Here is a 57671-nt window from a genome sequence, read left to right on the forward strand (position 1 = left end):
GTGGTCTCGGGCGGTCGGGGCATGGGCAGTGGCGAGAACTTCAAGCTGATCGAGGCGGTGGCGGACAAGCTGAACGCGGCGATAGGCGCGTCACGTGCGGCGGTGGATGCGGGCTATGTGCCGAATGACTACCAGGTGGGGCAGACGGGCAAGATTGTGGCGCCGGAGCTGTACATTGCGGTGGGCATTTCGGGGGCGATTCAGCACCTGGCGGGGATGAAGGAGAGCAAGGTGATCGTGGCGATCAACAAGGACGAGGAGGCGCCGATCTTCCAAGTGGCCGACTATGGCCTGGTGGCGGACCTGTTCCAGGCCCTGCCGGAGTTGGAGCAGGCGTTGTAACCCCTTCCCGGGACTAACGCACTTAATAGACGCCCTGCGCTTACGCACAGGGCTTTTTTTTTACCGTAATGGTAGAAACTATCTCGCTGTAGGAGCGCGTGAGATGGTTGCCTTTGCAGTTTTACTCGAAAAAACGCGTGAACTGCTCCACTTCGTCACGGGGTGTGCGGTAGCTGTTGATGATATTACTTGTGTCTTCGTATCCCATCGCCAGGCCTACCACCAGTTTTTTCTCTTCGGAATAACCCAACTCCCGTTTAACGATCTCCGGATACTCGCCCAGGGCCGCCTGCGGGCAGGTGGCCAGTCCCTCTTCCAGTGCCATCAGCATGATGGACTGAATGAACATGCCGTAATCGAGATAGGAACCGGTTTCAAGAATCCGGTCAATAAAGAAAAACATCATCACCGGCGCATCAAAGGCACGGTAATTGGCAGCCCACTGGTCCTGCTGACGTTGTTTCTCTTCCCGGCTGATATTGAGAGTCGAGTACATCTGCAGTCCACAGGCGCGGCGACGCGCTTTGTAGACCCCTTCCCAGACCTCCGGATAATACTGAAACTCCATTGCTCCGGCTTGCCCGCTGCGAAAGGCGGTCTCCATCAGATCACCTAGCCGCCGCCGTTTTTCACCCGTCACGACAGCCACCTGCCACGGCTGGGTGTTGGTTCCGGATGGGGCGTGACGCGCCGCATCCAGAATACGTACGATCTTCGCTTTCTCGACTTCCTGCGGCAGAAAGGCCCGGGTAGCCTTTCTCTGTTTCAGCGCCTCTTTTACTTGCATTGACCGGCTCCGATTTACCTTAACGTTAACGTCATAATAGAGAATCCTGTTGGGATGTCCACGTAAAATTGCTTTACCAACAGGTTTTGGAAGGAGGCGGGGAGTCGTGCGTCAAATAGGCTAAAATGGTGTGGTTCCTTGTAATCTTGCTAACGCATTGTTTGAAGGCATCGTCATACCATTTTTTGATTACCTGTCTAACCGAACTGTATTCGACCAGGGCTGAGCCTGGTAGGCAATCAGGTATCATTTTAATAAAAAAATCAGGACTATTTCATGCAAAAGCTCGATTGTTTTAAAGCCTATGATATTCGCGGCCAGCTCGGGCAATCGCTGAATGAGGATATCGCCTATTGCATCGGGCGGGCGTATGCCGAATATATAAAGCCAGAAAGAGTAGTGATCGGGGGGGATATGCGACTCTCTACCGACGCCTTGAAGCGGGCATTATCCAACGGTCTGCGCGATGCCGGTGTTACGGTGCTGGATATCGGTTTGTGCGGCACAGAAGAGATCTATTTCGCCACTTCCTATCTGGAGACGGATGGCGGTATCGTGGTTACTGCAAGCCATAATCCCAAAGACTACAACGGCATGAAACTGGTACGCGAGGAGTCGAAGCCGATCAGTGGTGATACCGGGCTGAATGAAATTGAAGCCCTGGTCAGGCGTAACCGGTTTTCTGAAATGCCTGCCAACCAGAGAGGGGAGTACCAACCGATATCGACGCGGGACGCCTATGTCGATCACCTGATGGGTTATATAGCCGCCGAAGCGATCCATCCGCTCAATCTGGTGGTCAATGCGGGAAATGGTGTGGCTGGTCTCTGTATTGATGTCATTGAACGACGGTTCGCCTCCCTGGGTATACCGATAACCTTTCATAAGATCCATCATCAGCCAGATGGCACATTTCCCCATGGCATTCCCAATCCGCTACTGGTGGACAATCGTCAGGATACGATCGATGCGGTACTGTCGCATCAGGCCGATTTCGGTATTGCCTGGGATGGAGATTTTGATCGCTGCTTTCTGTTTGATGAACAGGGGCGATTTATCGAGGGTTACTATATCGTGGGGCTGCTGGCGGAGGCTTTTCTTGAGAAGTATCCAGGTAGCCGGATTATCCATGATCCTCGATTGATCTGGAATACCCTGGATATTGTGAAACAGCATGGTGGTCAGGCTATCCAGAGTAAAACCGGGCATGCCTTCATCAAGGAGCGGATGAGGCAGGAGGATGCGGTCTATGGCGGCGAGATGAGTGCGCATCACTATTTTCGGGATTTTTTCTACTGTGATAGCGGCATGATTCCCTGGCTGTTGATTGCCGAACTGGTCAGTCTAAAACAGCAGCCATTGTCGGCCCTGGTGGATGATCGTATCGCAGAATATCCCTCGCCCGGTGAGATCAATAGTCAGATCGGTGATCCGGCTGCCGCTATCGCCCGGGTGTTGGCTCACTATCAGGAGCAGGCGCTGTCGGTGGATTACACCGACGGTATCAGTGTTGATATGGCGCAGTGGCGGTTTAATCTGCGCAGTTCGAATACTGAACCGGTCGTCAGACTAAACCTGGAAACCCGGGGGGATATGCGCTTGATGCGTGAGAAGTGCGAAGAGGTATTGAATCTGCTGAGGTCAGCCGATAATTAGGGGCTGATTGGTTAGAGAGGACAGTGGACAATACAAAAGCCCGCCCCGTGCAATCTCGGGAGCGGGCTTTTTGCTGTCTGGATGCAGGTCGACCCGTCATCCCGTTGGTGTTTTATTCGCTTGCCGCAGTTTCGGTGGTGGCGGAAGCCATTGCTGCCGATTTCCGGGCTGCGGTCTTGCGCGGACGACGTTTGGCGCTTGCCTTCCGCTTCTTCTTGGGGGCATTGGCCTTGGTCCAGTCGCTTTCGAATTTTTCCAGTGCCTTCTGTTGCGCGGCAGACTTCTTCTGTGTGTCGCTTGCTTCTTTGAGAGCCTGTTTGGCGTTTTTCATCTGCTCACGCAGCTCGGATACCTTTTGACCTGCGATACGCAGCGCCTCGCGTGACTTTTCTACCTGTTTCTTTGTGGCTGCGGTACGGTTGGTGGTGGCCTTTTCCGCTGCAGCGTTCTTTTTATCGCGCAGTACCGCCTGTCTGGCTACCGCCTTATCCAGTTGGCCCTTGATTTTTTCTACACTCTTTTGTGCCTGTGCCGCGTCTTTTTCGTAAAGCTTGGTCAGTTGAGCTTGTGATTTGGCAATTGACTGTTCTAGTTGTGCTACAGGAGAGATGCTGGGTGCTGCCTTCTTGGCGGCAGTAGTTTTTGTTGCACGGGCTGCCGTTTTTTTAGCAACGCGTTTTTTTGTGGTTCTTGCTTTTTTCGTGACCATCTGAGGTTCCCCATAAGAGTGTATGAAATGCGACGGGTAGTTGAGTATCCCACAGATCGAATATTGCCAAAGTTGAATACTGTTGCCAATACTTTATTTGGAAATTATGAAAAATATTCAATAGTTTTACAGATAATAGCGATACCTTACTTAAACAACGCGCAATAATTTTATGATTTCTTCGTCAAGACTAAATTAGCAATCACCCTTGCTAAATCAAATTCAGCGCCTTGGAATACGCTGGTCGCCCATTTTACCAGTGTGGTATTAGGATAAATCGGGTCGATGAAACAGTAACCGGGTTCAAGTTATGATGAGGTCGGTCGCTAGACTATTTCAAGCATGGTGGAGTGGAGAGACTGTTGGTTCCTGCCCATCGTCGTCGTTAACTCAATAACACACGTATTGTTTGTGACTACTGAAAATTCAAATCAGCAAAAAAATCAAAACAGGACACAACAGCGCATGCTGCTGTTTACCCTTTTTGGTCGCCAGGTATTCGGCATCAATGTTCTGAAGATTAAGGAGATCATCCCCTACCATGCGATGAACACACTTCCCGGGGCCAATCCTGCGATTATTGGCATCGCCCGCCTGCGTGGACAGCCATTCCCGGTAATTGATCTTTCCAGTGCATTGGGTATGACTACAACCAAGGATGTAGCGGAATTTGCCGATTGTTCAATCATTATTTCAGAATTCAATCGTTCTCTGCAGGGCTTTCTGGTTAAAAAAGTGGATAAGATAATTCCGCTTGGGTGGGATGCCATACAACCTCCACCGGCTTCGTCTGGACGCTTTAATTACATAACGGGTGTGATTAATATCGACGATAAGATTGTAGAGGTGATTGATGTTGAGCGCGTGCTGAATGAGGTTGCACCTCCCAAGGACAGCACCGGAAAGGGTGTTAGCCTCTCGGATGAACAACTTGAGCTGTTGCGCAGAAAGTTGATCCTTGTGGTGGATGACTCCGGGCTTGCCAGAAAGCAGGTCTCCCAGACTCTGGCGATGATTGGTATAGATCCGGTGATGGCCAACGACGGTAAAGAGGCCCTGCAATTATTGCACGCACTGCATGCAGAAGGACGTACTGTTGATCTGATCATTTCGGATATCGAGATGCCTGAGATGGATGGTTACACGCTGACGCGGGAACTGCGCAAGGATCAGGATTTCGCTTCGGTTTATATACTGCTCCATACCTCGCTGGCAGGCGCCGTCAGTCAGGAGTATGCCACGGCCAGCGGGGCAAATGCTGCCTTGACGAAGTTTGTTACCGAAGAGTTGGCTGAGGCGGTTCTGGAGGGACTGGGTCAGGATCAGGATCACTGAAGCAGATACCGGAAAACCGGTGTTTTCTACTTCGCCCGAAAAGGGGGTAGGGGTACACTTGTACAATATTTCACCGACCCGGATCCCAACTAACCCATGAACGTCAAACCCTATGCAGAGCGAATCCGTATACGTGGATTGGTTCAGGGCGTCGGTTTCAGGCCGACGGTCTGGAATTTTGCCAATCACTGCAAATTGCTCGGTGCGGTATGGAATGACGCCGAAGGTGTTCTGATCGATGCCATTGGCTGTAAATCTGCGATAGATCGACTGATCGATTTAATCACACAACAACCACCACCACTGTCCAAGATCGATGCTGTCGAACGACAGCCGCTTGCATTGCTGGATAGACCGGCATACACCCGGTTTGAGATTATTGAAAGCAGGGGGGGCGAGATCCGTACCGGTATTGTTCCTGATGCGGCTACCTGCGATGCCTGCCTGCAGGATATCCATCAACCACATAACCGGCGTTATCACTACCCGTTTACAAACTGTACCCATTGTGGCCCCAGACTCTCCATTGTGCGCGCGATCCCTTATGACCGGGCGACTACCAGTATGGCGGTATTTCAACAATGCAAGGCTTGCCTGGCAGAATACCGTGATCCAGCGGATCGACGCTTTCATGCACAACCTAATGCCTGTCCGGCGTGTGGTCCGCGGGTCTGGCTGGAAGATGTCGCAGGCAAAGCGTTGCATGAGGGGAGTGACAAGGAACCGCTTGAGCTTGCGGCCAAACTTCTACGCTCCGGTGCTATCCTGGCGATCAAGGGAATCGGCGGCGTGCATCTCGCCTGCGATGCGGGGAATGAACAGGCCGTTGCGACACTGCGCTCAAGGAAACGACGCTACCACAAGGCCTTTGCCTTGATGGCGACCGACCTGGCAATGATTCGCCGTTATGCCAAAGTCAGTGATCAGGAGGAGGCTCTGCTGAAAAGTAGCGCCGCACCTATTGTGATTCTGCGGCAGGGAGGGGACGAAACGCTCGCGCCTGCGATCGCCCCGGGGCAGCGATCTCTTGGTTTTATGCTGCCCTATACGCCCCTGCATCATCTATTGATGGGGCGGTTGGCGCGACCGATTGTGCTGACATCCGGCAATCTGTCGGATGAGCCGCAGGTAATCTCGAATAACGCTGCTCATGATCGTCTGTCGGCTATTGCCGATTACTGGCTTCTGCATGACCGGGAGATTGTGAATCGCCTGGATGATTCGGTGGTTCGGGTGATGGACGGTGATGCCAGAATATTGCGCCGGGCGCGTGGCTATGCGCCTGCGCCTATCACTTTGCCTGATGAGTTCAGGGGAACCCCACCGATACTTGCCCTGGGTGGTGAACTGAAGAACACGTTCTGCCTGATGAAGGACAACCAGGCCATTCTCTCCCAGCATATGGGCGATCTCGAGAACGGCGCCACCATCAAGGAATACCATCGCTCCCTGGAACTCTATGGTCAACTGTTCCAACATGACCCGGCGGTAGTGGTGGTCGATTATCATCCCAATTATCTCTCGACCCAGTGGGGCCAGCAGATGGCTGAGGAGCGTAAGATCCATCTGGAATCCGTTCAGCACCATCATGCGCATATAGTCGGCTGTATGGCGGAGCATGGCAGGGGTTTGGATCAAGCGGACGTTTTGGGTGTTGCGCTTGATGGTCTTGGCATGGGGGAGGACGGTGCCCTGTGGGGCGGCGAGTTCCTGAGAGTCAATTATCGTGAGTTTCAACGCCTGGGTTACTTCAAACCCACGGCTATGCTGGGGGGCGCCAAGGCGATGCATGAACCCTGGCGCAATACGCTCGCCCACCTGTTGAGTGAATTCGCCTGGGATCGTCTGTCACATGATTATGGCGAACTGGAGATTGTGCGCTTTCTCAACAGCAAGCCGATTGCCAACCTGCAACAGATGTTTGAGCGAGGACTGAATTCACCACTGGCTTCCTCTTGTGGCAGACTGTTCGATGCGGTCGCCGCTGCTATCGGGATCTGCCGGGAGCAGGCGAGCCACGAAGGACAGGCCGCCATTGAGATGGAGGCCCTGATTGGCCATGAGTTTTTGGAGGGGCAGGAAACAGGATATGGATACCGGATGGAATGGATTGGCGGGCAGTGCGTGCTGGGCTGGCAACCACTGTGGCACGCCTTGCTTAAGGATCTTCGGCGGGATGTGGCATCGGGGGTCATAGCCGCCAGATTTCATCTGGGGATGATCCAAGCGGTAACAGAGACGGCGCTGCAGCTTTGCCGACAACAACGGTTGAATACCGTTGTACTCTCAGGAGGCGTATTTCAGAACAGGATTCTACTTGAGGGCGTGAGCCACAAGCTGCGCGAACAGGGGTTGACCCTAATGAGTCCTCGCGTGCTGCCGGCCAATGACGGGGGGCTTTCGCTGGGACAGGCGGTGGTGGCAGCGGCGCGTCAGCTCAATCGCATTGCCTGAATTCAGGCAGGTACTGTCAGCTCTCGAAACAGTGGTGTTGTGCCTTCAGGTGTCGAAGTGTTTCGATCCGCTCCTCTGCCGAGATTATTCGTCCATTCTCCTGGTACTGAAGATATCCGGCGTATCCTGATATCGCATAGGCCGGCATAAACAGCGTGGTGCCTATCCAGATTGCCGCCCCCTGGTAGGGGTCATTATAAAAGTCCGGTTTATAGCTATAGGTTTTGGGCATGAGATCGGTGATTTCACGTTCCAGGGCGAGACAGTTTAGAGCATGGTCGCTTTCCGTTGGTGTCACCGTGGCGGGTGTCCGGTAGAGGTCAAAAGGAATCACCCTGGTATCCGCTTTTTGCGCCGAAGTTTTATTCAAGTCGTCGGCCATTCCGATCGATGCAGTGACCAGTAGTAGCAGTGAGCCGATTTTCATGCCTGCAGTGGCAGCGGTTGACATGGATGTATCCTCCGGTTTTTTGCGCAATGGTAGCAATATCGGCAGTCTCGCAGATAAGTTGATCCGTCACGAAGTAGATAAAGTACTATTTGTTCAATATATGTCACGTTTGAACAAAAAACCGATGAAAACACCCCGAAGATACTGTAGTATAAGTATTAGCTAATATGTTGTTTTTGGAGCATCCAATGCCCGATCTCGAATTTGAATTTTCACTAAGGCCGGACTCAGATCCTGAGCTGGCTCCCTATGTGCTCAAATTTACCGGAAAATCAATTGTATGGGATGATGCCTCAGGCTCTGATCGTGTGGTTGGAGAGATACATGGTCACAAGCTCGATTTGGCGGCGGCGATTGTGGATGGTGTCAATCAATCACTCTTGCTCGACTCGGTCTGTCCCGAGCTATCGGAGTTTTCCCAGACGGCGTTCGGTGACGATGGCTGCCACTATCTGCAGGAAATGGCCGATGGCAGTATGAAGAAGCAGGAGTGCAGTGGATTGGTCTACATCAACGAGATTACGATTGACCCGGACTATAGGGGGCAGTGTATCGGCAGCGCCCTGATGGGAAAGATCGGTCAAATGGTGGATGTGGAAGACAGCATTATCGCCTTGAAGGCTTTTCCGCTCTCGCCGGAATATGGCAAGCGTGTTCCGGAAGCGGATGTGGAAAGAGTCAAGCGGTTTTATGAGCGTCTTGGTTTTACCCATATCGGTGGCGAGTTCATGGTAAAACAGGCCAATCTCTGCGACACCATCAAGAAACGCCTGGCGTGGAGAAAGGACCAGCCGATTAAATCGACCGTCATCAGCAGGACAAGTTTCACCCCGGAATAGTGACAGATTGTCTGCCCAATTCTGTGTTATAAATTATCATTGATTTGGTCGACCGGCACGGCTATCAGAACAAGGTGGCGGCAATCGGTCTTAATTTTCTCAAGGACAGTCTATGGCGGACCGCGGTTTCAATTTTGCAGGATTCATGATTCGATGGATCCTGGCGTTGCTTTTGGTGTTTTCAACCTACAATCCATCGGGTTACTCCTGGTATCACTGGCTGACTGAAGCGGAGACCAAAATCGATCCGCTGATTGCCCTGGCCGGCGTATTATTGCTAATTGGTTGGGTGATCTATGTACGTGCAAGCGCCCGTTCTCTTGGCGTGATCGGTGCGCTGCTGGCGTTGGCATTTTTCGGAACCCTGGTCTGGGCGTTGATCCATTATCAGGTCATTTCTCTCAGCAATACCACACTGCTCACCTATATCGTGCTGGTCGTTATTTCTGCGGTGATGGCCACCGGACTCTCCTGGTCCCATATCCGTCGCCGCATGAGTGGCCAGCTGGATGTTGATGACCGGGATGAAGATTGACCGGTAACTGCCGGTATGGTGGTTTTGTAAGGAAGAGGCGGAGTCATTGCAAAAGAAGCCAGGAGGCATGCTCTCAGGACTCAGTGGATTGATTCCGCTTCCAAGACGATTCAACTTCTGATACGGAATTCGCATGCGGTGAAATATCAAAACAAGCTGCTCAAATATAGCGCCTCCGTCCTGCTTGGATGGTGCTGCCTGTGGCTGATTGCAACGACGGCTTTAGCGCAGAGCAACGGGGAATCCCAACAGCCGCAAGCAGCAGTTGCACCCTCCACGATCGAGACCCTGAGCTCTTTTGTCGAGCTGAGAAAAGCGTTGCAAAAGGATATCCGGACACTAAACCAGGAGCTCCAGTCCACCCGGTCAGAGGCCGAGAAGGCGAGCCTGAAGCAGCGGCTGGAAAAGCTGGAGAGTGACCTCCGAACCACCACGCGGAATTTCGAGAATATCGCAGCGGGTGTCGATATTACCACGCTACGGGGTGAGGTCACGGAAGAGTTCAATCTGCAACAGGAGGTGTTCGCCCTGGTCAGGCCCGCTATTGACGAGATGAAGGAGATGACCGCCCGGGTTCGCAAGAAATCGGAACTCAAGAAAAAAATTGACTATTTCGAGGAGCAACTGCCGGTTATCACCCAGGCGCTGGCCAATATCGACACACTTAAACAGGCGGCGAGTAATAAAAGCCTGATGCAGACCCTGCAGGAGACGGAAGAGCAGTGGTCCAAGCAGCAGGCGTTCATACAGAGTGAGCTGCAGGCGGCACAGTTACAACTGGATAAGCTGAATGCCGCTGAGACATCGTTTGCCGAGGCATCCCAGAGCTATCTGAAGTCCTTTTTTCAGAAGCGCGGACTCTACCTCACGATCGCACTCCTGGTGGTGGCTTCCGTCATCCTCTTGTCGCGCCTGAGCGCCAAGGTAATGCAGCGTTATATCCCGGGATTTCGGGCAAAACATCGCAGTTTCAAGATTCGCCTGGTTGAGCTGCTGCACCGCATGCTCACTGTCCTGTTTTCAATTCTTGGCCCCATGACAGTATTCTATCTGGTGGAAGACTGGGTGCTGTTCAGCCTGGGTATACTGCTGTTGTTCGGCATCGCCTGGGCGCTCAGGCAGACCTTGCCACGCTATTGGAGCCAGATACAGCTGTTTCTCAATGTCGGCTCGGTACGCGAGGGCGAGCGGATCTTCATGGAGGGATTGCCCTGGCGGGTAGAGCAGATCAACGTCTACAGCACGCTGGTCAATCCGGTGGCCGGTATCAGCCAGCGGGTACCCATTGACGAGCTGGTCGATCTTAAATCGCGTCCATCTCAAACCGATGATCCCTGGTTTCCCTGTGGTCAGGGGGACTGGGTCATTCTGAGCAACGGGATCAGGGGCAAGGTCACCGGTATCTCTCATGAAATGGTTCAGCTGGTGGAGCGGGGTGGCGCCAGAGTGACCTATCAGATGGCGGATTTTCTGGCGGCATCGCCGCGTAATCTGGCGACCAATTTCCGTATCAAGGAGGTCATCGGTCTCAGTTACGCCCTGCAACAGGAGATTACAGCAGTTATTCCTGAGGCATTGCAGAACTATCTGACGCTAAGGATACATCAGGAAGGCTACGGTGATCAGTTGTTGAATCTGCGGGTGGAGTTCGCAGCCGCGAACACTTCGTCACTGGATATTGCCATCATCGCGGACTTCAAGGGCGAGGCGGGTGATCTGTATAACCGGCTGCGTCGCGCCATTCAACGCTGGTGTGTGGATGCCTGCAGTGAAAACGGCTGGGAGATCCCGTTCCCGCAACTGACACTGCACGGATCGCTCTCAGCCTCCGAATAACCCGTCCTGATCAACGGGGCAAGGTGATCACTGCTTCGAGTCCATGCAGTTTCCCTTTACGCAGGATGACATCGCCCCCATGGGCCCGGGCGATATTCCGGGCGATCCCGAGTCCAAGGCCGGTTCCGCCGGTCTCCCGGGCACGCGATTTCTCGCGGCGATAGAAGGGATTGAACAGTCCCTCCAGTTCGTCTTCCGGTACGCCTTTGCCACGGTCTGCGATGATGATGGTTAATTTCTGCGGACTATCCTCCAGGCGGATATCCGCAGCCTCGCCATAACGCACGGCATTTTCAATCAGATTCATCAGGCAGCGTTTCAGGGCCAGCGGTCGTCCGGTATAGGGTGCCGTTTTACTGCTTGTCAGGGTCATCTCCCAGCCCAGCTCCTGTGCATCATCCTGCAGGGATTCCAGCAGGGCATTGACACTGATCTGCACCGGTTTCTCCTTGCTCTCGGTGCCGCGCAGATAATCCAGTGTGGCGAGCACCATCTGCTCCATCTCATCCAGGTCCTTCTCAAACCTGGACTGGAGCGCGTCGTCCTTCAGCAGTGCCAGGCGCAGACGCAGACGGGTGATGGGGGTTTTTAGATCATGTGATACGGCTGCCAGCACCCGGCTGCGATCCTCGATATAGCGTCGCAGCCGCTCCTGCATGGTATTGAATGCCCGTACCGCATTCCTGACTTCCCGCGGGCCTTTTTCGTTGAGCGGCGGATAGGTGATGTCCTTGCCGATATTCTGTGCCGCCTCGGCCAGTGTGCCGAGGGGGCGGGTAACCCAACGAACCGCCAGCAAGGAGAGCAGGATGATGGAGATCAGCAGCACACCCAGATAAGTGAGCAGCCTGTACGGCCACTGTTCCACCCCTTCGGGGATCGGACGCAGGATATTCAGCCAGTTGCCGTCAGACAACCGAATACTGGCCTGAAATCCGCTTCTCGGGGGACGAAATCGCGACGGACGGGATTCCACATATCGTCGGTCAGATACCTCACTCCGCTGCCGCCAGAAGGAACTTTCCCGATCACGACTGCCGTGGATGGGATTGATCGCCACCTGGATCTCCGTGCGTTCGGACAGCGCCTGCCGTAATAGCATCTCCAGGTGATTTGACGGCACGGCATCTACGCCTTGTTGCAGGGGACTATTGGACAGCGTGGCGCGAAACTGCGGGGTACTGAATGCCCTGACAATACGCGCCCGTTCCTTGGGTTCCGTATCCTCCAACAAGTAGACCAGCGAGGCCACCCGTTGAATCAGCTGTATCCCGGTGTTTTCCCGAATCACATCGACCCGGTCTTTCAGCAGCAGTCCGGTACTGAGAAATTGAGCCAACAGCAGTCCGCCAATCAGTATCAGAGTCAGTCGTCCAAACAGTGAGCGGGGGAGCAGCCTCATATCGGAGCGCCATTACTCTTGACTTGTACAGTGAACACATAACCTTCACCGCGCACCGTCTTGATGATCCCGGGCTCCTTCGGGTCATCTTCCAGGCGTCTTCTGAGACGGCTGACCAGTACATCGATACTGCGATCAAAGGGATCGGCTTCCCGCCCCTGGGTGAGATCAAGCAATTGGTCGCGATTCAATACCCGGTTGGGGTGCTCCAGAAATACTTTCAACAGCCGGTATTCCGCACCGCTGAGGGGTACCACGATCCCCGATGATGACACCAGGTGGCGGGCTATCGGGTCCAGCGTCCAGTCGGCGAAACATATTGCCTGGGGTGTTGACTCCGGCTGATCATAAGGAAGCGAGGTGCTGCGACGCAGGACGACCTTGATGCGGGCCAGCAGTTCCCGCGGATTGAACGGCTTGGGCAGATAGTCATCGGCACCCATTTCCAGCCCCAGGATACGATCCATCTCGTCACCCCGGGCGGTGAGCATGATGATGGGTATTCTGGATTTCACGCGCAGATTGCGACAGAGTTCCAGACCGTCGGTCCCGGGCAGCATCAGATCCAGCACCACCAGATCGATACGTTGATCCTCCAGTACCCGGTTCATTGTTTTGCCTTCACCCACCGTGGTCACACGGTAACCGTTCTGCTCCAGATAGGCCTGCAGCAGTTGGCGGATTTCTTGGTCGTCATCGACCACCAGAATGTGTTGTGGTTTTTCCATTGGCTCTTTATACCCGATCAGCCGGTATCCGGGTGGCCGACTTTGTAACAGAGTGTAACAGCCCGGGCGTTGTTACTCAGGGTTACAAAAAGGCGTGCTTTTGAAATTGGCAGCTTACATTCGGCTGTTCTCATAGTGCCTACAGGAGGGGGTATGCCGCTCCATCAGCAGAGAGGGTAAATCATGAAACGTTCGAGCAAGATTATTCTTACAGCAGTCACCGTGGTTGGCATCAGCCTCGCGTCGCTCTCGTATGTATCCGCCAATGGCCGTTATGACCGCTGTGGATATGGTCAGGGGCCGGTAAGTATGCAGGATGGGGGCAAGAGTCAGTGGGGTCGCCACGGTTTTGGGCATGGCAGATCCGGTGATCCTGCGGCCAGAATGGAGCAGGGCCTGGATATGATCAAGTACAAGTTGCGTATTACCGAGGAACAGGAGCCGGCCTGGCAAGCCTTTGAGCAGAGCATGAAGCAGAAGATGAGCTCGCGCCTGGAGGCACGTCAGGCAGCTCGTGAAGCGGGTAGGAGCATGACGGTGGCGGAGCGGGTTGAGCGTATGCGCAATGGTGCTGGCCAAATGACCGAAATGGCCGATGCCATAGAGAAACTCTACGCCAGTCTGACACCCGAGCAGCAGAAGATCGCCGACGAGCTGCGGCCAATGGGTGGCATGGCACGCATGCGATAAACAGTAAGCTTTGGATTTATGAGCGCAATGGACCGGCGCCCACCCTAGTGGTGGGCGCCGGTCGGTTTTCAGGAGAGTAACTCCCGGCGGTTGGCGAACTGCTCCAACGCCTCCGGGTTGGCCAATGCCTCCTTGTTCTTCACCGGTCGCCCATGCACCACCTCGCGTACCGCCAGCTCCACGATCTTGCCGCTCTTGGTGCGCGGAATGTCGCTGACTTGCACGACCCGGGCCGGTACATGGCGTGGCGTAGTGTTGGCGCGGATCTGTTTCCTGATCTTGTCGATCAGGGCATCATCCAGAGTCAGGCCGTCCCGCAGGCGCACGAACAGCACCACCCGCACATCGCCCTCCCATTCCTGGCCGATTACCAGGCTCTCCACCACCTCGTCCAGTTGTTCCACCTGGCGGTAGATCTCCGCAGTGCCGATGCGCACACCGCCGGGATTGAGCACCGCGTCGGAACGGCCATAGATAATGATGCCATCCTGTGCCGTCAGCTCCACGTAATCACCGTGACACCAGACGTTGGGGAAGCGGTCGAAGTAGGCGCTGTGGTACTTCTCTCCGTCGGGATCGTTCCAGAAGCCGATCGGCATGGAGGGGAACGGATTGGTGCAAACCAGCTCGCCCTTTTCCCCGCGCACCGGCTTGCCGTCGTCGTTCCATACCTCCACCTGCATGCCAAGGCCACGGGTCTGCAGTTCGCCGCGGTAGACCGGTAGCACCGGGTTGCCCAGCGCGAAACAGGAGATGATATCGGTGCCGCCGGAGATGGATGAGAGACACATGTCCTGCTTGATGTTTTCGTAGACGAAATCAAACGCCTCCGGCACCAGCGGGGAACCGGTGGAGCAGAGGGTGCGAACACTGGCGAGATCGTGTGTCTGACGCGGTTTCAGCCCCGCCTTGTTGATGGCATCGATGAACTTGGCCGAGGTGCCGAACTGGGTCATTTTTTCCGCATCGGCATAGTCGAACAGCACGTTGCCGTCCGGGTAGAAGGGGGAGCCGTCATATAGCAGCAGGGTCGCCTCGGCAGCCAGTCCGGAGACTAGCCAGTTCCACATCATCCAGCCGCAGGTAGTAAAGAAGAAGGTGCGGTCGCCCGGTTTCACGTCGGTGTGCAGGCGGTGCTCCTTGAGGTGCTGCAGCAGGGTGCCGCCGGCGCCGTGCACGATGCACTTGGGTACTCCGGTGGTACCGGAGGAGAACATGATGTAGAGCGGGTGATCGAACGGCAGCTGCTCGAAGCTGATCTCTTGTGCGGCATAACCATCAATGAACTGCCCCAGGGGCAGGGCGCCGTCGATCGCATCCAGTGCGAACGTGTCCCGGGTATAGGGAATCACCACCACCCGTTCGATAGAGGGGATGCGTCGGCGTATTTTGGCAATCCTCTCCAGGCTGTCATGGGTCTTGCCGTTGTAGTAGTAGCCGTCGGCGACGAACAATAGTTTTGGTTCGATCTGTCCGAAGCGGTCCACCACGCCGTTGACCCCGAAGTCGGGCGAACAGGAGGACCAGATGGCGCCCAGGCTGCTGGCGGCCAGCATGACGATGATAGTCTCCGGCATGTTCGGCAGGTAGGCGGCGATTCGATCACCCTGGCCGATACCGGCTGCCTTCAGCGCCTGGGCCACCCGGGAGACATGGTTATAGAGTTCCCGATGACTGACCCGTCGTTGCACCTTGTCCTCACCCCGGAATATCAGCGCATCGCTGTCATCCCGGCGGCGCAGCAGATTCTGGGCAAAGTTGAGCCGGGCCTGGGGAAACCAGCGGGCGCCGGGCATTTTGTTGCCATCTTTCAGCACCGTCTCGCCACGGGTCTCGGCGATGACGCCGCTCTCTTCCCAGACCGCGCACCAGAACGCTTCCGGCTGGTCGATGGACCACTGGTAAAGCGCCGGGTAGTCGGCCAGTTCGATGCCATGCTTCTGATTGACGAAGTGACGAAAACGGGTCAGGTTCGCCTGTTCGATTTGTTCGGGTTTTGGCTGCCAGAGCAGTTCTGCCATTGATATCTCCACCGGTAATATGCTTTACGCTTACGTAAACGTAATAAAAGAATAGCACTGATCAGGCATGAAATGAAAACGTCATGATCTGCCTGTTCCTCGTTCCCACGCTCTGTGTGGGAATGCATATGGGAGTGCGCCGTAACACACCATTTTACGACCGTGGATGCGTTGGGTTGCGCGACGCCCGGGTTTTGTCGTGGTCTGGATGCGCGGTGCCTGTACGCCGCTCACCCAACCTACGCGGTTTTTTTGCGACTTGGAGAGGATCATAACAGAGCCGTCAGTGGCTCGCCGTATCGTCGCTGATCACGCCGCGCCGCAGCTGATCCAGCTCGATCGATTCAAACAGGGCGCGGAAGTTGCCCTCGCCGAACCCCTCGTTGCCCTTGCGCTGGATGATCTCGAAAAAGATCGGACCGATCACGGTGCTGGTAAAGATCTGCAGCAGGAGGCCCTGGCCTCGGTGGGGGCGCTGTCGATCAGGATGCGATTTTTCCGCAGTCGCTCCAGGTCTTCACCGTGACCGGGCACCCGCTGGTCCACCTGGTCATAGTAGGTATCCAGAGTCTCCTGTAGCGGCACCTTCTTATGGCGCAGCTGCTCCACCGTGGCATAGATATCATCCGTACCCAGGGCGATGTGTTGGATCCCCTCGCCATGGTAGGCGTGCAGGTACTCCTGGATTTGGGATTTGTCGTCACTGCTCTCGTTGATCGGGATGCGGATCTTGCCGCAGGGGCTGGTCATGGCACGGGACTTGAGACCAGTCAGCTTGCCCTCGATATCAAAATAGCCCACCTCCCTGAAATTGAACAGGCGAGCATAAAAGTCGGCCCACTCGTCCATGCGGCCGCGATAGACATTGTGGGTGAGGTGGTCGATGTAGGTGAAACCAACTCCCTTCGGGTACTGATCGACCCCCTTGATGGGAACGAAGTCCACGTCATAGATGCTGCCCTTGTCACCATAGCGATCCACCAGGTAGATCAGGGAGTCACCGATCCCCTTGATGGTGGGAATGTTGAGTTCCATGGGGCCGGCCTTGGTCTCCACGCCCCAGGCGCCGTGCTCCAGGGCCATCTGGTAGGCGTGTGCCGCATCCTTCACCCGGAAGGCGATGGCGCAGGCACTGGGGCCGTGCTGTTGGGCGAACGAGCGCGGGAAGCCGGTTTTCTCCGCGTTGATGATGAAGTTGACGTCGCCCTGGCGGTAGAGGGTGACAGCCTTGGAACGGTGGCGGGCGATGGCGACGAAACCGAGCTGCTCGAACAGCTTGCCCAGTACCTCCGGCTCTGGTGAGGTGTACTCCACGAATTCGAACCCGTCGGTTCCCATCGGGTTATCCCAGAGTTGTCCCATGCTGCTCCTCCCGGCCGCTGGCCGATTCATGAGAAAAAATTATCAGCCGCGAATGAACGCGGTGGACGACTCGGCCCTTCGGTAGGTTGGGGTGAGCGGAGCGAACCCCAACGCCCGGTGGATCCGTGCAATCCCCTTCGTTAGGGTTCGCAGGCTCACTCAACCTACACGCGCTGGTGGATGCACTTCGCTTGCCCACCCTGCCTGCCCAGGCGGTGACAGGTTGGGATAGCCTGGAAACCATTTGCACCCATTCGCGTTCATTCCATCCTTAGGTCCGTAAACGGTGCACCCTTGCACCACTCCTCGCGGCTACATTCCTAAATGGACTGATTATTAGATAACCAGCGCACTGCTCGGGTTCAATGTGCGTCTGGCTGGTTATCCGGCTTGGCCCGCTCGAAGGCGTCGAGGGTCAGGCAGTGCTGCTCGATCGTCACGATGCGGGGATAGGGGTTCAGGTCCAGTTCGAAGCGGCGCGCGTTGTAGACCTGGGGTACCAGGCAGATATCCGCCAAGGTCACCCGTTCGCCGAAACAGAACGGCCCGTCGGGAGCGGTTTTCTCCAGTATCTGCTCGATCGGGCGGAACCCCTCGTCGATCCAGTGGCGATACCAGTTCAACTTCTGCGCCTCGCTGACTCCCAGTTCACCGGTCAGGTACTTTAGAATGCGCAGGTTGTTTACCGGGTGAATGTCACAGGCCACCATCTGTGCCAGGGCGCGGATCTGTGCCCGTTGCAGTGGATCACCCGGTAACAGGGGAGGTTCCGGCTCCACCTCATCCAGGTATTCGCAGATGGCCAGTGACTGTTGCAGCACCGCCTTATCCACAGTCAGTGCCGGCACCAATCCCTGGGGATTGACCGCCCGGTAATCCGTGCCGTGATCCTCACCCTTGAGCAGATTGACCGGCGCCTGTTGGTAGTCGAGCCCCTTCAGATTGAGCGTGATACGCACGCGGTAGGCGGCGGTAGAGCGGAAGTAGTCGTACAGTGTCATCATGGTCCGACGTACTGCTCCACCTGCTGGTCAATATCGCCGAAGATGTTGTTACCTGCCGCATCCTCCATGCGGATGCGGATGGTATCGCCAAAGTTCATGAACGGGGTTTCCGGCTTGCCGCTGTTGATGGTCTCGATCATCCGTACCTCGGCAATACAGGAGTAGCCAACCCCGCCTTCGGCAATGGCCGAACCCCACTCGGTGTTCTGCTTGTTGGAGACGGTGCCGGAGCCGATGATGGCGCCGGCGCCGAGCGGACGGGTCTTGGCGGCATGGGCGATCAGTTGGGGAAAGTTGAACGTCATGTCCACCCCGGCATTGGCCTTGCCGAAGGGCTCGCCATTGTAATCGATCAGTAGCGGCAGGCTGACCCGGCCATCCCGCCAGTGCTCGCCCAGTTCATCCGGTGTCACGGCTACCGGTGAGAAGGCGCTGGAGGGCTTGGACTGGAAGAAGCCAAAACCCTTGGCCAGTTCGGCCGGGATCAGACCGCGCAGGGAGACATCGTTGACCAGCATCAGCAGACGGATCTGTCCGGCAGCTTGGTCGCTGTTACAGCCCATCGGTACGTCACCGGTGATCACCGCCACCTCGCCCTCAAAGTCGATACCCCAGGCGGTATCCGCCATGCGGATCGGTTCGCGGGGACCGATAAAACTGTCAGAGCCACCCTGGTACATTAGCGGATCGTGCCAGAAACTCTCGGGGACTTCGGCGCCCCGCGCCTTGCGCACCAGCTCCACATGATTGACATAGGCGCTGCCGTCGGCCCACTGGTAGGCGCGGGGCAGGGGGGAGGCGAGTTGTGCCATGTCCAGAGTAAAGGAGTCTTGCGCACTGCCCGCATTGAGCTGTTTATATCGCTCCTGCAGCCTTGGCTCAGTTGCATTCCAGTCATCCAGTGCCGCTTGCAGGGTGGGTGCAATATCGTCGGCACGTACCGCGCGGCGGAGGTCCTTGGAGACCACCAGCAGCACGCCGTCACGCCCCTGTTTCAGTGAAGCCAGTTTCATGGTTTTTTCCTTTTACCCGGGAAACGGGTGTTGTCTTATAAAACATTCGCCGCGAATAAACACAGATAACGACTTGACCTTTCTGTAGGTTGGGGTTTGCTCCGCTCACCCCAACCTACAATGTGTCTTGGTGCCGGTAAATCCGCGATTACTCCTTGAACTCCTTTTCGTGCAGCCAGGAGGCGTGGGTGACGACTTTCTTGGTCTTGCTCCACTCCTCCAGCATGGTGGGGGCGATGGCATGCAACTCGTCCAACATCTCTTGGGTCGCGGTGACGACAGTCAGCTCCAGGCGGTGGCCGTTGGGATCAAAGAAGTAGATAGACTTGATGATCTCGTGGTTGGTTGGCCCCACCACCTCGATACCGTTGGCCTCCAGCTGTGCCTTGGCCTCCATCAGGGCGGCTTCATCCTCTACCCGGAAAGCGATGTGCTGTACCCAACCCGGGGTGTTGGGGTCCTTGCCCATCGGCGGGGAGTTCGGTACCTCGAAAAAGGCCAGGATATTACCCATCCCGGCGTCCATGAACAGGTGCATGTAGGGGTCGGGTTCCTTGGTCGAGGGGACCTTGTCTTCCGAAATGGCCAGCAGGAAGTCCATGTTGAGATTCTTGGTATAGAACTCCACGGTCTCCTTGGCGTCGTTGCAACGGTATGCGACGTGATGAATCTGTTTGATTTCCACAGGTGGCTCCTGTCAATTAGACGGTTGTGTTAAAGTCGGTCGGTCAGTTCAGCCCTTCAGCGGCAATCTTCAGTGCCTCTTCCAGGGTCTCCTCGTCACCGATGTGATTGGCCAATAGCAGGATCAGCTTGGCGTTGGCCATTTGACTCTGCTCCTCACTCAGGTCCCGATGCATATCCACCAGGGCGTTATAGAAGTCATCCGGGCGACTGAGCGCCGGCTGGATATTCAGTTTGCGTGTCTCGATCATCTCTGTTGTGCTCCTTCAGCTCCGGCCGGTGGCCCGGTTCAGGGCGGTTTCGATCTTCTTTTGGTCCAGGTCGCGCCAGCGTGCGGTGATGTGCTGATCCGGGCGGAACAGATAGAAAGTGCCGGGCTGGCCATCGAAACGTTGTTTCAGCATGTCTTTGGGATCAGTCACCGGGTTGACCCCGGCGGGTTGATTGATGTCAGGGCTGAGTCCCACAGCCAGAATAGTGAGCGGGATTTCCGTGTTTTCCGTCAGAGCGCTTAGTGTCGCCTGCTCTTCACGGCTGAGGCAGCCGTCTGTCTGGCAGAAATAGAGTCCGTTGAAGCGGTTATTGCTGATCAGCCGCAAAAACCAGTCGCCGTCATTGACCGGTGCATCGGTACTGGGTGTGCCCGGTGCCATGGCGCTGTCGAAACTTGCCTCGTCCGGCGTATTGAGTGGGGAATCACGGTATACCGATGGCATGGAGAGGCGGCCGCTGTTGACCAGGTTGCGGGCGAACGGGTACTCCTCGGCCAGCAGCAGGGTGGCGTCGCGGAAGGTGTGGCTCACCTTGCTCTTGGGGGTGATGAAGTCGGTGCTGCGGGTTGAGTTGAGCAGGTTCTCATCGGCTGCCGGGACCCGTTCCGCGTTGTAGCTGTCGAGCAGTCTGTCCGGCGCCTTGCCGTCCAGCACCAGTTTCAGTTTCCATAGCAGGTTGTCGGTGTCCTGGAAGCCGCTGTTGGCACCGCGGGCACCAAATGGGGAAACCTGGTGCGCGGCGTCGCCGACAAAGAACAGGCGACCGTGGCGGAACTGTTCCATGCGGCGGCACTGGAAGGTGTAGACCGAGGTCCACTCCAGTTCGAACTGGGTCTCCTCACCCAGCATCGCCTTGAGTCGGGGGATGACATTTTCCGGCTTTTTCTCCTCTTCCGGATCAGCATCCCAGCCGAGTTGGAAGTCGATACGCCAGACGTTGTCTGCTTGCCGATGCAGCAGGGTAGAGCCGCCCTTGTGAAAGGGGGGATCGAACCAGAACCAGCGCTCCGGCGGAAAATCGGTCTCCATCACCACGTCGGCAATCAGGAAGCGGTCCTGAAACACCTGGCCACTGCTCTCCAGGCCCATCATCTTGCGAATGCCGCTGTTGGCGCCATCGGCCACGATCAGGTAGTCACAGGTGAGGCTGTACTCGCCTTCCGGCGTCTCCACCCGGATCTCGACCCGGTTATCCTTCTCTTCGACGGCCGTTACCCGGCTCTTCCAGCGTAGTTGCAGATTCTCGGATTGTTGGATCTGGTCAACCATGTACTCTTCCAGGTAGTACTGCTGCAGGTTGATGAACGCGGGGCGGTGATGATCCGACTCCGGCAGCAGGTTGAAGGAGTAGACCTGGTCTTCCTGGAAAAACACCTTACCCAGGTTCCATGTGATGCCCTTGTCCACCATGCGCTGGCCACAACCGAGTCGGTCGAGAATCTCCAGGGCCCGCTTGGCATAACAGACCGCACGAGAGCCGATGCTGACGGTATTGTTGTCGTCCAGGATCACGGCCTGGATGCCCTGGGCCGCAGCGTCCAGTCCGGCCGCCATGCCGACCGGTCCGGCGCCCACCACGATCACCGGGTGGTGAACCGGGGTGACGGCGTCCTGATCGGCCGAGTGGACATACTCGTAGACTGGGTTCTGATGGGTCTGCATCATGGTTGGTTGATCCTCCTTTTATACTGGCTTTTCGCCTTTATCTGTCTGCGTGGCGGATGTGTTTCCGGCTCAAATCAGAGCGCGTCCTGCAGTGCATGCCACATCTCGGTGTCACGCTCGGCGGTCCAGATGCGGGGGTCCGGATATTCGCCGGCCTCGTCATAGGCACGGGTTATATCGAATGGCAGGCAGTGGTCGAATATGACCCAGTCACCAAATTGCGGTTGCAGCACCTGGTAGGTCTCGGTGTAGATTTCGTTCAGCTCTTTTCCCGCAGCCCGCCCCTTCTTCACGCTTTCAAACATCTGGGTCAGGAAATCCTGGGTGCCGCTGATGGCCGCCTCGACGGTCTCGGGGGTGGTGAGGGCATCACCGCGTCCGGGTACCAGTTTCTCGGCACCCAACGCGCGAACATTGGCCAGTGTCTGGGGCCAGTCGGAGAGGTAGGCATCACCGGTGTAGGGGGTGGCGCCGAACTCAACCAGGTCGCCACTGAACAGGACTTTCTCTTCTGGCAGCCAGACCACGATGTCACCCTTTGTGTGACCGCGCCCCACGTGCATCAACTCGACACGGCGCTTGCCCATCCACAGGGTCATTGAGCTTTCAAAGGCGATGCTCGGCCAGGTGAGCCCGGGAACAGATTCGACGCCCTGGAACAGGCGTGGGAAGCGGCCCACCTCGGAATCAAAATCGAACTGGCCACGTTCGACAATCAGGTCATAAGTGGCCTGGCTGGCGATGATGTGGTCGGCGTTGTAGGCCGAGGCGCCCATCACGCGAACAGCGTGGTAGTGTGAAAGCACTACATATTTTATCGGCTTGTCCGTGACTTCACGGATGCGTCTGATCACATCCTGCGCCATATCCGGGGTCGCCTGGGTGTCGATTACCATCACACCGTCATCACCAATAATGATACCGGTATTGGGATCGCCTTCCGCGGTGTAGGCGTAAACGCCCTCGGCCAGTTTATCGAATGAGACTGTTTTCTCGTCGACATCAGCGTGGGATGCAAATTTCTTGCTCATAGAGATACCTTCTATCTGTCCGGTTTGAGAAATATTAGTTACCGGTGAAACTGTAAATCATGACATATGTCAGTTGCGATAAATATAGTTGCAAAAGCAACTAATAACAACATCTAAAAAAGTAGGCTAATTAAGGGGCCCTGAAATGGGCCGAACCAGGGGGTTCCCATGAGGGAAAGTATAGTTATTAACCCGGAAGTTTGGTGGGTGCCGGCTATTAGCCAGGGGGATGCGGTTCAGTCTGGATGATGATCGATAGGACCTGTAGTGCCGGATATGACCAATTCACCATGTTTATACACAGGGATATCCGGCATGGTTTGCCAGTCCCGCCCATGACGCCGGGACTGGCGGCGGGGGAGGATTAACTGGTAATGCAGAGTTCGCGGGCGCGTGCTTCCAGTTTACTCAATAGCTGATCAAACTCCTTAATCTCCTTGGCGTTGAACGGGGTGAGCAGCTGGCGTTCACGCTCCAGGGCCAGGGGGACTATCTGCTGATAGACCTTCATGCCCTTGGCAGCCAGTCTCAGTTGGGATTTGCGCCGGTCTTTTTTGTCGGTTTTGCGCAGCACCCGACCGGACTTGGTCAGGCTGGAGACGGCCCGGCTTACCTGTACCTTGTCCATGTTGGTGCGCTCACAGATCTCGTTTGCCGAAAGGGGCTGATAATTACCGAGAACAGCGATTACCCGCCACTCCATGATGCTGATGTTAAATCGCTCCGAGTAGATAGTAGCGATACTGCCGGAAACAAAGTTACTTAACACGGACAGACGGTAAGGGATGAAGGTTTCAAGCTCGACTCGTGGTTCCTCACCGCTTTCACTGTTATTGGTTGTATTGTTCTGAGACAACTTGCTACTCCGTTGGACAGATGAATCGAACGATGGCCGATGGATTTCTGTTCCTGTACTCCACCTGCCGGGAATTTAGGGCCGATCGGCCGTCCGCACAAAAACCGTGTCGGGACGCCTGTTCTGATCGAACCGGCTGTGTCAGCATTGTAAGCCAACTCTGCGTAATCTAGCCACTTTTCCTATACACGGCCCGCCAACGGGGGCTGATAACATTTTCCCGGGCAGAGCGGCGCGCTACAATCCGTGTGGTAGTGGCCGGCGCGCTTTATGGATCGGCCTTGGATCGAGATAAATTTACCCGGGCCACGCCGTGACCATGACAGGACCGATCATCAGATGGATCATGCATGTCGATATGGACGCCTTTTTTGCTGCGGTAGAGCAGCGTGACCGGCCGGAATGCCGTGGCCGGCCAGTCGTGGTCGGGGCCCAGCCTGGCCGACGGGGCGTGGTCTCCACCTGCTCCTATGAGGCGCGTGTATTCGGCATCCGTTCCGCCATGCCGATCTCCGAGGCTTACCGGCGCTGCCCGGACGCCATCTATCTCCAACCGGATATGCTGCGCTATGCGGAGGCGTCACGTCAGGTGCTGGAGGTGCTGGAGAGCGTCTCTCCAGTCGTAGAACCGGTTTCGGTGGATGAGGCTTACCTGGATATTTCGGGTCTTGAGCGGCTGTACGGTCCGCCCCGGTCAATAGCCGGGCTGGTCAAGGAGCGAATCTGGCAGCGGACCGGATTGAGCTGTTCGGTTGGTGTCGGCCCTAACCGACTGATTGCCAAGCTGGCTTCAGAACATGACAAGCCCGATGGATTGATCGTCGTCGCACCGGATGAGATAGAGACATTTCTTGATCCGATGCCGCTCTCCAACCTGCGGGGGGTTGGACCACGCACCCTGAAGACGGTCCAGCATCTGGGCATTAAAAACGTACGGCAGCTACGTACCATGCCGCTGGATCTGCTCAGCAGTTACTTCGGTGAAAAGATGGGGGGTAGCCTCTATCGCCAGGCACGGGGGGTCTCATCCGACCGGGTGGGTGTGCAGGGCGGTCGGCAGTCGATTTCGAAAGAGACCACCTTCAATCAGGATATATCCGACCGGGATCAACTGAGGGCGACTCTGAGGAGTCTTGCCTCGGAGGTCGGTAGAAGCCTGCGCAAAGCGGGGCTGAAATGCCGGGTGGTAACGCTCAAACTGCGACTGGGTGGTTTTGAGACCCATACCCGGCAGCGTCGTCTCCCGGTCGCCAGTGATTTGGACGCCACCCTGTTTCAGGTGGCATGGGAACTGTTTGTCACCTCATCCTTCGTTGATCGGCCCATTCGGTTGATCGGTTTGGGTGCCTCGGAATGGGGGGAAGGTGGGGATGCCAACCTGGACCTGTTCGCTTCCGGGGAAAATGATGAGCGGGAGCGGCGCCTCTATTCGATGTTGGATAATGCAACGGAGAGGTTCGGGAAAGGCAAGTTGTCACTCGGCGTTCTGGCCAGGAAACCAAAAAAATAGTGGCCCACGGGCTACTCGCTGGCCCTGGCCAGCGGCAGATGATCCGGAATCTGCGAATACTCTTTTTCGATAATTGGCCACAGAAGAACGGATAAGGCGTTGTCAGTCAGGCGCCACTCGCCCCGTCGGCTGATGACAGGCTCATCGCCATTGAACTGGGCGTAGCTGTAGCGACCGTAGTGGGGCAATTTTCTTGCCAGGCCGCCCAGGGCGGTTGGATTGTCTGTCGAAATATAGCCGAATGTCTGCCGGTTTCCCCGTGTCCGGGACAGCGTCAGTGCCAGCGTACCCGATTTGCCGATAAGCTCTTGTTGCGCGAGTAGTGGCTCGAACAGGTGGGCAAAGCGGTTGTTGTTGCCGAGAATCCAAACCGGCCCGCTATCCGGCAGCTGTTGGATGGCGCTATCCCGCAGCAGGGTGAGGCCAGGTTGCCGCTGTTGCCACTGTTTGATCAGTCGCATATAGGCCTGTTGCGTCGCCGCATCTGCCGCGTCAGGTACGACTGCGAACAGCTGTTTTGCCCCGAACAGTTGTCCCAGACTGCTGGGGGTCTCGCTGGGGTCGAGTCGCCTGAACAGATCGAACAGGGGATCGACACTGACCTTCAGGGGCCGTGTCTCGGAATCGATCACCAGCGTGGCGGCACGCTCGTCCATCTCAAGGATATAGGGAACCGCCTGCTCACTCTCGGCAAAATGAACAAAGAGCGGGACATGGAGTTGAAACGGCGTCTCCGGCTGTGTCTGCTCAATGCGGACTTTCAGGCGGTAGCCCTGCGGTGTGACGGATGTTTCGGCCGATGCCAGCTTTAGTATCGGCGCGCCGGTGCGTGTCAGCCACTGGCTGAAAAACCGCCTTAATGATCTACCGGAGACTGATTCAAAGGCATCCCGCAACTCATCGAAACCGGCCGCCTTGAATTGATATGTGCGATAGAACAGCCTCAGGCCGTGGAGGAACTGCTGGTCTCCCAGTTCCATCCGCAACATGTGAAACAGCATCAGGGTCTTGCCATAGCCTACGGACTGGCTGATCTGGCCATGATTGCCACGAAACCGGATCAATGGAAAGTCGTCCTGACTCGCTACATAGTGGGTGTAGCTCTGCAGGGTGGTTCTGCGGTAACCGGCGCCATTGCCCTCTTGTTCCTTCAACAGATGATCTGCCAGATAGGTGGTGAGACCTTCGCTCCAGTTACCTGATGAAACATCCACGTAAACCCCGTTGCCCCACCAGTTGTGCAGCACTTCATGGGGATAAGATGTGCGAATGATAAACGGCAGTTGTATGACTTGCGGCCCCAGCAGGGTAAATGAGGGCATGCCGTAGCCGCTCTCCCAGAAGTTCTCCACCAGGGCGAATTTGGCGTAGGGGTAGGGACCCAGCAGTCGTTCATAGAGGGCGAGATACTCAATGGTGGCATCGAGATAGCGTTTAGCGAGATCGGGGTCTGGTTGCCGCAGGTAGACCTCGGCAAGATGTCCCGGCGCCTGCTGTTGATAATGATGATAAGGATAGGCGATCAGGTAGATCTCTTCCTGGGGATGCTGCTCTTGCCAGCCGCTGTGGCCGGAGATATGACTTCCCTGGCTGACTGATCGCCAGCCCTCCGGCAGTTTTACTTGCAGATGAAAACTAACCGGTGAGCTACCGGTCTGGGGGTACCAATAACTGGTCCCGGCCAGGAAGACACCGTTTTTTGAGATCAGGCCGGGTGTGGATTGGCGGGTGCTGCTGCGTTCTCCCTCGTTGGTTAATTCGTGTGTAATGGTGCCTTGGTAGGCAATGGAGAAATCTTTTCTGGGAGTCGAGGTTCGAATCCGGTAGCGTCGAATCGGCACCGGCCCATCCAGCAGTTCTTCGGCGATCAGGGTTGCGTCACTGTCAAGCAGGACCGGTGTCAACGCGGCATGCAGCAGGAATTCGACCTCGCTATCAGCCGTGCGCCGGCTGATTTGGTCTGTTGCGATCAGTCGTCCCTGTTCAGGCAGGATCTCTATCTGCAGTTGATGATGCACCAGCTGATTTGTGTCAATACAAAAGGCCGGGGCAGAACCTAACAGCAGCAGAAGGAGTGTTATTCGTCTGATAATATAACTCTTGCAAGTTCCCAAGAGATGTGCGTGACGGAGCGTGATGCGCAATTTATCTACCTCGGTTGAATCAATCCGAATATTTTATGTCTGATCGCATGTCTTGTAGTCAAAGAGAGCCGGTTATGGTTATAACACGATGTCCCTTGCCCCTTCCTCTGATCTTCTCGTCGCTGTTTCTGGTTGCTTGTGGCAACGCCGCCGTAAATCAGCGCAGTGCCAGTGGGCATGATTATCACCCGGACAAACAAACAAGCAAGCAGGAAGAGGCTCGCCCGGCGGTTGCGACTGTGCTGGACCTGCATCAGGCCCTGGATCTGAAAACCTTGACACCGGTGCTGGCAACACGGCGCGTGGTCTATGTGGGTGAGTCACACGATAATTACGCGCACCACCGGGCCCAGTTGGCGGTTATTGAGGCGCTCTATGAATCCGGTGCCGATCTGGCGATCGGGATGGAGATGTTTCAACAACCCTATCAGCAGTATCTGGACGATTACATTGCCGGAAAAATATCCGAAGCAGAAATGCTTCGAAAGACGGAATGGTACGAACGCTGGGTCTACGATTATCGTTTTTACCGACCCATCCTGAATTTCGCAAAAGAAAATGGCATTCCAGTGATCGCCCTGAATGTTCCGCGTGAGATTACGAGACGTGTTTCGAAGGCAGGTCTGAAATCGCTCAGTGAAGAGGAGCGGGGTCAGGTTCCCGCCGATATTGATTACTCGGATCAGGCATATACTGACCGGCTTAAGCAGATTTTCAATCAGCACGGTAAAGAGATCAGTCAGGACTTTGAACGGTTTCTGCAGGTGCAACTGCTGTGGGATGAGGGGATGGCCGAAAGGGCCGCCGCTTATCTGATGGAACAGCCACAAAAACAGCTGGTGATCCTGGCTGGCAGCGGACACCTGATGCACAGTTCGGGCATTCCCAACCGGATACAGCGGCGTCAGCAGGTATCATCGGCAGTGGTGCTTCCGGGCGGTGATCTGAAGATTGAGCCGGGCATCGCTGATTTCATGCTTTTTTCCGAAGCGGCCGAGTTGCCGCCGGCGGCCGTAATGGGGATATATATGGAGAAAGCGGACAATGGGGTGCTGGTCAGTGGAGTTTTGAAAGAGAGTGCCGCCGAACTTGGCGGTGTGGAGCGTGATGATATTATTCTGGCATTTGACGGGGAGGTGGTTGCTTCTCCGAATGACTTGCGGATACAACTGCTCAAGAAAAAACCGGGGGACGACGCCAGACTGACACTGTTGCGTCGGAGGATTCTGTTTGGGGACAAGCAACTGGAAGTAAACCTGACGCTGGGTCAGTAAAACGGCTATTACCCGGGTCCGGTGCAGCGCAAGGCGGAGGTAGGATAGCAGGATTTTTTGGCACAACCGAACCAGCAGACATCCGTGCGTCCAACAAAAACCGGTGTACTCAATTGGCTCACCGGAAGCGTTAGGCACGCTTCCGGTGAGCGGATATCAGTAGCTTAGACGATAGTTACGTTTTCAGCCTGGGGACCTTTCTGGCCCTGAGTCACTTCAAACGTGACCTTTTGCCCTTCGGCCAGTGTGCGACGACCAGTGCCATTGATTGCACGGAAGTGAACGAAAACATCAGAACCGCCTTCGCGCTCAATGAAACCGAATCCCTTGTCATCGTTAAACCATTTAACGACACCGGTAACTAAATCAGACATATAACCCTCGTACTATATAACAGCGCCAAATTTTATTGGCATTACAAAAAACACTGGCCCTACTTGTATGTTGCCGGTGTGTGATCGTGCGACCACCTATCTCTTCCAGATAGATGGAGAAAATCCTAGCGTGACTAGATTCTTTTCCATCTACCCGATAACCAGGGTCATATACGAGTTCTGTCCTGCTCTGAATAGTTAAACCATCCGATAACAGTAATCTACGTTAACTCGCTTCATTCTCCACGTGGTTTGTTCACTAGTCAAGGACTAAATATACACAAATGTCACTCGGTTAATGACGATGAGAGTCGCTTTTTTGTTCTTTTAAAACACCTTTAAATACAGGTTGTTATAATACATATTTGATGTGTTTTTTTAGATTACTGCATCGGTTGTTGCGTCAGCCACGTCGCCATCGTAACAGGCCTCCATCATGTCAATAAAACGTTTCGCTTGGGGCGAGAGATATTTGCCGCGGCGCAGCACAATGCCGTAGGTTCGTTTGGGAAAATATTCATTCAGGGGAATTTTCACCAGTTTCTCTTCGCCTGTCAGGCAGACGTCGGTAACAATTGAGATCCCCATGCCAAGTTCAACGTATTTCTTGATGACTTCCCAGCCACCGGCTTCCAGGCCGGTCTTGAATTTGAGTTCATGCTGACGGAACACCAGATCGACCATACGCCAGGTGGTCAGGCTGGGCGGTGGAAGTATTAGTCCGTAGGGAACGATATCCTTCAAAGTGACACTTTTTTTCTCGGCCAGAGGGTGGCCGATCGGAACAATCAGTTCAGGAGAGTAGGTGACTAACGGTTTATAGATAATGTCATCGGGTACGTCCAGCATTGAGCCGACAGCGAAGTCCGCCTCATCTGCCCGCAGCCTGGACAGGCCATCCCGTCCGCCAGTTACATTGTGCAGTTTGACCCTGATCTTGGGATGCTGCTCCATGAATTGTTTCAGCGGCTCGGGCAGTACATACAGGATAGTGGATTCGCCCGCCGCGATATTCAGATCGCCGGCTTCAAGAAGCCCCTGTTGCGCGATGAAGGTTTCATGCAGTTTATCCATGCCCTCGACAAGAGGTTGGGAGAGCTTAAACAGGATCTTGCCTTCCGGAGTGAGTCGTATTTTAGGTCCACGGCGCTCGAACAGAACGGTTTCAAGTTCCCGCTCCAATGCCTGGATCTGCAGTGAAACAGTCGGCTGACTGAGGAAAACCTTGTCGGCGGCTTCACTGATGCTGCCGGTTCGGGCGGCATGACAAAAAGCGCGTAATTGTTTGAGTCTGTTCTGTTTGTAGTAGATCGGGGCGGGCGATGCCATGGTGCTCTCTGGTTACTTTATTGCTGATGTTAATAGTAAGCATTGAAATAATTGGCCTGTCAAATACCACAATTTACACTACACTTTGCTGCACTTGCGATAATGAGTGCGATAGTTTCAAGTGAAAAGGATTCATCTGATTGAAATCAAAAGGAAAAAAATAGTATAACTTGAAACCGTTATATTTTTTTATACGGCAATAAATTGTAGTTTTGCTTGAGGGCCGAATAAATGACCGATATCACCAGCATAGCCTTATCCGTTGGTTTTATGGCCGTACTTGGTTCGGTACTCGCATCCATTCTGGTGCTTGCCAACAAGCGCCTGTTTGTCTACGAAGACCCTCGTATCGATGATGTGGAAGATCTCCTGCCCCGGGCCAATTGTGGCGCCTGTGGCAGCCCGGGCTGCCGTCCATTTGCTGAAGGCCTGATCGACGGCACTTTTGAACCCGCTCAATGTACAGTCAATTCCAAAGAGACCAATGAGCTGATTGCCGATTATCTGGGCGTGGATCTGGGTGCGCAAGAGAAACGTGTTGCCCGGCTTGCCTGTGCTGGTGGCAGTCACGTGGCATTCATCCGCGCCAGCTATGCCGGCATGAACTCCTGTCGCGCGGCGGCATTGGTCTCCGGCGGTGGCAAGGGTTGTTCCTGGGGCTGTCTGGGCATGGGGGATTGTGCCGACGTCTGTGATTTTGCTGCCATTAGTATGAATAAATACGGTTTGCCGGTGGTGAGTGAAGATCTCTGTACTGCCTGTAACGACTGCGTCGAGGTCTGTCCCAAGGACCTGTTTGAACTCCACTCCATTAACGAGCAGTTGTTTGTCGCCTGCAAAAATCTGGAGAAAGGTGAAGAAGCTGAAAACGAGTGCGAGGTGATTTGCACCGCCTGTGAGCGATGTGCAGTGGATTCGCCGGAAGGGCTGATTGAAATCAGAAACAACCTGGCGGTGATTGATTACAGCAAAAATGATTTGGCATCCCGGGTGGCGATAGAGCGCTGCCCGACGGGCGCTATTGTCTGGTTTGATAAGCAGGGTGGTTATCAAGTGGGTAAAGACGCCAAAAAGATTATCCGCAAAGAGATGCTGCCCATCGGGTAGTTGAAGTTTCATCAGTTGGGCTGCCAACAGAGATGGCTGTTCCCGAAATGTAGCAGAAGAGGAAGTGTCCATGTTCGGTAAAAAAGAGCAAAAGCAGTTTAAGTATCCCGGCATCCGCATGGCAATGGATGGCAATACCGCTGTCATTATGTGCGAGCGGGAGGCATCCGATGCTGCCGGTGCTTATCCGATTACCCCCTCCACACAGATGGGTGAGTACTGGGCGGAAGAGGTGGCCCAGGGTCATATCAACGTCTCTGGCAAACCGCTGGTGTTCGTCGAACCGGAATCTGAACATGCCGCCGCCGCGGTGACCGCCGGTATGGCAATGACTGGACTGCGTGCGACCAATTTCTCCTCGGCACAGGGCGTGGCATTCATGCACGAGTCGCTCTATGCGGCAGTCGGCAAACGCCTTCCCTATGTGCTGAATATCGGTACCCGTGCCATTACCAAGGCGTCACTCAATGTGCACTGTGGTCATGATGACTACCACTGTATTGATGACACCGGCTTTTTCCAGGTATTTGGCGCAGACGCCCAGGAGGCGGCGGACCTGAACCTGATTGGCCGCAAGATCGCCGAGCTGAGTCTGACCCCGGCTGCAGTGGCACAGGATGGCTTCCTGACTACGCATCTGATCGAGCCTGTGATGGTGCCGGAGCGTGAACTGATCGAGGAATTCTGTGGTCGGCCCGACGACATTATCAGCTGCCCGACACCGGCGCAGAAGATGATCTACGGTGAAAAACGCCGTCGTGTCCCGGAGATCTGGGACGTGGACAACCCCATGCTCTCCGGCTCGGTGCAGAACCAGGACGCCTACATGCAGGCGGTCGCTGCGCAGCGCCCCTATTTCTTCAATCACATCTCCAGCATCACCGATCAGGTGATGGATGAATATTACGAATTGACCGGACGACGCTACAACCGGGTTGGCCAGTACCGCATGGACGACGCCGAGTATGTGATTGCCGGTCAGGGCTCCATGATCGTGCAGGCGCAAGTGGTGGCGGACTATCTGCGCGAGACCCGCAAATTGAAGGTGGGCGTGCTCAATGTCACCATGTACCGGCCGTTCCCGGGCGATCTGATCGGCAAGGTGCTGAAGGGGCGCAAGGGCGTGGTGGTGCTGGAGCGTACCGATCAACCGTTGGCGGAAGACCTGCCGCTGATCCGCGAAATCCGTGCTGCCCTGACCAAGTGCATCGAGAACGGCATCACTGCGGGTGATCCCCCGTATGCCACATACGCCTCCTATAAGTCTGGCCAAGCACCTGCGCTCTATTCCGGCTCCTACGGTCTGGGCTCGCGTGATCTGCAGCCGGAAGGACTGATTGGCGCGATCGAGAACATGCTGCCGGACGGCAAGAAGCGCCGCTTCTTCTATCTGGGTGTGGATTTTGTTCGGGAAGCGACTGATCCCAAGGCGGAGATCCGTCAACAGGAGTTGCTGGATGCCTATCCCCATATTGGCGAGATGGCTATCCGTGGCAGCGAGAATCCCGACCTGCTGCCCAAGGGTGCGATCACGGTGCGCATGCACTCGGTAGGCGGCTGGGGTGCCATCACCACCGGCAAGAACCTGGCGATGACCCTGTATGATCTGCTCGGTTATGATATCCGTGCCAATCCCAAGTACGGTTCTGAAAAGAAAGGTCAGCCGACCACCTATTACCTGTCGGCCGCTCCCGAGCCGATTCGACTGAACTGCGAATATCACTATGTGGATGTGGTGCTTTCGCCCGATCCGAACGTGTTTCTGCACTCTAATCCGTTGTACGGATTGAAAGAGGGCGGCTTCTTCATCATTCAGAGCCATCTGGAAACCGAGGACGAGGTGTGGGCACAGATTCCGGTGATGTATCAGAAATACATTGTTGATCACAATATCCATGTCTACTTCGTTGACGGATTCAAGATCGCCAAGGAGGAGGCGTCCGATGCGGAGCTGCAGTTCCGCATGCAGGGTAACGCCTTCCAGGGAGCCTTCTTTGCCGCCTCGCCACTGCTGGAACGGGCACACCTGACCGAGCAGGGTCTGTTTGACGCCATTGAGACACAGCTGCGTGACAAGTTTGGCGGCAAGGGCGAGCGCGTGGTCACCGACAACCTGCGGGTGGTGCGGCGCGGTTTCGACGAGATCCGCGAGATCACCAACAAGCAGGTCGGCCTGACCCAGCAGGATATCCGTAAGGCGGCGAAGATTCCTGTGATGCTGCAGGAGCTGCCCCAGGGTGACGGCCGGCTTTCCGACGTACATCGTTTCTGGGAGCAGACCGGTTCTTTCTACATGAGTGGCAAGGGTTCGGAAAACCTGGTTGATCCGTTCATGGCCACCAGCCTGATCCCGGCGGCTACCGGCATCTTTCGTGACATGACCCAGATCCGCTTCGACTATCCGAAGTTCATCACGGAGAACTGTACGGCCTGTGGTGATTGCTACACCGCCTGTCCCGACAGTGCCATCCCCGGGCTGGTCAATACCATCAGCGATATCTTCAATACCGCCATCGAACGGATTGAGAAGAGGGGTACACCGACTCTCTATCTGCGACGTGAAACCCGCAACGTGGAGAAGAAACTGCGCGCTCTGATCGACGCCCAGGGTGAGGCCTCCGTGGTCTCCAGGCTGTTGGATCAGGCGGTACTGGAAGTGCTGGCCGAATCAGAGCTGGATGAGACCAAAAAGGCCGGTTTGGAGCGTGAATTCGGACTGTTCCTGGAATCCATCGGCGGTTTCGAGTTCTCGGTCACTAAACCCTACTACAGCAATCGGGAGAAGAAGAACAAAGGCTCCGGCGGTCTGTTCTCCATTACCGTCAATCCCTACACCTGCAAGGGCTGTATGGAGTGTGTCGATGTCTGTGACGACGGCGCACTGGTGGTCGAATTGCAGACCGAGGCCGCAGTCGAGAAATTGCAGCAGGACTGGAAATTCTGGATGGATCTGCCCACTACCAATGCAGATTTCATCCGTATCGATGATCTGAACGAAAAGATTGGTGCGCTGGAGACCCTGCTGCTGGACAAGACCAACTACCAGTCCATGGTATCCGGTGACGGCGCCTGTCTGGGTTGCGGCGAGAAGACCGCCATCCACCTGTTTACCGGTACTGCCACCGCCCTGATGCAGCCACGGGTGAAGGCGCATATCGCCGAGCTGGATGACCTGATCAACCGGCTGGAGACCCATGTCCGCCTGAAGTTGGCCGCCGGCATGGATCTCTCCAATACCGCCGCCATCAACGAGGCGGTCGAAGAAAACAAGGACAGTGACCTGACCCTGACCAATCTCTCCGCCACTCTGGCGGAGGGGCAGGTGGTGGAACCGGTCGATCCGAAGTGGCTCAAATGGGCCACCCAGCTGCTGGAAAAGCTGCGCCACCTGAAATGGCTCTATACTGATGGCAATACCAATCAGGGACGCGCCACTATGGGTATTATCAACGCCACCGGTTGTACCTCGGTGTGGGGATCGACATTCCCGTTCAATCCCTATCCGTTCCCCTGGACCAGTCACCTGTTCCAGGACAGCCCCTCGGTGGCCATGGGTATCTTCGAAGGTCACATGGCCAAGATGGCCCAGGGCTTCAAGGTGATCCGCCAGGCCAAGCTGGAGCTGGAAGGCAAATATGATGCGGATGTGCATGACGACTTCTTCACCTACTTTGACTGGAAGTCGTTCAGCGACGAGGAGTGGCTGCTCTGTCCGCCGGTAGTCTCAATCGGTGGTGATGGCGCCATGTACGATATCGGCTTCCAGAACCTCTCCCGCGCCCTGGCTTCCGGGACGCCGATCAAGGTGCTGATCCTGGATACCCAGGTTTACTCCAACACCGGTGGTCAGTCCTGTACTTCAGGCTTTATCGGCCAGGTGGCGGACATGGCACCTTACGGCAAGGCGTGGAAAGGCAAGACCGAGATCCGCAAGGAGATGGGCGTGATCGGCATGGCCCATCGCACCAGCTTCGTGCTGCAGAGCTCTCAGGCCAATGTCACCCACCTGCTGGAAGGCTTCATTGATGGCCTTAACAGCCGCCGTCCGGCCATGTTCAATATCTACACCACCTGTCAGCCGGAGCATGGAGTGGCGGACGACGCCTCCGAGCACCAGGCCAAGCTGGCCCTGGAGTCGCGCGCCTACCCGCTGTTCCGCTACGACCCGGATGCCGGTGTTACCTTCAGCGAGTGCTCCAGCGTGGAGGGTAACCCGGCCATGCATGCCGACTGGCCAACCTACCAGCTCAACTATCAGGATGAGAATGGCAAGGAGTCCAGGATGGAGCTGCCGGTCACCTTTGCCGACTTCGCCTTCAGCGAGGGCCGCTTCCGCAAGCACTTCCGCTCGGTGCCGCAGGATGCCTGGAACGACGACATGGTGCCATTGCACGAGTTCCTCGACATGGATGATGATGATCGGGAAGGCCAGTATCCCTATATCTGGGCGGTGGACAAAAAGAGCCGCCTGATGCGGGTACTGGTTTCCCAGGAGATCGTCCTCTCTTGTGAGGAACGGCGTAATTTCTGGTATCAGCTGCGTTCCCTGGCCGGTGTCGGTGAAGTGGTGGATGAGGTTGAGATCGCCAATCGCGCCAAGGCCGAAATGGCCCAGAAACTTACCTCCAGCCTGTTGGCCCTGGCCAACAACGGAGATATTTCAGCATTGGCGGACCTGCCGGCATCGTCCAGTGGTGGTAATGGCGCTTCGGCTCCCAGCACTGCTGCGCCTGCTGACTATGAACCGGTCTGGATCGAGACCCCGGAGTGTACCGCCTGTGATGAGTGCACCGATATTGCGCCCAACGTGTTCAAGTACAATGATCAGAAACTGGCCGTTGTCATTGATCCCAAAGGGGCGCCGTTCAAGGATATCGTCAAGGCGGCGGAGAAGTGTACCGCAGGCTGTCTGCATCCTGGCACACCCTGGAATCCAAATGAGAAAGACCTCGATAAACTGGTAAAGCGTGCGGCAAAGTACCAGTAACCCAACCAGCAAAGGAGAGAATTAACATGGCAACAGTAACCTTACACGGAAACCCTGTCTCCACCAGTGGCGAGCTCCCGGCGGTCGGTAGCAAGGCGCCTGAATTTTCCCTGGCCAACAAGGAGCTGGCCGATGTGGGACTGGCTGATTTTGCAGGCAAGAAGCGGCTGCTCAATATTGTACCGAGCCTGGATACACCAACCTGCGCCATTTCCACCAAGAGGTTCAACGAGTCGTTCGCCGCGCGTGATGATGCGGTGGCCATGGTGATTTCTGCCGACTTGCCGTTTGCTCAGGGGCGCTTCTGCGAGACCGAGGGACTCAAGAACGTGGTCACGCTGTCGCTGATGCATGATCAGCAGTTCGCCAAGGATTATGGGGTGCTGATCACCGACGGTCCGCTGCGCGGGGTGACCTGTCGGGCCGTAGTGGTGGTCGACGAAAACGGTACCGTTACCTATACCCAGCTGGTGCCTGAGATCGGCGATGAGCCTGACTACGAGGCGGCGCTTGCAGCGTTGAAATAAGTGCCGGGAAACGGTGTGGCCGCCTGGCGGTCACACCGAGCGATCGGTCAGGTTGTTGAGATAAGCGGAGAGAGAATGGGTCTACTCAATCTATTCAAGCGCGCCCGGACCTTCAGGCATGGTGTGCATCCCATGGACCACAAGGAGCAGACGGCGCATCTGGCGATCAAGCGTTTGCCGTTTGCCCCGAAAGTATATGTACCGCTTGCCCAGCATATCGGTGCCCCTGCCGTTGCGTTGGTAAAACCGGGGCAGGAGGTGGTCCGTGGCGAGCCGATAGCCGAGGCAGGCGGATTTGTTTCAGTCCCGATGCACGCCCCGGTAACCGGTATAGTGCGCTCCATTGACCATCTGGTGCCCACCGCCGCCGGCCCCAAGACCCCGGCGATTGTTATAGAGACTTATGAGGCCGCGACCCAGGAGGTGCTGTACGGACTGGATCAGGACCTGGATACGCTGACCCGGGATGAGTTGATCAAGGCGGTGCAGGCCAGTGGCATGGTGGGACTGGGCGGCGCGGCCTTTCCCAGTCATGTGAAGCTGCTACCGCCGGAAGGGAAGATAATCGAGACCCTGATTATCAACGGCTGCGAGTGCGAGCCCTATCTCACCTGTGATCATCGGGTGATGCTGGAACAGACCGACAGGCTGATTGCCGGTATCCGCACCATCATGCGCGCCACCGGTGCCAGACAGGCCATTATCGGTGTCGAAGATAACAAGCTGGATGCGGTGAAAGCGATCCGGGATAAACTGCCCGCAGGCGAGGCGATCAGCTGTGATGCAGTGGAAACCAAATATCCACAGGGCGCGGAAAAGATGCTCATCAAAAGCCTGCTGAACAGGGAAGTGCCCTCCGGTGGATTGCCGGTAGATATTGGCGTGGCGGTATACAACGTGGGTACCATGGCGCAACTGGGTGAGTTGATACCGCGCAGTCGTGGCCTGATCGAGCGGGTAGTGACCGTGTCGGGTCCAGGGGTTGCTAAACCGGGTAACTATTTGGTGCCGATCGGCACGCCGCTGCGTTTTCTGATGGAGCAGGTGGGTTCGAGCTCAGAGGCCAACGAGGTGATCGTCGGGGGACCGATGATGGGTATGACCGTTGCCTCACTGGATGTGCCGGTCACCAAAGGCTTGTCCGGCGTGGTGGTGTTTGAGGAAGAGGCGGAAGACCAGCAGGAGCGGCCCGTATATCCCTGTATCAAATGCGGCGCCTGTCTGGATGCCTGTCCGATCAATCTTAATCCGTCCATGCTGGGTCAACTGGCCAGTGTCCGGCAATACGATGTGATGGCAGCCGATTTTCATCTCAACGACTGTTTTGAATGTGGTTGTTGCAGTTATGTCTGCCCATCGAATATTCCGCTGACCCAATATTTCCGTATCGCCAAGGCGGTGAACCGGGAGGCCAGGGCTGCCGCCGCCTGATTTGTCCAGGGATGGTCGCAGGCCGTGAAGCGGAAGAGTATGTAGGAGCTGCATTAGCTGCGACCTGTGCGTGGTCGGGGACCCCCTTCGCGGCTGAAGCCGCTCCTACGGGGATATCCATTGTAGCAACGGTTTGCACGAGTTAGGTGTGAGCGAGATGTTTAATCGAGGGTGTGGAGTTGATGCTGTGGCGGGTTGCCACCACCCCTGAGTAGTGAACGGGACCGGAAGCCCCCTGCAGAGTAGAGCATGAGTAGAAAACAGAAAAAAGTTGTCGAGATCCGTACTTCCCCCCATCTGAAGAAGGCAATCTCCGTCGAGCAGATCATGCGCAATGTGGTGTATGCCCTGTTGCCGGTGTGTGGCTGGTCGGTCTATCAGTTCGGTATCAGTGCACTGGTGCTGATCCTGGTGACCACCCTGACCTGTATCCTGACCGAATCCCTGTTTTGCCGGCTCTCCGGGCGGCCCAACAGCGTCGGGGATTTCAGCGTAGTCATCACAGGCCTGCTGCTGGCCCTGACCCTGCCACCCGGCTTCCCGCTCTGGATGGCGGCGGTGGCCGGTTTTATCGCGATTGGTCTGGGCAAGTCGCTGTTCGGTGGCCTGGGCTACAACGTCATGAATCCCGCACTGGTGGGGCGCGCCTTTGTTCAGGCAGCCTTTCCGGTTGCCATCACCACCTGGACACCGGGTTTTGCGGCGGGGCGTTTTTACGAATTTATCCCCTCCACACTGGCGCTCCCTTTCATGTCCCCGGTGGATACCGGACTCTGGGTGAAATCGCATGCCGTGGATGGTTTTACCGGGGCGACCCCGCTGGCCCTGCAGAAGTTTGAACATATCACAGCCGGTACCCTGGATCTGTTGACCGGCAGCGTGGCGGGTTCCGCCGGCGAGACCTCGGCATTGCTGATCTTTGTCTGCGGGCTCTATCTGGCTTTCCGCAAGATGATGGACTGGCGTATTCCTGCCGCGATATTTCTCGCCACCGCCCTGATATCCGGTCCGCTTCATCTGATGAATCCGGCAATCTATCCGACGCCACTGTTTGTGATCCTGTCGGGCGGTTTGATGCTGGGTGCCATGTTCATGGCCACCGACATGGTGGTCTCGCCCATGACCCCGCGGGGTGTCTGGCTCTATGGGGCTGTCATCGGTGTCCTGACCGTCCTGATCCGGCAGTTCGGCGGCCTCACCGAGGGGGTGATGTACGCCATTCTGGTGGCCAATGCCCTCTCTCCGCTGATCGCCTCAGTGACCCAGCCGAGAATCTATGGCGCTACCAGTAAAGAGGCCGAGTCATGAGCAGTGCGGAACAGAGTCAGATTCAGCCCCAGACCCCCAGCTTCGCCATGCTGCGTACCCTGGGTGGTATTGCCATGCTCTCCGGTCTTCTGGTGGTGCTGGTGTTTCAGTATACCCAGCCGATTATTGAGGAAAACAAGCGCATAGCCATTGAGCAGGCAGTATCGAGGGTGATACCTGGCGTGGTGAGTAAAAAGGATTTTATTCTCGGTCCGGATGGTCTGTTCGACGCGGGAGGGAAGGACTTGAAGGGTGAAAAGGTCTATGCCGCCTACGACGCCAAGGGCGAGCTGAAGGGTGTTGCCCTGGAAGCGGCGGCTACCGGCTATCAGGATGTGATCCGAATTCTTTACGGTTACAACCAGGACTGCCAGTGTGTCACCGGTATCAAGGTGCTGAAAATGGCGGAGACGCCAGGGCTGGGGGACAAGATTGCGTTCGATCCGGATTTTTTGAAAAACTTCGAAGCGCTGGATGCCCGGCTGAACGAAGCAAAGAACGCGCTGGAGAATACCATTGTCACGGTCAAGCACGGGACCAAACGGGAGCAGTGGGAGATCGATTCAATTTCCGGTGCCACCATCTCCTCCAAGGCGATCGGACGCATGATCAACGACAGCGGGCAGCGCATGTTCCCGTTGATCATAAAGCATCTGGATGAATTAAGAGCCGGACAGGCCAATTGAGGTAGAAAGCATGTCAGTACTGCCCAATAAACAGGAGAAGGTGACCCTGGATACCTTCATGAGGGGGCTCTGGGAAGAGAACCCGGTATTCGTCATGTTGCTCGGGCTCTGTCCGGTGCTGGCGGTGACCAACTCCACCATGAATGCAATTGCCATGGGACTGGCCACGCTGTTCGTGCTGGTGGCGTCCAGCACGCTGGTTTCGCTGTTGCGCAAGATGATTCCCAAGCAGGTGCGCATCGCCACCTATATCATTATCATCGCTACCTTTGTGACCATCGTCGACTACGTGATCCAGGCGATCAGCCTGGATCTGTACAACGCCCTGGGTGCCTTTATCCAACTGATTGTCGCCAACTGTGTGATTCTCGGACGGGCCGAGGCCTATGCATCGAAACAGAAGGTCGGGGTGTCCGTTATTAACGCCATCGGCATGGGTACCGGATTCACCATCGCGCTGCTCTGTCTCGGGACGGTGCGTGAATTGCTTGGTGCCGGCACCATTCTTGGTGTGCAGATCTTCAGCAGCAATTTTGAACCCTGGGTGGTGATGATTCTGCCGCCAGGCGGTTTCTTTGTACTGGGGGCCTGGTTACTGTTGTTCGATTATCTGAAACAGCGCAAGGAGCAGAAACTGCTGAACGCTGAGGGGGCCGTAGCCAATGGATCCTAATTCACTCACATTCATCTTTCTCAATGCGGCGCTGATCAACAATTTTGTGCTGGCACTGTTTTTGGGACTTTGCCCCTTCCTCGGCGTATCGGCCAAGAAAGAGACCGCCTGGAACATGGGCCTTGCGACCATGTTCGTGATGCTGGTCAGTTCCATCTCCGCCTATGGCATCAACTGGATTCTGGTGAAGTTCGAGATCGAATTCCTGCGTTTGATCTGCTATATCGCCGTGATTGCGTCGGCCGTGCAACTGGTGGAGATGACGGTTAAAAAGTTCAGCCCCGCGCTGTTCCGGGCACTGGGCATTTTTCTGCCCCTGATCACCACCAACTGCGCCATTCTCGGTCTGGCCCTGTTCCAGACTTTCCGCGAGTATGATTTCTTTCAGTCTCTGGCGTTCAGTACCGGGGCTGGAGTGGGATTCACTATTGCCCTGATGCTAATGGCGGGTTTGCGTGAGAAACTGGAGTTGGCGAAACTGCCCACAGTCAGTCAGGGGGCGGCCATGGGCCTGATGCTGGCCGGCCTGCTGTCGCTGGCATTTATGGGTTTTGCCGGATTGGGAGGTTCCCATGCTTAAGGTACTATTGGCCAGTGCGGTCATCATGGGTGTGCTGGTCGGCTGGATCATGGTGCAACAGATGGCGCGAGAGTTCGCCCGTCGGCATCCGGAGTTCGGACCTTATCAGGAGAAGCGGGGATGCGGCGGTAACTGCTCCTGCAGTGGTGGTTCGAGTTGCAAAAGATAGTCACGAGCCTGTCGGATTTGGCAGGTCGTAGCGAGGAAAAGCCGTGTTAAACCCGACAGGCTCCAAGCAAAAATATTAAAGTACGGAGAAGAGCATGAGTGAAACTGAATTGGGTCCTGCGGTAGTGGCCGAGGTCATCGAGAGTCGGCGTATCACTCCGGAGTCGACGGATGAGGTACGGCATATCGTGCTGCGGGTTAATGAACCCTCGTTCCGCTATCGTGAAGGTCAATCGATTGGCGTGGTGGTGCCCGGACCGCACGCGTTTGGTAACAAGTACCATATGCGGCGCTATTCCATCGCCAATGATCGCAGCAGATCAAACGAAGAGAGTGTAGAGTTTTCCATTCTGGTACGGCGCTGTTTCTATATCGACCCGGTGAATGGCGAACGTTATCCCGGCGTTGCTTCCAACTTTCTCTGCGATGCGCAGGTTGGTCAGAGCCTCTCTGTGACCGGGCCTTATAAAAGTCCGTTCAATGTGCCCTCCGACAACCGTGCCAATCTGGTGATGATCGGCATCGGCACCGGCATTGCCCCGTTTCGGGCTTTCATGCAGCACATTTATCGGCAGCAGGGGGGCTGGAAAGGCCAGGTGCGACTGTTCTACGGCGCCCGGACCGGCATGGATATGCTCTACATGAATGACCACAACAGTGATCTGAAAGAGTTCTTTGATGAGGAAACCTTCATCGCCTATAACGCACTGGCCAATCGCCCTCTGATGAGTGATGCAGAGGCGCTTGAACAGTCACTCGATCTGCATGTTGAGGAAGCGTGGTCGTTAATCCAGAAGCCCGATACCTATGTCTGTGTCGCAGGGCTTGCCAAGGTTCAAAAGGCAATGGACCATGTCTTCAGTGAAGCAGCGGGCTCCAGCGAAAACTGGGAGGCGCTTAAGGAGCAGATGGCCCAGCAGGGTCGCTGGTCGCAGTTGCTGTACAGCTAACATTGTCCGCTGAGGGGAGGGACTGACAGGTAGTCGGATTCGCGTAGCGTAATTCGACAAGCCGGAACCGCCGCCCGTGACAAGATCATGTCGGGTTACCCGTTCGGCTGACCCGACCTGTCCGCCGGGGTAAATCCTGAATTCAAACCTTCCCGTGGGCTGCCCCTGTGCGGATATCCCACGGATTTACTTGTGTTTCTGGCGGAAAGGGCTAGAATGGCGGCCTTCACGCACTCCGGTCTGCGTAACTCCATCGCGGTAACACCTTCAGGAACACCTCGATTTAGCATCTTTCATCGTTTTGCCTAGGCTGGCCCCACGAAGGGTAGGCATTCAGGAGCATTTATTCGTATGTCGTTTGATTCACTCGGCCTTTCCGCCGAAATACTCCGTGCTGTCTCAGAACAGGGTTACACGGAGCCGACGCCAGTACAGCGTCAAGCCATCCCCGTCGTGCTTGAGGGAAAGGATATTCTCGCCGGCGCCCAGACGGGCACCGGCAAAACTGCCGGCTTCACTTTGCCACTGCTGCAATTGCTGAGTCAGCATTGTCAGGGCAAGGGGCGCCGCCCCATTCGCGCCCTGGTGTTGACGCCCACCCGCGAACTGGCCGCACAGGTCGCTGAGAGTATTGAGACCTACGGAGCACATCTGCCGCTGAAATCCACCGTGGTGTTTGGCGGCGTGAAGATCAATCCACAGATTGAGAAGCTGCGCCATGGGGTGGATATCCTGGTGGCGACGCCGGGGCGTCTGCTCGATCATGCCCAGCAGAAAACCCTGGACCTCTCTCATGTGGAGATCCTGGTGCTGGACGAGGCGGACCGGATGCTGGACATGGGTTTTATCCATGATATCCGCAAGGTGCTGGCGATGCTGCCCTCGAATCGGCAGAACCTGCTCTTCTCCGCCACCTACTCGCAAGAGATCAAGATCCTTGCGGATAAACTGCTGAATGCCCCCGTGCTGATTGAAGTAGCCCGGAGAAATACAGCAGCCGAAACGGTTGAACAGCGAGTCTATCCGGTCGATCGCGAGCGCAAGCGCGAGCTGCTCTCGTTCCTTATTGGTTCGCGCAACTGGCGTCAGGTGCTGGTGTTTACCCGCACCAAGCACGGTGCCAACCGTCTGGCACAGCAGTTGGAGAAGGATGGACTGAGTGCCGCTGCGATTCATGGCAACAAGAGCCAGGGGGCACGTACCCGTGCCCTGGCCGGCTTCAAGCAGGGCGAGATCCGCGTCCTGGTGGCCACTGATATCGCCGCGCGCGGGCTGGATATTGATCAACTGCCCCATGTCGTCAACTATGAGTTGCCCAATGTGCCGGAGGATTATGTGCATCGTATCGGCCGTACCGGGCGTGCCGGTAACGAGGGCGAGGCGATTTCACTGGTTTGCGTGGATGAGCATCGATTATTACGTGATATCGAACGCGTGCTGAATCGCGAACTGGATCGTGAAGTTCTGGCCGGCTATGAGCCTGATCCCAGCATCAAGCCGGAACCGATCAAGAACGGCCGCAACGGCGGCGGTGATCGTGGCCGCGGCAGGCAGCAGCAGGCCCCGCGCAAGCGTGGCAATGGCCAGAAAGCGCAGACCCACCAGGAGAAACCGGTCAGGCGTGAACGCTCCGAACCGGTGAAGGGAAAGGCGGGAAACCATGCTGCCAAGGCTAATACCGATCGGCATCAACGCCCTGCGGAGGCCAGAAGCCAGGGCCAGTCGGCTCCGGCTGCAACCAACGGCAACCGGCGTTCATCACAAAACCGACGCCAACGCGCCTCCCTGCTTGGCGGCTGAACCATCCATCCGGTTACGCCCTGAGTGAATGGCGGTTGGGTATCAGGGGTTGTAACCGACCCTGATACTCAGCGGCCAGGCCACGGGGCGCGGTTTGTCTGGGTCGCCCCAGATGCGGGTCAGCGCTTGCCCGATCTGCTCAACGGGATTATGTCCGGTCTCTTGGATCATTCGTTGCACGGCTGACCAGGTGCCCAGATAACCCAGCAGATGGGGCAGGCTCCAGTCGGCGGTCATTGAGAAGACCGGCATTGTAGAGACTGGTGTGAAAGGGAAAGGGATATCCCCATAGCCCCGTTCCACCCGTTCCCGTTCCTCCGGCCAATAGCCCTGCAGCGTGTCGTGATACAGCCTGTCGATGACTGGGTCGATCCCTGGAGCTATTTTGAATAAGTTGTAACTCCAGACCGCAATTACTCCTCCGGGTTTGACCACCCGCCTTACCTCGTCGAAGAACGCCTTCAGATCAAACCAGTGCAGAGCCTGTGCGACCGTCACCAGGTCAACGGAGGCATCATCTATGCCGCTCTGCTCCGCTGTAGCGACCCGGTAGTCTATGTTGTCGTGCGATGTCGTTGCGGCGATCTGGCTGCTGCTGGCATCGGTAGCGATAACCCGGTCGTAATACCCGGCCAACTGGTATGCCGCCTGACCGCTGCCAGTGGCACAATCCCAAGCGATGTGGCGGGTTTTGGTCAGGGATGCCAGATATTCAAACAAGTCCGGTGGGTAGCCCGGCCGATATTGTGAGTAGGCGGTAGAATCTTTGGAGAAGTGGTCCTTGAAGCGATTATTCATGCTGAGCACCGAGCGGCATGGTATCTGTATTCGGCTGGGAAATGGCCGCCGAATATGGGAAAATATGGCCTTCTTGAGCTATTGCCAGCGGTCCGCACTGATCGGCCAGTCCTAAAATCGAGCATCCGGTTAAATGAAACTAAAAGTTGCCATCAATGGTTATGGACGCATTGGCCGTTGTATTCTGCGAGCCCTGTATGAGTCGCCCTATTATCGTAGCCATATAGAGATCGTCGCCATCAATGAGTTGGCCGATCTCAATGTGGTGACCCATCTGACCAAATACGATACCACGCATGGCCGCTTTCCCGGCAGCGTGACGCGGGATGAGCGGCATCTGCTGATCGATGGAGACAAAGTTGCGCTGCTCTCCGAACCTGATCCCGAGTCATTGCCCTGGCGTGCGCTTGAAGTGGACCTGGTGCTCGAATGCAGCGGCGTGTTCAAGTCTCGCCAGGATGCCGAACGACACATCCGCGCGGGCGCCGGAAAAGTGCTGTTTTCCCATCCGGCGGAGCCGGATGTGGATGCCACCATTGTCTATGGCGTCAATGATCATCTGCTGCAGTCGACCGATACCATCGTCTCCAACGCCTCTTGCACCACCAATGCCATTATTCCGGTACTGAACGCGCTACAGGAGAGTTTCGGTATTGAATGTGCCCTGATCACCACGATCCATTCGGCCATGCATGATCAGCCGGTGATCGACGCCTACGACACGGATCTGCGCAAGACCCGTTCCGCGTTGCAGTCGATTATTCCGGTTGAAACGGGATTGGCCCGAGGCGTGGTGAGGATACTGCCGGAACTCAAAAACCGTGTGCATGCCCAGGCGATTCGTGTCCCCACCATCAATGTCTCGATGATGGATCTCTCGGTGGAACTCGAACGGCCGGCCACGCGCAACGAGCTCAACCAGGTGCTCAGGGCGCTGAGTGAAAAACAGGATGGCCGGCTGTTTGGCTATATCGAGGAGCTGTTGGTCTCCTGCGATTTCAATCATGATTCCCGCTCGTCCATTGTTGACAGCAACCAGACCCAGGTCTGCAACCATCACTTCGCCAAGGTAGTCACCTGGTTCGATAACGAGTGGGGGTTCGCCAATCGCATGCTGGACACCGCCATTGCCATGGCACAGGATCCCCAGCGGAATGTTTAATCCTACGGAAAGCAGATGACCCGACAACGCACGGTATATTATGTCTCGGAGAGCACCGGTATCACGGCAGAAACACTGGGACACAGCCTGATCTCCCAATTCGAGCAGACCATCGAATTCAAGGCGATCTATATGCCGTTTATCAACACGGTCGAGAAGGCTCGGAAACTGGCCAAACAGTTCGACATGGTGGCGAAGCGGGACGGAGCCCGTCCGATTGTCTTTGCCACCATGGTGGAGTATGAAACCCGGGTCATTCTGAAGCGCTCAAACTGCCTTTATATCGAATTGTTCGACACCTTTATCGCGCCCTTGAGCCGGGAGCTTGGGGTCAATCCCTCCGGCAAGACCGGCCTGAGTCACGGCATGCTGAATGGCGACAGCTATGAGGACCGGATGGATATCATCAACTTCGCCATGGTGAATGATGATGGAGCCCGCCTGGACAAGTATGATCAGGCGGACGTGATCCTGATCGGCGTATCGCGTTCCGGCAAGACCCCTACCTGTCTCTACCTGGCCATGCATTTCGGTATCAAGGCTGCTAACTATCCTCTGACACCGGATGATTTTGAACAGAATAAAATCCCCGACAGTCTGCTTAAACACAAGGATAAGCTGGTTGCCCTGACTATTGATCCGCCACGTTTGAACCGTATCCGTGAAGAGCGGCGGCCGGGTAGTGAGTACGCCTCACTGAAGCGTTGCAGTTCGGAAGTCAGGCAGGCGTTGCAGATGTTCCGGAAACACAATATCTGGGTACTTGATACCACCACCCATTCGATCGAAGAGGTCTCATCACGCATCGCCAAGGCGATACGCTCTCGTTGAGGCACGCGATTTTGTGTGCCCGGGTATTTGCATGGCTGGCAGCTGCTCGCCGGGTGTTCGGTCATAGCGCTATGCTAGGATACCCAGGTCTGCAGGTCCGATCGCTTTGATCCTTACTTTTTGTCATTGACGAAAATCTCTGAAAGTCAAGAAAAAAACCACTACACTCACCCTAGATAGCTTTTTCGACTGCTGTGTAGTCGGTCATGTCAAGGGTACTGTGCGGATAAATTTTTTTTTGGCATTCCATAAGATTTCCCGCTTGTACGGCGTGATTTTAATAAACATAATGGCCTGTTTTTATTAATAAATTAACCTTTTTTGTGGGTTTTTTCTGAAAGCTGAATAATATGAAAATTGGGGTTCCGAGAGAGACACGGCCAGGGGAGACGCGGGTTGCTTCCACGCCTGATGTGGTGAAAAAACTGGTTTCCAAAGGTTTTTCAGTGCTGCTCGAGAAGGGCGCCGGGGAAGCCGCGCATTTTACCGATGCGGAATTTGAACAGGCCGGTGCGACATTGGTGGACCGGGCTGCTGCGCTGGCGGCTGACATCGTGCTGAAAGTGCGTAAACCGGATCTTGATGAAGTCGCCATGATGACCGATGGCGCGGTGCTGGTCGGTTTTATCGAGACCTGTGAAGAGGATGACATCCTGCGTGCGATGTTTGATAAAAACATTCGGCCGCTCGCTCTGGAACGGGTGCCTCGCATCTCCCGTGCCCAGTCGATGGACGCACTCTCGTCCCAGAGCAATATCGCCGGTTATCGCGCGGTGATTGAGGCGGCCAGCCTTTTTGGACGTTTTTTACCCTTGATGATGACCTCCGCCGGATCAGCCAAGCCGGCACGGCTGGTGGTGCTGGGTGTCGGTGTTGCGGGTCTGCAGGCCATCGCCACCGCACGCCGTCTCGGAGCCGATGTATACGCCTACGATATCAGGCCCGAGACGCGGGAGCAGATACTTTCGCTGGGTGCCAAACCGATTGACCTGGAGATTGGCGAGAGCGGTTCCGGTGAAGGCGGCTATGCCAAGGAACTCTCGGAGGAGGCCAAGGCGAAACAGCAGCAACTGCTGGCTGATGAGCTGAGCAAGGCACACATCCTGATAACCACTGCGCTGATCCCGTGTCGACCCGCGCCTGTTCTGGTCACTGAAGAAGTGGTAAAGCGGATGCGCGAGGGGTCGGTGATTGTCGATCTCGCAGCGGAGACCGGTGGCAACTGTCCGTTGACGGAAAAGGATCAAGTGATCAACAAGGAAGGCGTAATACTGGTGGGGCATACCAACTATCCCGCCATGATGCCGTCGGACGCCAGTGCGTTCTATGCCAAGAATATCGCCAATTTGCTCGATATCATGGTCGCTGTGGAAGAGGGTAAGCCAGTGTTGAATGATTTTGAACTGGATGAGATTACCCAGGCGGCATTGGTCAGGCCCCAGTCGAAGTAGTCGACGGACAGCGATACCGGGAATAGGTGAATAACGCTTTCAGTTGCATGAGTTGCAGGTTATCAATGCCACTTGCAATCAGCATAAGACAGATCTCATGGATACAGGGCTGCACGGTTTGAATTTAACAGGAGGGCAGTTAGATGCCTGATACATTGGTAGCACTCTACGTTTTTGTGCTCGCTTGCTTTATTGGTTATTACGTAATCTGGGGTGTTACCCCTTCACTGCATACGCCGCTGGTATCCCTCACTAACGCCATTTCGGGGATCATTATTGTGGGTGCGCTTCTGGTCACCGGGCTTGAAGAGGCGAGCGCCGCTGCGGGGGTTATGGGATTCTTTGCCGTTTTGCTGGCCTCGATCAACGTGTTCGGTGGCTTCCTGGTGACCAATCGCATGCTCGCCATGTTTAAGAAGAAGAAATAAGGGAGCCCGTTTGCAATGCAGATTTCAGCCAACTACCAGGCACTTGCCTATCTGGTCTCCGCCATTCTGTTTATTTTTGCCCTGAAGGGCTTAACCCACCCGGCTACCGCCCGGCGCGGTAATTACTACGGTATGGCCGGTATGGCACTAGCCATCGTGGCTACACTGCTGGGTGCCGAAGTACAGTCATACGGCTTCATTATCGCTGGTGTTGCCGCGGGTGCCGTAATCGGTGCCGTACTGGCGTCTAAGGTAAAAATGACCGCTATGCCCCAGTTGGTGGCGGCACTGCACAGTTTTGTCGGTATGGCCGCAGTGCTGGTAGCCATCGGCACCTATATCAATCGCGCCGCAGCCGGGACCCTGAATCCGGTGCTGATGACCGAACTGGCGGTCGGTATTGTGATCGGCGCCATCACTTTCAGTGGTTCGGTCATCGCCTTCGGTAAACTGCAGGGCATCATCAGCGGCAAGCCGGTAATTTTCAAGGGCCAGCATCTGCTGAATGCCCTGATGGGTGTGGTGATTGTCGCCTTCGGCGTGCACTTCGGCATGACGGAGAGTGTGGTGTCGCTGGCGCTGATGACTCTGCTCGCCTTTGTACTGGGTTTTACCCTGATTATCCCCATCGGCGGTGCCGATATGCCGGTGATCATCTCCATGCTCAATAGCTACTCCGGCTGGGCGGCGGCGGCAACCGGGTTCACTCTGCAAAACAATCTGTTGATTATCGTCGGCGCATTGGTCGGTTTTTCCGGTGCCATTCTCTCCTACATTATGTGCCGGGCAATGAACCGTTCCATTATCAATGTGGTATTCGGTGGTTTCGGCAGTGATTCATCCGGCGGTGCTTCCAGTGCGGCCGCTTTGGCGGTGGAGAAGGGTGTCCGTTCTGCTTCTGTGGAAGACGCTATCTACTGGATGGAAGATGCCAACAAGGTGATCATCATACCGGGCTATGGCATGGCGGTAGCACAGGCCCAGCATGCCCTTAAGGAGTTTATGGAATTGCTGCTGGCCCGCGGAGTTGAGGTGAAGTTTGCTATTCATCCGGTGGCGGGGCGCATGCCGGGACACATGAATGTACTGCTGGCGGAAGCCGATATCCCCTACGATCATGTGCTGGAGATGGATGAGATTAATCCGGAGTTCCCAACTGCCGATGTGGCGCTTGTGGTAGGTGCCAATGACGTGACCAACCCGGCGGCCAAGACTGATCCATCGAGCCCGATTCACGGCATGCCTATTCTGGATGTCTCCAAGGCGAAGCAGATCTATGTGATCAAGCGTTCCATGAATCCCGGCTATGCCGGTGTGGATAATCTGCTCTATTACCAGGATAACTGCTCACTCATCTTTGGCGATGCCAAGGCGGTGTGTGAGGGGTTGGCTGGTGCGCTGAAGGGTGGTGGGCACTAAACGCTTGAGCGAGCCATGTAGGCTGGTTGTGCCTTTCGGCTTATCTGCCCTGCCACCATTGTGAATGGCTCCATTCTCTTCTGGACCTACACAATCACCGGCTCATCCTGCAGATAGGGGATCGAGGGTAGGGGATCTTCTTCATGCATGGCGTCTTCCAGCAGTTCCATTTCGTCCCGACCGAGCCGGGCAATGTGGTAGAGTGCTTCACCCTGGTAGGCCAAGGGCAGCGTGGTGCGACCGATCACTATGCCGCGCCATGGTGCCAGCACCTGGGTCTCCCGCTCTCCAAACGGGTCGCTGATATATCCTAGAGTTTCATTTTTATTCACGGTTGCCCCAAGAGGTGATACCGCCCTGAGAATGCCGCTCTGGGAGGCGCGCACCCAGGCGCTGGCATGGGTGATGACCGAGGCCTGTTTGATACTGGTCCGTCGTGAAGCCGGCAACATATTGAGATGGCGCATTACCCGCACGATCCCCCTTAGTCCTATTCGGATTGAGTGTTCATCGAAACGCAGTGCTTCGCCACACTCGTAGACCACCATCGGTACCCCAAGGGCCGCCCCGGATTGGCGGACAGAACCCTCGCGCAGACCGGCATTGAGCGTTACGGGCGTGCGGAAGGCTTCCGCCATGGAGGCGGCAACCGGATCATCCAGATTGGCCCGTACCTGGGGCATATTGGCCCGGTCGATGGCTGCCGTGTGCAGATCAATGCCATGGGTGCACTGGGCCACGATCTCGTTCAGAAACAGGTGCGCCACCCGGCCGGCAAGTGAGCCTTTTTCCGAACCCGGGAAGGAGCGATTCAGGTCCCGCCGGTCCGGCAGATAGCGTGAACGGTGTAAAAACCCGGGGACATTGACAATGGGGACTGCGATCAGATCACCACGCAGTTTTTTCAGCAGTGGCAGACTGAGCAGTCGCCGAATAATCTCCACGCCATTGATCTCATCGCCGTGAATGGCGGCGCAGACGAACAGCCGTGGTCCCTCCCTGCGGCCACGGATTACATGCACCGGCATGGTCATCGGTGTATGGGTATAGAGTTGTGCAATGGGCAGATCAATAGTGAGATTTTCCCCCGGCAACACCTCGCTTGCACCGATCCGAAGCGGTTTGCTCATCATTCAGCCCTTTCCTCGTGTTTTGGTGTGATAGGGGCGGCAGTTTTTTTCGATGAACTCGATAATGGTATTGGCGATGTCCTTGTTGGTAGCGTTCTCGATCCCTTCCAGACCGGGTGAGGAGTTCACCTCCATCACCACCGGGCCGTGATTGGAGCGCAGCAGATCAACACCACAGACATTGAGCCCCATGACCCGCGCGGCACGAACCGCGGTGGAGCGCTCCTCGGGGGTGATGCGAACCAGGGTGGCCGAGCCGCCGCGATGCAGATTGGATCGGAACTCACCTTCCCGCGCCTGGCGCTTCATTGATGCCACCACCTTGTCACCGATCACCAGGCAACGCAGGTCGGAGCCTTTTGATTCACCGATGAACTCCTGGACCATGATGTTGGCCTTGAGCCCCATGAAGGCCTGAATAACGCTCTCAGCGGCCTTGTGAGTTTCAGCCAGCACCACGCCAATTCCCTGGGTGCCCTCCAGCAGTTTGATCACAACGGGTGCGCCACCGACCTGGGTCAGCAGGTCATTGATGTCGTCGGGGGAGTGGGCGAAACCGGTGACCGGCAGCCCTATGCCCTTGCGTGCCAGCAGTTGTGCCGAGCGCAGCTTGTCCCTGGCCCGGGTGATAGCCACCGATTCATTCAGCGGGTAGACCCCCATCATCTCGAACTGACGCAGTACGGCGGTGCCATAGAAGGTGATGGAGGCACCGATTCTCGGGATCACCGCATCGAAATCATCCAGGGTTTCGCCCTTGTAGTGGATGGATGGCCGGTGAGAGGTAATGTTCATATAGCAACGTAACGGGTCGATCACTCGTACCTGATGTCCGCGTGCCTTGGCTGCTTCCACCAGTCGCATGGTGGAATAGAGTTTGGCATTGCGTGACAGTATGGCGATTTTCATTCGGCGGTTTCCTGGTTATTCTGATAAAGGGTTGTCCGGCTTGCCGGCCTGATAAGAGCGTGCGGCGTCGACCAGAAAGTCGCCGCGCAGTGCTGTGCGACCCAGCAGCATCCGAAACAGCATCGTATCCCGATCGGTCAATGTCAGTTCTATCTGTTTGCTAAGTGAGCCGATGATCGCTTCGGTTTCTATCACATAGCGATTTTCACGATGCCCGCCCGAATCGGTTACCATCCGCTGATCAAGCAGATCCGCCGTGCAGATGATCGCCGTTTCTCGATCTCTCTGATGCGGGTGAACACCGAAGCGCACCCGGTCCCGGCCACGCTCCTTGTAAGGGTCGATAAAGAATGTGTGCAGCGCCGACGTACGGGCGCCCGTGTCCACCTTGGCCTTGATATGTGGAATGCCCAGTTTTGGCAGGATGAGCCACTCCCTCCAGCCCAGTGTCAACAGGGCGGGAGCGGGGTGTGCTTGCTTTTCTTCAATTTCTTGCATCTCAGTCCTATCTTAGCATCTGGGATTTCCAGCCCGGAGCAAATTTTAATAATGCAGGCGTATCCCGCCTTTCGATCTGGCAAGGCATGGCGATTCCCGGTTGTGATCGTACTCGTGTCTCTATTTGGTTTGGCTCTTTTTCTGCACGCGACCCGGCGCCGTTCAATCAGCTGCTAAACTTTACGACAGTATCGGAACATTTTCTGACTATACAGCCGGCTGCGGTGACTGCAGCATTTCAAATTCAGACCAGGGAGACTTGAGGAGATGAGTACCTCGTATAAGCAGGCCGTAACGCTGACGGTCGGGCAAACAGATTACACCATATATCCTTTTGACCAGCTACAGAAGCGGTATGCAATTGAGCGGCTGCCTTTTTCACTGCGCATATTGCTGGAAAACCTGCTGCGGCACGGGTCTGAGATCTTTGTGACGGATGAAGATGTCGAGTTCCTTGCCAATTGGGATCCACAGGCCGAACCAACACAGGAGATCGCCTTTGTTCCGTCCCGGGTGCTGCTGCAGGATTTTACCGGTGTGCCGGCCATTGTGGATCTGGCGGCGATGCGTGACGCCATGGTCGAACTGGGTGGTTCTCCCGCCAGTATCAATCCGCTCTCTCCGGTGGAACTGGTAATCGATCATTCGGTGATGGTGGACCACTTCGGCACGGCGGAAGCGTTGAACCAAAATACGGAAATTGAAATATCGCGTAATCTTGAGCGTTACAAGTTTCTGCGCTGGGGCCAGACGGCCTTTGAGAATTTTAGTGTGGTGCCGCCGGGTACCGGTATTGTGCATCAGGTTAATCTCGAATATCTCGCCCGCGGGGTTTTTACAAAGCAGTGTGACGGCGAACAGTTGGCCTATCCGGACAGCCTGGTGGGAACAGACTCCCACACCACCATGATCAACGGTTTGGGTGTGCTGGGATGGGGGGTGGGGGGGATCGAGGCGGAAGCCGCCATGCTTGGTCAGCCGATAACCATGTTGATACCCCAGGTGGTGGGGTTCCGGCTGGTTGGAAAACTGCCGGAAGGGGCAACCGCCACCGATCTGGTGTTGACGGTGACCGAGCGTCTGCGCCAGTTTGGTGTGGTGGGGAAATTCGTTGAGTTTTTTGGCAACGGACTGGCAAACCTGTCACTTGCCGACCGCGCCACAATTGCCAATATGGCACCGGAATACGGCGCCACCTGCGGCATCTTTCCGATAGATGCCGAGACCATTCGTTACCTGCAACTGACCGGCAGGGATGAACATACGCTGCAATTGGTGGAAAGTTACACGCGCAGGATGGGGTTGTGGCACGATGCGGATACGCCTGAGGCGGACTACAGCGCTTTGTTGACACTGGATCTGTCGGAAGTGGTGCCCTCCATTGCCGGGCCCAAACGGCCACAGGATAGAATCCCCTTGACTGAAGCCAAGGCCAGCTTTTTGCATCTTCTTTCGGAGCACAGACAACAGGCACCCGCCACCGCCGATGTAACCGATTTTGATGAAGAGGGTGGACACCCGCCGAGCGATTCCGGTGCGGTTGAAGTCACCTATCGGGGGGAGACCTTCAATCTTGAACAGGGTGCCGTGGTGATTGCCGCCATTACCAGCTGTACCAACACCTCCAATCCGGCCGTTCTGGTGGCTGCGGGTCTTCTGGCAAGAAATGCACGCAAGCTTGGATTAAAAGCCAAACCCTGGGTCAAGACCAGTTTTGCCCCTGGGTCCAAGGTGGTAACTGACTATCTGCAACGTGCCGGCCTGATGGAGGAACTTGAGGCGCTGGGCTTCTATCTGGTCGGTTATGGATGTACCACCTGTATCGGTAATTCAGGACCGCTGGCCAAAGAGATCAGTCAGGGAATCAATGCCGGCAATCTGCTGGTCACCTCGGTGCTCTCCGGCAATCGCAATTTTGAAGGGCGGATACATCAGGAGGTCAGAGCCAACTACCTGGCATCTCCACCGTTGGTAGTGGCCTACGCCCTTGCCGGCAACATGAATGTCGATCTGTATAACGACCCCATCGGTCATGGTCCCGAAGGCAAGCCGGTGACATTATCGGATATCTGGCCGGCTAGTAGCGAGATTCAGCAAGTGATGGCCGGTTCGCTGGATGCGGAGATGTTCAGGAAGAAATACCAGGATGTCTACACCGGGAATGAGATCTGGAACAATCTGCCGATTGAGACCGGTGAACGCTATGCCTGGTCGGATTCCACCTATGTACGACTACCTACATTCTTTGAGCGTATTGCAGAAAAGCGTCCAGGCGTGAACTCGATAGAGGATGCCCGTTGCCTGGTGAAAGTGGCCGACAGTATCACCACCGACCATATTTCACCGGCTGGCGCCATCGCTGTCGACAGCCCGGCGGGACGCTATCTGCAGGCTCACCGGGTGGCACCACAGGACTTCAACTCCTATGGGTCACGACGGGGCAATCATGAGGTGATGATGCGCGGTACCTTTGCCAATATCCGTCTACAGAATCAACTGGCGCCGGGAACGGAAGGTAGCTGGACCACCCACTTCCCATCCGGAGAACAGCTCTCCATATTTGATGCAGCAGAGCGATATAAAGAAGCGCAGACACCCCTCATTGTGCTTGCCGGCAAAGAGTACGGTACCGGTTCGTCCCGCGACTGGGCGGCCAAGGGTCCGGCGTTGCTGGGGGTCAAGGCGGTGATCGCCGAGAGTTACGAGCGTATTCATCGTTCCAATTTGATCGGCATGGGGATTTTGCCACTGCAGTTCAGGGCGGAGGAATCTGCCGATGTGCTCAATCTGGAAGGCACGGAATATTTTTCAATTCCCGCTATCACCGAGGGCCAGGAATCGGTTGTGGTATCCGCCCGCAGGGAAAGTGGCGGTATGATCAGTTTCAAGGCAAAAATTCGTATCGACACACCCAATGAATTCGCCTATTACGAAAATGGGGGAATATTACACTTTGTGTTAAGGCGATTGGCCGGGTAGCTGAACCTGTCGGGTAAGTGCTTAAGACCACTGTTTATTGTCACCGGCTGAATGCCGGTATCTATCGGGAGCCGAGGCTCATGTGGGACCGTTAAAAAATACCCGGCTCTACAAGCTTTGGGATCAGTTGCGCTCCAGTTACTGGTTTTTGCCAACTGTTATTGTAGCGCTGTCGATAGGGTTGGCATCGTTATTGATCGTCGCCGATCACCGTTACCCGTTTGATCAGACATCCCGCTCATCCTGGCTGTTCCTGGGCACGGCGGAATCTGCTCGGGTGATTCTCTCCACCATTGCCACCGCCATGATCACGATTGTCAGCCTGACATTTTCCATGACTATTGTGGTTTTGACGCTCGCCAGTTCCCAGTTTGGACCACGTCTGATCTACAATTTTATGCGCGACCGCAATAACCAGGTTGCGTTGGGCGTTTTTCTGGCTTGTTTTGTGTTTTGCATATTGATATTGCGTTCTGTGAAATCGGATGTTGCGGGAAATTTCGTGCCACAGCTTGGCACCACCGCCGCCATGGCGTTCGCACTGTTCAGTGTGGGTACGCTGATATTCTTTATTCATCACATTGCCGACAGCATCCATGCCAGCAGAATAATTGCCAATGTACGCAATGAACTTGAACTCATCGTTACGCGACTGATGCCTGCGCGATCCGGGACAGGATTGTCCGAGGAAACCGAATGGCAGCGCCTGATGGATATGATCGATTCCTCGTCCATGCCTATAGCGGCGCGTGACCGGGGTATTCTGCAGGCTATTGAAGAGGCGGAATTGCTGGAGTGGGCACAGCGACATGATCTGTTGATCCGGCTGTATCATCGCCCGGGGGCGTTCGTCATTCGTGGTACCCCCCTGTTTGAAGTGTACCCTCGTGAACGCGTGCCCGTGGATCAGTTGGTCCTCCTGCAAGATGCGTTTCGATTTGGCAATAAACGTACCCTGGTTCAGGATATCGAGTTTGCGTTTCAACAACTTGTTGAAATCGGCGTACGGGCTTTGTCACCGGGAATAAACGACCCATTCACCGCAATGTCATGTGTGGAGGAACTTGGCTCGGGGATTGCACTGGTTGCAATGCGCGGGTCACAGCCACGAATATGGCGGGACACTGGAGGAAAACCCCGGATACTGGTAAAGGCGGTGGAGTTTGAAGGCCTTGCCGATATCGCTTTTAATCAGATCAGACAGGCCGGTAGCCGCCACGTCGCGGTAATGATACGCATGCTGGAGGTGATCGGAGACGTTGCATCAACACTCTCTGATCAACAGCAGCGCAGCGTCTTGAGGCGGCATGCCGATGCCGTTCATGCGGCGGCAACTCAATCTGCCCGGAACAAGGGGGACCGGGCAGATATCGATGCGCGTTTTCAACAGGCAGTCAGTCAGCTTGGTGAGATCAATAAAGCCGATGCCTGATCAATCGATACGCCAATCCTGATAGTGCGGCATTGGTGTTTTGGGTGTCCGGCAGGGCCTGTTTCGTCATGCAGCAACCGGCGGGTTTGCTCACTTGGCACCTGCGGCCAGCTA

General features: G+C 55.8%; 50 protein-coding genes. 28 read left to right on the forward strand and 22 right to left on the reverse strand.

Going from position 1 to position 57671, the window contains the following annotated elements:
* Window positions 1-342 (forward strand): electron transfer flavoprotein subunit alpha/FixB family protein (locus A3GO_RS0104300; protein ID WP_029132358.1); only part of this gene is annotated, 342 nt, incomplete at its 5' end.
* A gap of 121 nt (window positions 343-463) precedes the next feature.
* On the opposite strand, the gene A3GO_RS0104305 is transcribed toward A3GO_RS0104300, so the two are convergent.
* Complete coding sequence (locus A3GO_RS0104305) at window positions 464-1129, reverse strand: nitroreductase (RefSeq protein WP_029132359.1); 666 nt, start codon at window positions 1127-1129, stop codon at window positions 464-466.
* Between the two features lie 276 nt (window positions 1130-1405).
* Between A3GO_RS0104305 and A3GO_RS0104310 the strand changes: the two genes are divergently transcribed.
* Window positions 1406-2785 (forward strand): phosphohexomutase domain-containing protein, encoded by a 1380-nt coding sequence (locus A3GO_RS0104310; protein ID WP_029132360.1) that lies wholly within the window; start codon window positions 1406-1408, stop codon window positions 2783-2785.
* A gap of 112 nt (window positions 2786-2897) precedes the next feature.
* Here A3GO_RS0104310 and A3GO_RS0104315 read toward each other — a convergent pair whose 3' ends face one another.
* Window positions 2898-3494 carry a hypothetical protein gene (locus A3GO_RS0104315; protein WP_029132361.1) on the reverse strand — a complete coding sequence of 199 codons (597 nt, stop codon included), beginning with the start codon at window positions 3492-3494 and terminating at the stop codon, window positions 2898-2900.
* A 465-nt stretch (window positions 3495-3959) separates the two neighbouring features.
* Between A3GO_RS0104315 and A3GO_RS0104320 the strand changes: the two genes are divergently transcribed.
* Together A3GO_RS0104320 and hypF are read left to right on the forward strand one after the other, a co-directional pair.
* On the forward strand, window positions 3960-4829 hold the full coding sequence (locus A3GO_RS0104320) for a chemotaxis protein (protein WP_051301826.1): 870 nt from the start codon (window positions 3960-3962) through the stop codon (window positions 4827-4829).
* Window positions 4830-4925: 96 nt separating this feature from the next.
* The gene (gene hypF / locus A3GO_RS0104325; RefSeq protein WP_029132363.1) at window positions 4926-7283 is read left to right on the forward strand and encodes a carbamoyltransferase HypF; all 2358 of its coding nucleotides are present in this window, start codon (window positions 4926-4928) and stop codon (window positions 7281-7283) included.
* A gap of 16 nt (window positions 7284-7299) precedes the next feature.
* On the opposite strand, the gene A3GO_RS25175 is transcribed toward hypF, so the two are convergent.
* Window positions 7300-7734, reverse strand: coding sequence for a hypothetical protein (locus A3GO_RS25175; protein ID WP_029132364.1), 435 nt, complete (start codon window positions 7732-7734; stop codon window positions 7300-7302).
* A gap of 188 nt (window positions 7735-7922) precedes the next feature.
* Here A3GO_RS25175 and A3GO_RS0104335 point away from each other — a divergent pair, with 188 nt between their 5' ends.
* From A3GO_RS0104335 to A3GO_RS22485, 3 genes are all read left to right on the forward strand, one after another.
* On the forward strand, window positions 7923-8573 hold the full coding sequence (locus A3GO_RS0104335) for a GNAT family N-acetyltransferase (RefSeq protein ID WP_029132365.1): 651 nt from the start codon (window positions 7923-7925) through the stop codon (window positions 8571-8573).
* A 145-nt stretch (window positions 8574-8718) separates the two neighbouring features.
* A complete protein-coding gene (locus A3GO_RS0104340) occupies window positions 8719-9108 on the forward strand; it encodes a DUF6524 family protein (RefSeq protein WP_245621661.1) in 390 nt (129 codons plus the stop codon).
* Window positions 9109-9246: 138 nt separating this feature from the next.
* A complete protein-coding gene (locus tag A3GO_RS22485; RefSeq protein ID WP_051301827.1) occupies window positions 9247-10944 on the forward strand; it encodes a mechanosensitive ion channel family protein in 1698 nt (565 codons plus the stop codon).
* A 10-nt stretch (window positions 10945-10954) separates the two neighbouring features.
* On the opposite strand, the gene A3GO_RS0104350 is transcribed toward A3GO_RS22485, so the two are convergent.
* On the reverse strand, window positions 10955-12346 hold the full coding sequence (locus A3GO_RS0104350) for an ATP-binding protein (RefSeq protein ID WP_029132367.1): 1392 nt from the start codon (window positions 12344-12346) through the stop codon (window positions 10955-10957).
* Window positions 12343-13074 carry a response regulator gene (locus A3GO_RS0104355; RefSeq protein ID WP_029132368.1) on the reverse strand — a complete coding sequence of 244 codons (732 nt, stop codon included), beginning with the start codon at window positions 13072-13074 and terminating at the stop codon, window positions 12343-12345. The genes A3GO_RS0104350 and A3GO_RS0104355 overlap by 4 nt, the downstream gene beginning before the upstream one ends.
* A 183-nt stretch (window positions 13075-13257) precedes the next feature.
* Between A3GO_RS0104355 and A3GO_RS0104360 the strand changes: the two genes are divergently transcribed.
* Window positions 13258-13764: a Spy/CpxP family protein refolding chaperone gene (locus A3GO_RS0104360; RefSeq protein ID WP_029132369.1), complete on the forward strand. Its 507-nt coding sequence runs from the start codon at window positions 13258-13260 to the stop codon at window positions 13762-13764.
* Window positions 13765-13832: 68 nt separating this feature from the next.
* Here A3GO_RS0104360 and A3GO_RS0104365 read toward each other — a convergent pair whose 3' ends face one another.
* From A3GO_RS0104365 to A3GO_RS22495, 10 genes are all read right to left on the reverse strand, one after another.
* A complete protein-coding gene (locus A3GO_RS0104365; protein ID WP_211245081.1) occupies window positions 13833-15785 on the reverse strand; it encodes an acetoacetate--CoA ligase in 1953 nt (650 codons plus the stop codon).
* Window positions 15786-16068: 283 nt separating this feature from the next.
* Window positions 16069-16212: a hypothetical protein gene (locus A3GO_RS26815; protein ID WP_418064550.1), complete on the reverse strand. Its 144-nt coding sequence runs from the start codon at window positions 16210-16212 to the stop codon at window positions 16069-16071.
* The gene (gene hppD, locus A3GO_RS22490; protein WP_418064551.1) at window positions 16209-17147 is read right to left on the reverse strand and encodes a 4-hydroxyphenylpyruvate dioxygenase; all 939 of its coding nucleotides are present in this window, start codon (window positions 17145-17147) and stop codon (window positions 16209-16211) included. The genes A3GO_RS26815 and hppD overlap by 4 nt, the downstream gene beginning before the upstream one ends.
* Before the next feature lie 362 nt (window positions 17148-17509).
* Window positions 17510-18151, reverse strand: a complete 642-nt coding sequence (maiA, locus tag A3GO_RS0104375) for a maleylacetoacetate isomerase (RefSeq protein ID WP_029132371.1) — start codon at window positions 18149-18151, stop codon at window positions 17510-17512.
* Window positions 18148-19164: a fumarylacetoacetate hydrolase family protein gene (locus A3GO_RS0104380; protein WP_029132372.1), complete on the reverse strand. Its 1017-nt coding sequence runs from the start codon at window positions 19162-19164 to the stop codon at window positions 18148-18150. Before A3GO_RS0104380 ends, maiA begins: the two co-directional genes overlap by 4 nt.
* A 148-nt stretch (window positions 19165-19312) precedes the next feature.
* Window positions 19313-19849 (reverse strand): VOC family protein, encoded by a 537-nt coding sequence (locus tag A3GO_RS0104385; RefSeq protein ID WP_029132373.1) that lies wholly within the window; start codon window positions 19847-19849, stop codon window positions 19313-19315.
* Window positions 19850-19892: 43 nt separating this feature from the next.
* On the reverse strand, window positions 19893-20099 hold the full coding sequence (locus tag A3GO_RS0104390) for a DUF2783 domain-containing protein (protein ID WP_029132374.1): 207 nt from the start codon (window positions 20097-20099) through the stop codon (window positions 19893-19895).
* Window positions 20100-20114: 15 nt separating this feature from the next.
* Entirely contained in the window at window positions 20115-21785 is a 1671-nt protein-coding gene (locus tag A3GO_RS0104395; protein ID WP_029132375.1) for an FAD-dependent oxidoreductase, read from the reverse strand.
* A 74-nt stretch (window positions 21786-21859) separates the two neighbouring features.
* Complete coding sequence (locus A3GO_RS0104400) at window positions 21860-22816, reverse strand: MBL fold metallo-hydrolase (RefSeq protein WP_037374680.1); 957 nt, start codon at window positions 22814-22816, stop codon at window positions 21860-21862.
* 364 nt (window positions 22817-23180) lie between these two features.
* Entirely contained in the window at window positions 23181-23672 is a 492-nt protein-coding gene (locus tag A3GO_RS22495; RefSeq protein ID WP_037374681.1) for a MarR family winged helix-turn-helix transcriptional regulator, read from the reverse strand.
* A gap of 319 nt (window positions 23673-23991) precedes the next feature.
* On the opposite strand from A3GO_RS22495, the gene dinB reads away from it, so the two are divergent.
* On the forward strand, window positions 23992-25182 hold the full coding sequence (gene dinB / locus A3GO_RS0104410) for a DNA polymerase IV (protein ID WP_245621662.1): 1191 nt from the start codon (window positions 23992-23994) through the stop codon (window positions 25180-25182).
* Between the two features lie 11 nt (window positions 25183-25193).
* Here the strand turns inward: dinB and A3GO_RS22500 are convergent, their stop codons facing one another.
* Window positions 25194-27200 carry a M1 family metallopeptidase gene (locus A3GO_RS22500; RefSeq protein ID WP_157606709.1) on the reverse strand — a complete coding sequence of 669 codons (2007 nt, stop codon included), beginning with the start codon at window positions 27198-27200 and terminating at the stop codon, window positions 25194-25196.
* 200 nt (window positions 27201-27400) lie between these two features.
* Between A3GO_RS22500 and A3GO_RS0104420 the strand changes: the two genes are divergently transcribed.
* Complete coding sequence (locus A3GO_RS0104420) at window positions 27401-28600, forward strand: ChaN family lipoprotein (RefSeq protein WP_037374683.1); 1200 nt, start codon at window positions 27401-27403, stop codon at window positions 28598-28600.
* A 164-nt stretch (window positions 28601-28764) separates the two neighbouring features.
* On the opposite strand, the gene A3GO_RS0104425 is transcribed toward A3GO_RS0104420, so the two are convergent.
* Window positions 28765-28974, reverse strand: a complete 210-nt coding sequence (locus tag A3GO_RS0104425; protein ID WP_029132379.1) for a cold-shock protein — start codon at window positions 28972-28974, stop codon at window positions 28765-28767.
* Window positions 28975-29352: 378 nt separating this feature from the next.
* Window positions 29353-30303 carry a LysR family transcriptional regulator gene (locus tag A3GO_RS0104430; protein ID WP_029132380.1) on the reverse strand — a complete coding sequence of 317 codons (951 nt, stop codon included), beginning with the start codon at window positions 30301-30303 and terminating at the stop codon, window positions 29353-29355.
* A gap of 231 nt (window positions 30304-30534) precedes the next feature.
* Between A3GO_RS0104430 and A3GO_RS0104435 the strand changes: the two genes are divergently transcribed.
* The 11 genes from A3GO_RS0104435 to rhlE all read left to right on the forward strand — a co-directional run bounded on the left by A3GO_RS0104435 (window position 30535) and on the right by rhlE (window position 44520).
* Window positions 30535-31410 (forward strand): RnfABCDGE type electron transport complex subunit B, encoded by an 876-nt coding sequence (locus A3GO_RS0104435; protein ID WP_029132381.1) that lies wholly within the window; start codon window positions 30535-30537, stop codon window positions 31408-31410.
* Window positions 31411-31480: 70 nt separating this feature from the next.
* Window positions 31481-36397: a 2-oxoacid:acceptor oxidoreductase family protein gene (locus A3GO_RS0104440; protein ID WP_029132382.1), complete on the forward strand. Its 4917-nt coding sequence runs from the start codon at window positions 31481-31483 to the stop codon at window positions 36395-36397.
* A gap of 26 nt (window positions 36398-36423) precedes the next feature.
* Window positions 36424-36924 carry a thiol peroxidase gene (tpx, locus tag A3GO_RS0104445; RefSeq protein WP_029132383.1) on the forward strand — a complete coding sequence of 167 codons (501 nt, stop codon included), beginning with the start codon at window positions 36424-36426 and terminating at the stop codon, window positions 36922-36924.
* Window positions 36925-36999: 75 nt separating this feature from the next.
* A complete protein-coding gene (gene rsxC / locus A3GO_RS0104450) occupies window positions 37000-38355 on the forward strand; it encodes an electron transport complex subunit RsxC (protein WP_029132384.1) in 1356 nt (451 codons plus the stop codon).
* A gap of 249 nt (window positions 38356-38604) precedes the next feature.
* Complete coding sequence (locus A3GO_RS0104455) at window positions 38605-39663, forward strand: RnfABCDGE type electron transport complex subunit D (RefSeq protein WP_029132385.1); 1059 nt, start codon at window positions 38605-38607, stop codon at window positions 39661-39663.
* Window positions 39660-40349 carry an RnfABCDGE type electron transport complex subunit G gene (locus A3GO_RS0104460; protein ID WP_029132386.1) on the forward strand — a complete coding sequence of 230 codons (690 nt, stop codon included), beginning with the start codon at window positions 39660-39662 and terminating at the stop codon, window positions 40347-40349. The genes A3GO_RS0104455 and A3GO_RS0104460 overlap by 4 nt, the downstream gene beginning before the upstream one ends.
* 10 nt (window positions 40350-40359) lie before the next feature.
* Window positions 40360-41022: an electron transport complex subunit RsxE gene (rsxE, locus tag A3GO_RS0104465; protein ID WP_029132387.1), complete on the forward strand. Its 663-nt coding sequence runs from the start codon at window positions 40360-40362 to the stop codon at window positions 41020-41022.
* Window positions 41012-41602: an electron transport complex protein RnfA gene (locus A3GO_RS0104470; RefSeq protein WP_029132388.1), complete on the forward strand. Its 591-nt coding sequence runs from the start codon at window positions 41012-41014 to the stop codon at window positions 41600-41602. Before rsxE ends, A3GO_RS0104470 begins: the two co-directional genes overlap by 11 nt.
* A complete protein-coding gene (locus A3GO_RS26330) occupies window positions 41595-41771 on the forward strand; it encodes a hypothetical protein (RefSeq protein WP_169720360.1) in 177 nt (58 codons plus the stop codon). The genes A3GO_RS0104470 and A3GO_RS26330 overlap by 8 nt, the downstream gene beginning before the upstream one ends.
* 94 nt (window positions 41772-41865) lie before the next feature.
* Window positions 41866-42720, forward strand: coding sequence for a ferredoxin reductase domain-containing protein (locus A3GO_RS0104480; RefSeq protein WP_029132389.1), 855 nt, complete (start codon window positions 41866-41868; stop codon window positions 42718-42720).
* A 351-nt stretch (window positions 42721-43071) separates the two neighbouring features.
* A complete protein-coding gene (gene rhlE / locus A3GO_RS22505) occupies window positions 43072-44520 on the forward strand; it encodes an ATP-dependent RNA helicase RhlE (RefSeq protein WP_037374684.1) in 1449 nt (482 codons plus the stop codon).
* A 42-nt stretch (window positions 44521-44562) separates the two neighbouring features.
* Here rhlE and A3GO_RS0104490 read toward each other — a convergent pair whose 3' ends face one another.
* On the reverse strand, window positions 44563-45318 hold the full coding sequence (locus tag A3GO_RS0104490) for a class I SAM-dependent methyltransferase (RefSeq protein WP_029132390.1): 756 nt from the start codon (window positions 45316-45318) through the stop codon (window positions 44563-44565).
* A 133-nt stretch (window positions 45319-45451) separates the two neighbouring features.
* On the opposite strand from A3GO_RS0104490, the gene gap reads away from it, so the two are divergent.
* The 5 genes from gap (at window position 45452) to A3GO_RS0104520 (ending at window position 50609) form a co-directional block, all read left to right on the forward strand.
* Window positions 45452-46480, forward strand: coding sequence for a type I glyceraldehyde-3-phosphate dehydrogenase (gap, locus tag A3GO_RS0104500; RefSeq protein ID WP_029132391.1), 1029 nt, complete (start codon window positions 45452-45454; stop codon window positions 46478-46480).
* A gap of 15 nt (window positions 46481-46495) precedes the next feature.
* Complete coding sequence (gene ppsR / locus A3GO_RS0104505; protein WP_029132392.1) at window positions 46496-47311, forward strand: posphoenolpyruvate synthetase regulatory kinase/phosphorylase PpsR; 816 nt, start codon at window positions 46496-46498, stop codon at window positions 47309-47311.
* A 350-nt stretch (window positions 47312-47661) separates the two neighbouring features.
* Window positions 47662-48762: a Re/Si-specific NAD(P)(+) transhydrogenase subunit alpha gene (locus tag A3GO_RS0104510; RefSeq protein WP_029132393.1), complete on the forward strand. Its 1101-nt coding sequence runs from the start codon at window positions 47662-47664 to the stop codon at window positions 48760-48762.
* Between the two features lie 143 nt (window positions 48763-48905).
* Window positions 48906-49190 carry a proton-translocating transhydrogenase family protein gene (locus tag A3GO_RS0104515; RefSeq protein WP_029132394.1) on the forward strand — a complete coding sequence of 95 codons (285 nt, stop codon included), beginning with the start codon at window positions 48906-48908 and terminating at the stop codon, window positions 49188-49190.
* A gap of 15 nt (window positions 49191-49205) precedes the next feature.
* On the forward strand, window positions 49206-50609 hold the full coding sequence (locus A3GO_RS0104520) for an NAD(P)(+) transhydrogenase (Re/Si-specific) subunit beta (protein ID WP_029132395.1): 1404 nt from the start codon (window positions 49206-49208) through the stop codon (window positions 50607-50609).
* Window positions 50610-50695: 86 nt separating this feature from the next.
* Here the strand turns inward: A3GO_RS0104520 and A3GO_RS0104525 are convergent, their stop codons facing one another.
* From A3GO_RS0104525 to A3GO_RS22510, 3 genes are read right to left on the reverse strand one after another with little or no spacing between them, the layout of a single operon-like run.
* Window positions 50696-51739: a succinylglutamate desuccinylase/aspartoacylase family protein gene (locus A3GO_RS0104525; protein WP_029132396.1), complete on the reverse strand. Its 1044-nt coding sequence runs from the start codon at window positions 51737-51739 to the stop codon at window positions 50696-50698.
* A 3-nt stretch (window positions 51740-51742) separates the two neighbouring features.
* The gene (gene rimK, locus A3GO_RS0104530; RefSeq protein ID WP_029132397.1) at window positions 51743-52648 is read right to left on the reverse strand and encodes a 30S ribosomal protein S6--L-glutamate ligase; all 906 of its coding nucleotides are present in this window, start codon (window positions 52646-52648) and stop codon (window positions 51743-51745) included.
* 15 nt (window positions 52649-52663) lie between these two features.
* Complete coding sequence (locus A3GO_RS22510) at window positions 52664-53146, reverse strand: ATP-dependent zinc protease family protein (protein ID WP_051301830.1); 483 nt, start codon at window positions 53144-53146, stop codon at window positions 52664-52666.
* 267 nt (window positions 53147-53413) lie between these two features.
* Here A3GO_RS22510 and acnA point away from each other — a divergent pair, with 267 nt between their 5' ends.
* Together acnA and A3GO_RS22515 are read left to right on the forward strand one after the other, a co-directional pair.
* Entirely contained in the window at window positions 53414-56125 is a 2712-nt protein-coding gene (gene acnA, locus A3GO_RS0104540; RefSeq protein ID WP_029132398.1) for an aconitate hydratase AcnA, read from the forward strand.
* A gap of 82 nt (window positions 56126-56207) precedes the next feature.
* Window positions 56208-57557, forward strand: coding sequence for a DUF2254 domain-containing protein (locus tag A3GO_RS22515; protein ID WP_037374685.1), 1350 nt, complete (start codon window positions 56208-56210; stop codon window positions 57555-57557).
* Window positions 57558-57671: the final 114 nt, after the last annotated feature.

Source organism: Sedimenticola selenatireducens DSM 17993 (assembly GCF_000428045.1).
GTDB classification, from domain to species: domain Bacteria; phylum Pseudomonadota; class Gammaproteobacteria; order Chromatiales; family Chromatiaceae; genus Sedimenticola; species Sedimenticola selenatireducens.

Coding starts and splice junctions, on each gene's coding strand:
- A3GO_RS22510 (WP_051301830.1), bottom strand. CDS start 53,146: ATGCAAGAAATTGAAGAAAAGCAAGCACACCCCGCTCCCGCCCTGTTG.
- A3GO_RS0104510 (WP_029132393.1), top strand. CDS start 47,662: ATGAAAATTGGGGTTCCGAGAGAGACACGGCCAGGGGAGACGCGGGTT.
- A3GO_RS0104350 (WP_029132367.1), bottom strand. CDS start 12,346: ATGAGGCTGCTCCCCCGCTCACTGTTTGGACGACTGACTCTGATACTG.
- dinB (WP_245621662.1), top strand. CDS start 23,992: ATGACAGGACCGATCATCAGATGGATCATGCATGTCGATATGGACGCC.
- rimK (WP_029132397.1), bottom strand. CDS start 52,648: ATGAAAATCGCCATACTGTCACGCAATGCCAAACTCTATTCCACCATG.
- A3GO_RS0104400 (WP_037374680.1), bottom strand. CDS start 22,816: ATGAGCAAGAAATTTGCATCCCACGCTGATGTCGACGAGAAAACAGTC.
- A3GO_RS0104390 (WP_029132374.1), bottom strand. CDS start 20,099: ATGATCGAGACACGCAAACTGAATATCCAGCCGGCGCTCAGTCGCCCG.
- A3GO_RS0104355 (WP_029132368.1), bottom strand. CDS start 13,074: ATGGAAAAACCACAACACATTCTGGTGGTCGATGACGACCAAGAAATC.
- A3GO_RS0104360 (WP_029132369.1), top strand. CDS start 13,258: ATGAAACGTTCGAGCAAGATTATTCTTACAGCAGTCACCGTGGTTGGC.
- rsxE (WP_029132387.1), top strand. CDS start 40,360: ATGTCAGTACTGCCCAATAAACAGGAGAAGGTGACCCTGGATACCTTC.
- rhlE (WP_037374684.1), top strand. CDS start 43,072: ATGTCGTTTGATTCACTCGGCCTTTCCGCCGAAATACTCCGTGCTGTC.
- A3GO_RS0104395 (WP_029132375.1), bottom strand. CDS start 21,785: ATGATGCAGACCCATCAGAACCCAGTCTACGAGTATGTCCACTCGGCC.
- gap (WP_029132391.1), top strand. CDS start 45,452: ATGAAACTAAAAGTTGCCATCAATGGTTATGGACGCATTGGCCGTTGT.
- A3GO_RS25175 (WP_029132364.1), bottom strand. CDS start 7,734: ATGTCAACCGCTGCCACTGCAGGCATGAAAATCGGCTCACTGCTACTA.
- A3GO_RS0104425 (WP_029132379.1), bottom strand. CDS start 28,974: ATGTCTGATTTAGTTACCGGTGTCGTTAAATGGTTTAACGATGACAAG.
- A3GO_RS0104460 (WP_029132386.1), top strand. CDS start 39,660: ATGAGCAGTGCGGAACAGAGTCAGATTCAGCCCCAGACCCCCAGCTTC.
- A3GO_RS0104480 (WP_029132389.1), top strand. CDS start 41,866: ATGAGTGAAACTGAATTGGGTCCTGCGGTAGTGGCCGAGGTCATCGAG.
- rsxC (WP_029132384.1), top strand. CDS start 37,000: ATGGGTCTACTCAATCTATTCAAGCGCGCCCGGACCTTCAGGCATGGT.
- ppsR (WP_029132392.1), top strand. CDS start 46,496: ATGACCCGACAACGCACGGTATATTATGTCTCGGAGAGCACCGGTATC.
- maiA (WP_029132371.1), bottom strand. CDS start 18,151: ATGATGACACTGTACGACTACTTCCGCTCTACCGCCGCCTACCGCGTG.
- A3GO_RS0104520 (WP_029132395.1), top strand. CDS start 49,206: ATGCAGATTTCAGCCAACTACCAGGCACTTGCCTATCTGGTCTCCGCC.
- A3GO_RS0104335 (WP_029132365.1), top strand. CDS start 7,923: ATGCCCGATCTCGAATTTGAATTTTCACTAAGGCCGGACTCAGATCCT.
- A3GO_RS0104315 (WP_029132361.1), bottom strand. CDS start 3,494: ATGGTCACGAAAAAAGCAAGAACCACAAAAAAACGCGTTGCTAAAAAA.
- A3GO_RS0104440 (WP_029132382.1), top strand. CDS start 31,481: ATGTTCGGTAAAAAAGAGCAAAAGCAGTTTAAGTATCCCGGCATCCGC.
- A3GO_RS0104490 (WP_029132390.1), bottom strand. CDS start 45,318: ATGAATAATCGCTTCAAGGACCACTTCTCCAAAGATTCTACCGCCTAC.
- A3GO_RS0104435 (WP_029132381.1), top strand. CDS start 30,535: ATGACCGATATCACCAGCATAGCCTTATCCGTTGGTTTTATGGCCGTA.
- hypF (WP_029132363.1), top strand. CDS start 4,926: ATGAACGTCAAACCCTATGCAGAGCGAATCCGTATACGTGGATTGGTT.
- acnA (WP_029132398.1), top strand. CDS start 53,414: ATGAGTACCTCGTATAAGCAGGCCGTAACGCTGACGGTCGGGCAAACA.
- A3GO_RS0104340 (WP_245621661.1), top strand. CDS start 8,719: ATGATTCGATGGATCCTGGCGTTGCTTTTGGTGTTTTCAACCTACAAT.
- hppD (WP_418064551.1), bottom strand. CDS start 17,147: ATGGGACAACTCTGGGATAACCCGATGGGAACCGACGGGTTCGAATTC.
- A3GO_RS0104470 (WP_029132388.1), top strand. CDS start 41,012: ATGGATCCTAATTCACTCACATTCATCTTTCTCAATGCGGCGCTGATC.
- A3GO_RS0104420 (WP_037374683.1), top strand. CDS start 27,401: ATGGTTATAACACGATGTCCCTTGCCCCTTCCTCTGATCTTCTCGTCG.
- tpx (WP_029132383.1), top strand. CDS start 36,424: ATGGCAACAGTAACCTTACACGGAAACCCTGTCTCCACCAGTGGCGAG.
- A3GO_RS0104310 (WP_029132360.1), top strand. CDS start 1,406: ATGCAAAAGCTCGATTGTTTTAAAGCCTATGATATTCGCGGCCAGCTC.
- A3GO_RS0104455 (WP_029132385.1), top strand. CDS start 38,605: ATGAGTAGAAAACAGAAAAAAGTTGTCGAGATCCGTACTTCCCCCCAT.
- A3GO_RS0104380 (WP_029132372.1), bottom strand. CDS start 19,164: ATGAAACTGGCTTCACTGAAACAGGGGCGTGACGGCGTGCTGCTGGTG.
- A3GO_RS0104525 (WP_029132396.1), bottom strand. CDS start 51,739: ATGAGCAAACCGCTTCGGATCGGTGCAAGCGAGGTGTTGCCGGGGGAA.
- A3GO_RS0104365 (WP_211245081.1), bottom strand. CDS start 15,785: ATGGCAGAACTGCTCTGGCAGCCAAAACCCGAACAAATCGAACAGGCG.
- A3GO_RS0104515 (WP_029132394.1), top strand. CDS start 48,906: ATGCCTGATACATTGGTAGCACTCTACGTTTTTGTGCTCGCTTGCTTT.
- A3GO_RS0104320 (WP_051301826.1), top strand. CDS start 3,960: ATGCTGCTGTTTACCCTTTTTGGTCGCCAGGTATTCGGCATCAATGTT.
- A3GO_RS0104430 (WP_029132380.1), bottom strand. CDS start 30,303: ATGGCATCGCCCGCCCCGATCTACTACAAACAGAACAGACTCAAACAA.
- A3GO_RS26330 (WP_169720360.1), top strand. CDS start 41,595: ATGCTTAAGGTACTATTGGCCAGTGCGGTCATCATGGGTGTGCTGGTC.
- A3GO_RS0104305 (WP_029132359.1), bottom strand. CDS start 1,129: ATGCAAGTAAAAGAGGCGCTGAAACAGAGAAAGGCTACCCGGGCCTTT.